Genomic DNA, 56,959 nt, shown 5'->3' on the forward strand with positions numbered 1-56,959 from the left:
ACGGAACGCCTCAACCTCATATCGACCTCTCTCGTCCCGATATTTGATCAAACATCAAATATGGAAGGGTGGTCAATCCGCCCGCGGGGTCTTCACGGCGAATTGACGTCCGCCGTGCCGGGTCCTCGCAGAGCATGCTCGCCACCCGTCCTGGAGCCGTTCCCCATACCTGTCCGTAGCCGAACGGGCACCCGCCCCGACCACAGACCGTACCCGCCCGAGCAGCAGATCGCGACGCCCACAGCGGCAGAACCGGGCCATGCAGCGTCAAATTTGCGTAAACCCTCAACTTCTTGGTGAGGCATCCCACTTCTCGGTGCGGGGCGCAGGGGTTTCCTCGCACTCACTCCGGCGAGGGAGGTGACACCGGCCCCGGCTTTGACACGATGTGACTGTGAAAGCAGTGGCATACGCGATCGGGAGCCTGTGGCGTCCGTCGACGTACCTGCGCTGGGTTTACCTGCTGCTCGGCTCGGCGCTGGTGCTGGCGTTCATCCTGGTGGACAGCGCGCTCGGCGCGGTGGTCACCGACCTCGGCCTGCCGAAAGTTGCCACCGGCATCATCTGGGTGCTGATGGGACTCGTGCCGCCGGTCGCGCTCGGTCTGCTGCCCGCGGTCCGCGAGGTGGAGGGCATCGCGGTCGAGTCGCTGCTCGCGGTGCGGTTCGACGAGCGGCCGCTCGGTCCGGCGCGGACCTGGCCGCAGCGGCGACGGACCGTCGTCTGGTTCTGCCTGCACCTGGTCGCCGGCGGGGTCATCGGGATCCTCAGCACGATCGTGTTCGGCGTCGGCGCGATCTGGCTGGCCGCGCCGTTCCGCTCGGCCGGATCGCGCGACATCGTGCCCGGCTGGTCGTACGACATCCACGGCAACTGGACCGACCTCTGGATGCCCGCGGCCGCGATCGGCGGTCTGATCGGACTGTTCCTGCTGTCGGCCGCGGTCGGCGCACTGCTGGCGTACCTCGCGCCGCGCGTCCTCGGACCGACCGCGGCGGAGCGGATCGAGTTGCTCGAGCAGCAGACCGCAACGCTTGCCGAGCGCAACCGTCTCGCCCGCGAACTGCACGACAGCGTCGGACACGCCCTCAGCCTCGTCACCATCCAGGCCGCGGCCGCGCGCCGGGTCCTTGCCAGCGACCCGGACTTCGCCGAGACCGCACTGGCCGCGATGGAGACCTCCGCCCGGGCAGCACTCGCGGATCTCGACCACGTGCTCGGTCTGCTCCGCGACGACCGCCGGCCGGGCTCGCGGACCACGCCGCAGGCCACGCTCGGCGGTCTGGACCGTCTCGTCGAGGCCACCCGGGCCGGCGGCATCACGATCGAGGTCGACCGGTCAGGCGATCTGGACCAGCTACCGGCCGCGGTCTCTCGAGAGGCGTACCGCATCGTGCAGGAAGGTCTGACCAACGCGATCCGGCATGCCGGTCGTCCGGCCGGCGAGCTCGCCGTCGAGCTGTCGATCCGGCTGGACACGTCCGGGCTGCGGCTCGCGGTCACCAATCCGATGAACGGCAGGTCCGATCAGTCCGGCGGCGGCCGCGGCCTGGCCGGGATCCGTGAAAGAGTCGCCGTACTGCGCGGGACGGTGGACGCCGGTCCGGTCACAGGAACCGACACGGAGGACGACGGGCAGGCCTGGCGCCTCGCGGTCCGGTTGCCGGTCAGCATGACGACGAAGGGATGACGTGAAGCTGTCGGTGGTCGTGGTTGACGACGAGCCGCTGATCCGGAGTGGGCTGCGCGCGATCATCAACGCCGAGCCCGACCTTACGGTGGTCGGCGAGGCCGGTGACGGCGCGGAAGTCCTGCCGGTTGTTCGTCGTACCGGCGCCGACGTCGTTTTGATGGATGTCCGGATGCCGGCGGTGGACGGCATCCAGGCGACCCGGTTGCTGCTGGAGAACCTCGACCCGGCGCCGCGCGTACTGGTCGTCACCACGTTCGAGAACGACGACTACGTGTACGACGCTTTGCGGGCCGGCGCATCCGGGTTCTTGCTGAAGCGGACTCCCCCGGACGACATCATCGCGGCGATCCGGACCGTCGCACGCAGCGAGTCGCTGCTCTTCCCGGAGGCGATCCGGGCGTTGGCGCTCGCCCATGCCGGACCGCAGACTCCGAGCGGCCTGGAGGAGTACCAGCTGACCGAGCGGGAGCAGGAGGTGCTCCGGCTGATGGCGCGCGGCCTGTCGAACGCCGAGATCGCCGAAGAGCTGATCCTCGGCCTACAGACGGTCAAGACCCACGTGGCCAACGTGCTGTCCAAGCTCAACGCCCGGGACCGCACGCAAGCGGTGATCCGCGCGTACGAGTCAGGTTTCGTGCCGCTCCACTAGCTCACGGGACCCTAGGTGCTGGCAGGGTCGTCCGCCTCGGCCAGGGTGCACGCGTTGTGCAGGGGGTCGACGGCGTTGGCCTTCATCGCGACGCGCTGCAGGAGCATCCGGAAGCTGGCGCGCTCCGACTCCTCGAGGATGCCGAGCACCTCGTCCTCGGTGCTGCGCAGGCGGCGCTCGAGGTCACATAACGCCTCGATGCCTTCGTCGGTCGGCGCGATCAACCGCGCACGGCGATCCGCGGGGTCGGGCCGGCGCTGCACCAATCCCGCCTTCTCCAGGTCGTCGAGCAGATACGTCATCACGGTCCGGTCCACGCCGAGCTGTGCGGCCAGGTCGAGCTGCCGCTTCGGACCCTCGGCGTTCGTCGTCGCGAGCACCTGATAGCCGCGCGGCCCGCCGGGAAGCCCCTCGAGCGCCGCCGCGGACGCCTTCACATACCGGCGGAAGACGACGCCCAGCGCCCAGCCGAGGTCGGCCTCCACCGGCGCGCCACTGGCGACCGACGGCTCGACCCCACGGGTGCCACGGGTCGCTACCTCAGGCGAAGTACTGGACATGTCCCCATCGTACGTGGTGTACGCCACCCGGAATACGATCTGACTTGAATATGTTCTGCTCCACAGATTATCTTCGAAGCAGCTCAACACGAGCACGCCCCCCTCAACTCGATGGAGACAGAACCTATGAGCACCCTGCTACGCGTCGACGCCAGCATCCGGCTGGACGGTTCGGTGTCCCGCGCGCTGGCGGACAGCGCCGAGGCCGCCTGGAAGGCGGAGCACCCGGACGGTGTCGTGGTCCGGCGGGACCTCGGACAGCACCCGTTGCCCGCGACCGTGTGGCCGACGCTGGCCGCCGCCCAGGTGGGCCAGGAGCCGGTCGCCGACGCCGACCGGATGCCGCTCGCGGAGGCGCAGGCCATCGCCGCCGAACTGGCGGCCGAGGCTCGCAACGCCGACGCGATCCTGCTCGCCGTGCCGCTCTACAACTACGGCATCGCGCAGAACGCGAAGACCTGGATCGACCTGCTGCTGATGGACCGGGACCTCGCCTTCGGCTCCCGCCCGCTCGCCGGCCGGCCCGCGATCTTCGCCCTCGCCCGTGGCGGCGGCTACGCCCCGGGTACGCCGAAGCACGGCTGGGACCACGCCACGCCGTACCTCGAGCGGGTCTTCGCCGACCTGCTCGGCATGAACGTCCGCACTGCGGCGGCCGAGCTCACCCTGGCCCCGGTCACCCCGGGTATGGAGGAGCTGATCGACGCCTCCAAGGTCTCGGAGTCCGAGGCCCACGCCGACGCCGAGAACCACGGCACCGTCGTCGCCCGCGAACTGATCGGCCACGCGGCCTGATCAACCGCTGATGCGGTCAGTGATGCCGAGCTCGAGCCGGCATCACGATGACCGATAGCGTGGCTGCCAGATCGACAGCGTGACCGACAGAGTCACGATCGCGGGCTCCGGGAGGACTGCGATCCGTTGCAGGAGGTCGCGGTAGTTGACGTGCCGCGCGCTCGGCGTCATCAGCACCAACTGCTCGACGGCCGTCCGGTCGAGTCGCATCGTCTCCTCTATCGCCTCGCTGCCGATCCGGACGAACTCCCCCGACAGCGACTCCTGCAGCCGTCGGTCCTTCTCCTCGTCCACACTGACCAGTCCGAGGACGTCAACCAGCTCGGCGAGATGCTGCTGGTTCGGTGTGACCACGAGCAGGCGGCCGGTAGGTGCAAGGACCCGGGCCATCTCGGCGGCGTTGCGCGGCGCGAACACGTTCAGCATCAGTTGCGCCGACCTGTCGAGCAGCGGCAGTTCCTGCCAGGCGTCGCACACGACGGAAGCGATCCGCGGATCTACCTTCGCCACGCGGCGGGCGGCGAACTTCGACACGTCCAGGGCGATTCCGCGTCGATGCGGAGCCAGGCCGAGGACGCCTGCCAGGTAGTAGCCGGTGCCGGCGCCGACCTCCACGACCAGGTCGTCGGGCCCGAGTTCGGTGGCGATGATCAGCGCATCCCGGATCGCCGCGTAGTGGCCGGTGCCGAGGAAGACCGTACGGGCGCCGACCATCTCCGCCGAGTCGCCCTCGATGCCGTTAGACGCCGCAGGCAACAGATTCAGGTAGCCCTGTTTGGCGAGGTCGTACGCGTGCCCGCGCGGGCACCGCGCCGTACGACCGACCAGCGTCAGCCCGTCGGCACAGACCGGGCAGCGCAGGGCGGCGACGAGATCGGCTCTCACCTTGCCTAGGTTATGTCGCGGCTCGTGATCCGGGCCCAGGCGGCGGTGTAGAACACGGCGACGTACCCCGCTTGGAGGAGCAAGTTGCGGCCGATGTCGTGCCAGTACGGCGGATCGCGGAGTACGTCGGCGAACGACTGCCAGCGGTACATCAGCAACCACGGGTGGATCACGTGCAACTGCGGGATCGCGGTCATGATGCCGAGCACGATGAACGTGCCGAACGTCGCCGCCATCGCCGCCAGCGGTGTCGACGTCAGCGACGAGACGAACAGGCCGATCGCGGCCAGCCCGAGCAGCGACAGCGAGATCACCAACGCGATCACGAGTGCCCGGAGCAGCCCCTCGCCGAGGGAGACGGTCGAGCCGGAGAGCAGGAGTACGTCGCCGACCGGGAACAGGATGAAACCGACGATCAGCCCGGAAACCCAGATCGTCATCGTAGCGACCAGGCAGAAGACCGTGAGGGCAACCATCTTGGCCGCGAGCAGCCGGGACCGGCCCGCCGGTGCGGTCAGCAGGTTGCGCAGCGTGCCGAGGCTGGCCTCGCCGGCGAGCGACTCCCCCGAGATGACGGTCACCGCGGTCGGCAGGAAGAACGGCAGCGACAGGCCGAGACTGGCCACGATCAGGAACAGGCCGTTGCCGGCGACCTGACCGATGAATCCCTCGGCACCCCCGCTGTTGCCGGAGAGCTTGATCGCGATCCCGATCAGCAGCGGGACGGCGGCCAGCACTCCTAGACCCACCTGCGTCCGGGCACGGCCGAACACGAGCCTGAGCTCGGAGATGAACAGCGCCAGGGTGTGCCGCCCGGCACTCGGCCTGCTGGCGGTGACCTCCGTGCCCTCTGTGACCTCGGTGACCTCCGTGACCTCCGGGGTCGCTTCACTCGGCGACATCGAAGCCCTCCCCGGTCAGCGCCACGAAGGTGTCCTCCAGGCTCGGGCGTTCCAGCCCGAAGCCGTGGATGCGTACGTCGGCCGTGACCAGCGCAGCCGCGAACTTCTCGATCGGCAATTCGCCCGGATCGCCCTCGACGGTCTCCTCGGTGGTCTTCAGCTCGGTCACGCCCAGGCTCTGCAGCGTCTCGGCCGCCGCGCCGAGGTCCGGCGTACGGACGACCAGGCGGGGGCGGAGTTCGGCGCGGAGATCCGCCACCGTGGACTGCCTGAGCAGCTTGCCGCGGTTCATGATCGCGGCGTGTGTGCAGACCTGCTCGACCTCGGCCAGCAGGTGGGTCGACGTGAAGACCGTCGTCCCGTCACTGGCCAGGTCGCGGATCAGGTGCCGGACCTCGCGGGTGCCCTGCGGGTCGAGACCGTTGGTCGGCTCGTCCAGCACGAGCAGCTCGCGCCGTTGCATGAGAGCGACCGCGATCGCGAGCCGCTGGCGCATACCCAGCGAGTACGCGCGGACCTTCTTGCCGGCCGCGTTGGAGAGGCCGACGCGCTCCAGCGCCTCGCCGGCTCGGGCCTTGCGGGTCTTCGGGTCGGCGGTGCGGTCGGCGGCGTCGAAGCGGAGCAGGTTCGCCTGGCCGGTCCAGAACGGGTAGAACGCCGGTCCTTCGACCAGCGCGCCGACCCGTGGGAGGACCCGCAGGTGTGCCTTCGGCATCGGTTCGCCGAGCAGTTCGACCTCACCGGAGGTCGGGGCGATCAGGCCGAGCAGCATCCGGATCGTCGTCGTCTTCCCCGACCCGTTCGGGCCGAGGAAGCCGTACACACTGCCGGCCGGCACCTCGAGGTCGACCGCGTCCACCGCCACCTGCCCGCCGTGGAAACGTTTGGTCAGCCCGCGGGTGACGACCGGCGCGCTCACGGTCAGCGAGGTGCCTTCGCTGCGGCGGCCTGCAGGGTGTCCGGGGTGACCAGGCCGACGAAGACCCGGCCGTCGTCGGTGATCAGGGCGCTCACCATCTTGGTGCTCAGCACCTTGCCCCTACCCCACGAGCCCTGCACGGTCGGAGCCTTCGCCAGCAGTTGGGCCAGCGGGCCGGCCGAAGGATTCGCGGCCAGGCCGGAGACATCGGCTCCGCGGATCATCGCGACGCTGTCCCAGCCGGTGCCGATAACGGTCGGCTTGTCGGCCTGCCCCGCACCGGGCTTGCGTGGGTTGATCGGCTTGACCCGGTTCGGGGGCGCGCTCTCCGGGTGCTCGCGGGTGGCCGGCACCTTCTGGTCGGTGACCTTCACGCCCTTCGGCGGGGTGAAGGTGAAGGAGCTCGCCGACGGTACGTCGAACGACACCGAGGTGAAGCCCAGCTCGACCGCCGGGTCGTTGCCGGTCCGCGGCATCACGGTCACGTCCAGCGGGACCCAGGTCTTGGAGTCGATGGCCAGGGTGACCGAACCGACGGTGGTCTTGTCGGTCTTCGGCACCAGGCGCAGTTTGTAGGCATCGCGGCCGGCGACCTTCTCGGTGCCGCTGACCTGGACCTTGGTGGTCGGGTCGATCGCGTCAAGGAACTGCTTGGCGACCGCCTGCGGGTCGTAGGCCTTCGGCAGGGCCTTTTCGGGCTTGGCCGTCTTGTGCGCCGGCAGGGTCAGCTTCGTGGCCTCACGCTTGGACGAGTCGTACGCCCACGCCGACGTGCCGTCGGTGGTCCAGAGCTGCTCGGCCTGATTGTCGATCAGTGAGACCTTGGCCTTGTCCGGGCTGGCGAACGCGACCCGCGCGGTGTGCTGCCCGCTCAGCAGGTCGGTGAGCTCCCGGCTGCCGGGCGCCATGCCCGGGATCGCGGGCAGGCCGAGGTCCGCGTCCGAGCGGACGGTGCCGCTCAGGCCGTCCACCTTCGCGGTCTGCACCTTGGCCAGCAGATCCTGCGCGGTGATGCTCGGCAGCTTCGGCGACGCATCCGCGACCACCGGCCCGAGTGTCCCCACACCTGCCACCACTGCGACCGTCGCCACCGGAACCAACCACCGTCGACTGCGCTGCGCTACACCCATGTGTACAGCCTCGCACCGCACGGGGACGGAACCAAGTGCCCTCAGGGTAGGTTCACCCGAAAGAGTGAGTCCGGCGTACGACCGTGGTCGTACGCCGGACTCAGCCAAGGCTCGCCCAAGACTCAGCCGAGACTCAGCCGAGATTCAGCCCGGACTCAGCGTGACTGCAGGGCGTCGAGCGCCACGGTCATCGCGGCCGCGACGCGGAAGTCCAGGCGCTGGTCCTGGACCGTGATCCGGTAGCGGTCCCGGACCGTCATCCTGCGCTCCACCGACAGCACCGGACGGCCGGAGCCGGCCTCGGTGAAGTCGAAATGGAAGATGAACGGCAGCGGGAGATCGCCCACGAACGGGACGAAGTCCCAGACCCGGCGGAGGATCGCGATCGTCGGGTTCCGCTCGGTGCCGTGCGCGTCGACGCCGGGCGCGCTGAGCTGCCAGCTGGACCGGAGCAGGCTCTTGCCGAACTCCTTCTTGAACCAGCCGATCGTCTGCCCGTTCGCGTCGAACACGTCGTACCCGGAACCCAGGTCGATCGTCTTGCGGGCCTTGAACGAGAACACCGGCTGGGTCTTGGTGTCGTCGGTGTAGAACGTCACCTGTTCCTTGAACGCCATCCGCTTCTGCTGCGCGAACGCGAGCAGCGCGCCATCGCTCCCGTCCGGATCGGTGGCGATCAACTCGTACTTGTTCGCCATCAGTGTCACGCGCTGCTTCATCGAGAACGCGGGCACGTACATGAGGGGGTGGCCTGTCATGGGGCCTCCCGTCCTGGACTGAGGAGCGCAGGGAGCGTAGCGACCGGAGCGACGAGGGAAGGGCGGGAGTTCCAGCCCCATGACCCGCCGCGACGGAGTCGCGGCATCAGTACTGTCATGCGGAGGAGTGTGTCAGACCGCAGGCCGACGCACCGACCTTCAGGCCGCGTGCCAGTGCCTCGGCACGCTCTGAGGGTTCTGCGAGCTGTACGACGAGGTGGCCGACGCCCTGTAGGGCCAGGTCGCGGGCGATCTCGACGCCGAACTCGACGGCCTCGGCCGGCGTCCGCGCCGGCCTCCACAGCACGCCGAAGTCGGCCTGCGGTCTGTCCGGGCCGAGGTCAACGACCAGTGCCTCTGCCTGATTCAGATGTGTCGGGTCACCGCCCACGATCACGCGGACGCGCTGTCCAGTCGCCGGTACGGCGTTCTGCCCGGCGTGGATCGCGTCGTCGACGATCGACGCGTCGCGGCGGCCCCATTCCTCGTGGTGGATCGCCCACTCCAGCGGCCGGCGTTTGGCCCATCCCGAGCGCACCAGCTCCGGTGCGGCGGCGAACTCCTCGACGTACCCGACACAGAGATAACCGACGAGCTCGATGTGCGCGGGTAGATCGAGGACGTTGGCGACGTCGGCCGGTTCGAAGAACGAGACCCAGCCGACGCCGAGTCCTTCAGCGCGGGCGGCCAGCCAGAGGTTCTGGATCGCGATCGCGGCAGAGAACCAGGTCGTCCGCGGATCCGCATGCCGCCCGAGGACGTGCCGCCCGCCCCGACCGGGGTCGCAGGTCACCGCGATGTTCACCGGGGTGTCGAGGATCGCCTCGATCTTCAGGCCGTCGAACCTCGCCCGGCGGTCGTCCGGGAGCGAGGCTGCGAACGCGTCGCGCTGAGCGGTGGCGAGATCGTGCACCTTCCGCCGGGCCGCGAGGTCGCGGATCACCAGGAAGTCCCACGGCTGGCTCAGTCCGACACTCGGCGCTCGGTGCGCTGACTCCAGGACTCTGGTGAGGAGCGCGTTGTCGATCGGGAGGTTGAGGAAACCTCGTCGTACGTCGCGGCGCTCGGCGATCACGCGGCTCACGACGTCGCGGTCCGCTGGTGCGTAGCCGGGTGCGGGGAGGCGGCCGACGGCGGCGGTCGCGTTCGCGGAGCGGCGTTTGGGGATGAGGAGTTCGGCGCCGGCGGCGAGGACGGCTGCTTCGGCGACGCTCGGCGTACCTGCCAGGTGCTCGACGTGCCCACTCGGATTGGGCACTGGCTGCTCGGCCAACTCACTGGGCGGGATCGCTCGGAGCTCGGCCTTCAGGTCGTCGGCAAGACGGCGCAGTTGGGCTTCTTTGTTGGTGACAGTGACGATCAGCTGCACCGTGCCCGGGCCGGCTTCCTCCAGGGCGCTGTCAACGAGGGCGCGGAGTTCGGCGTACGGCGTGTTTGCGCGGAGGCCGACTCCTACAACGAGGTTCATCGCCGGTACGCCTGGGCTGCGGCGACCAGGCGGGCCGGTACGTCGGGAGTGGCGGTCCAGTGGAGGTGCAGGTACGACGCGTGCACGTGCGGGAGCGTGATGCCTTCGACACCGGCCGGGAGGTGCCAGGCGGGGTGTACGTCGGCGTCGAGGTCGACCGTGGTGCGGTGGAACTCGTGACCGCGCACGCGCCGCCCTTCGTCGAAGAAGTCGGTGGTGGTTGCGGCGACCGCGGTCCGATAGCCGAGGGTGAGGCGGGTCGTCATCCGTCCGGTGCCGGGCAGTACGCCGACCATGGGGTGGCCGTCGAGGTCGCGGCAGAGGTAGAGGAGGCCGGCGCACTCGGCGATCACGGGGAGGCCGGCGGCTACTTCGGTGGCGACCTGTTCGCGGAGTTTGGCGTTGGCGGACAGCGCCTCCGCATGCAGCTCGGGGAAGCCTCCGCCGAGGTACAGGGCAGAAGTTGCCTCCGGCAACGTGTCGGCGAGTGGATCGAAGGTCGCAACGTCGGCGCCCGCGGCGGTGAGGAGTTCGGTGGTCTCTGTGTAGCGGAAGGAAAAGACCGGACCACCCGCAACAGCAATCACCGGCCGCGGCCCCAGAACCTTGGGGGAAGGGACAGACCCGGCAGGCCCGTCCGCGGTGGACGGGACGGACCCGGCGGGCCCGTCCGCAATGGTCGGCGCTGCCTGGGAGCCCGGGGGCACCGGGGGCACCGGGGGCACCGGGGTTGCCGAGATGGCTCGGGTGGCTGGGGTGAGTGCTGTGGCGGGGTTCCAGGGGTTGGTGGTGTGGTGAGGGGCGGCTCGGGCTGCCGTCATGAAAGCTTGTAGGTCGACGCCCTGGCGGACCAGTTCGGCGGCGGCATCCACTGCTTGTTCGGCTTGTTCGCGTTGTTCCGCGGCGGGGACGAGGCCCAGGTGGCGGCTGGGGACGGTCAGTCGGGAGTCGCGCCGCAGGACGCCGAGAACGGGTATGCCGGCGGGGGCGATGCCGGCACGGACCTCGGTCTCGTGCCGGTCGGAGCCGACCTTGTTCAGGATGACCCCGACGATCCGCACTTCGGTGTCGAAGGCAACGAAACCTTGGACGACGGCGCCGACGCTGCGACCCGCGGCGGACGCGTCCACCACGAGCACGACCGGTGCCTTCAGCAACTTCGCCACGTGGGCCGTCGACGAGAACCCTTCCGTGCCCAGTGCACCGTCGTACAGCCCCATCACGCCCTCGACCACGGCCATGTCCGCGGCCTCGGACCCGTGCGCGAACAGCGGCTCGACGAGTTCCTCCCCCGACAGCATCGGGTCGAGGTTGCGTCCCGGCCGCCCGGTCGCGACCGCGTGGAACCCGGGGTCGATGTAGTCGGGACCGACCTTGAACCCGGCAACGACATGCCCGGCCCGCCGCAACGCCGCCATCAGCCCGACCGCGACCGTCGTCTTGCCCGCGCCGGAGGACGGAGCCGCGACCACCAGGCGCGGGATCAGGCCTACCACTCGATGCCCTTCTGACCCTTCTGGCCGGCATCCATCGGGTGCTTCAGCTTGGTCATCTCAGCGGCGAGGTCAGCGGCCTCGAGGAGCTTGGGATCAGCGTCGCGGCCAGTGATCACGACGTACTGGTGACCGGGCCGGTTGACGAGCGTGTCGACGACCTCGTCCACGTCGACCCAGCCCCACTTCATCGGGTACGTGAACTCGTCCAGGACATACAGGTCATGGGTCTCGGCGGCCAGCCGGCGCTGGATCTCGCGCCAGCCTTCGAGCGCATCAGCGGCGTGATCCTCCTCGGTGCCGGCCTTGCGCGACCAGCTCCAGCCCTCGCCCATCTTGTGCCATTCGATCGGCCCGCCCTGACCAGTTGCCTCATGCAACTGACCGAGCGCCTTGAACGCGCCTTCCTCGCCGACCTTCCACTTGGCGCTCTTGACGAACTGGAACACTCCGATGTTCCAGCCCTGGTTCCACGCCCGCAACGCCATCCCGAACGCGGCCGTCGACTTCCCCTTCATCTCACCGGTGTGCACCATCAGCAGCGGCCGGTTGCGGCGCTGGCGCGTGGTCAGTCCGTCCTCCGGTACGGCGACCGGCTGTCCCTTCGGCATCTCAGGCCACCTTCCGCTCGGTCACCGTCCGGACAAGGTTGCCAGCAGCAACATCTCCGAGGTCGAGGTACTCCGCGCCGAGATCGGCCGCGAGCTCCGCCGCCAGGCCGAGCCGTACGCCGCGGTGCGGCTCGCAGTCCACGACCACGGTGGCGATTCCGCGCTCGGCCAGCCAGCCGGCAGACTGTCGCGCGCGGACGAAGGCGTTGTCGCCGTGGGTGGCGCGCCCGTCGGTCACGAGCACGAGGAGCGGTCGGCGGCGCGGGTCCCGGATCGCGGCGATGCGCAGTACCTCTGCCGCTTGCAGTAGTCCTTCGGCGAGCGGCGTCCGTCCACCGGTCGGAAGGGATTCAAGTCGTCGTACGGCGGTCTCCACGCTGCCCGTCGGCGGGAGCGCGACCGTCGCGGCGGCGCCGGCGAACGTGACGAGGCCGACGGTGTCACGCCGCTGGTACGCGTCGAGCAGGAGCGAGACGATCGCGGTCTTCACCTCGCCCATCCGCTTCTTCGTCCCCATCGATCCGGACGCGTCGACGCAGAACAGCACGAGGTTCCCTTCGCGTCCTTCGCGTACGGCGAGGCGCACGTCGGACGGCCGGACAGCCAGCCCCGGCCCGCTCCGCCCACGAGCGTGCTGATGCGGCGCCGCGGTCCGAAGCGTCGCGAGCAGATGAGGCCGCCCCGACTCCCGCCCGACCCGAGCCCGCTCCCCCACCACCCGCCCAATCTCCGTAATAGCCCGAGACCGCCGCCCCGCAACCCCAGCCCCCGCCCCCTGCACACTCAACAACCGAGCCTTATAAGGCGCCGAACTCCCCACAACATCGCCGACCGGAGCCGCCCCGTCAGAGTCGGCATCCGCCGACGCATCGTCCGCCGAGCCGGGCCTGCGGCCGGCCAGGTCGCGCGGCTCGCCGGCGGGCGGCTCGCCCGCCGGCCCAGCGTCATCCGCACCGCCTGCGGCACCCGCATCGTCCGCACCGCTGGGCGCGGCCGACCCACCCGACCCACCCGACCCGCCAGGACCTGGCGGGTCGTCGTCGGGGTCGGTCGGCGGCGTGCTGTTGTTGATTGCGTCTTCTAGTTGTTGGTCGTCGAGGCCTGGGGCGTCGAAGGGGTTGCGGCGTCGGCGGTGTGGGAGCGCGAGTTTGGCCGCGGCTCGCACGTCCTCCACCTCGACGACGGTGCGGCCGGACCAGGCCGCGTGGGCGACCGCGGTACGCGCGGTGACCAGGTCGGCGCGCATCCCGTCGACGTCGAAGGAGGCGCAGATCTCCGCGATCTGCCGGAGCGCCGCGTCGGTCAGGATCACTTCGGTGAGCAGGTCGCGCGCCTTCACGATCCGCTCGGCAAGCTCCCGCTGGCGCCCGTCGTACCGCGCGATGAAGCCGGCGGGATCCGCCTCGTAGCCCAGTCGTGCCCGCATCACCTCGACCCGCACAGCAGGGTCCCGGCTGGCAACCACATCCACTGTCAGACCGAACCTGTCGAGCAGCTGCGGCCGCAGCTCACCCTCCTCCGGGTTCATCGTCCCGACGAGCACAAACCGCGCCGGGTGCGTCACCGACACCCCGTCACGCTCGACCGTCGCACGCCCCATCGCGGCGGCATCAAGCAGCACGTCGACCAGATGGTCGTGCAGCAGGTTGACCTCATCGACGTACAACAACCCGCGGTGGGCGGCAGCCAGCAGACCAGGCTCGTACGCCGTGACGCCCTCCGCGAGCGCCTTCTCCAGGTGCAGCGAGCCGAGCACACGGTCCTCGGTCGCCCCCACCGGCAACTCCACCAACCGCGCCGGTCGCACAGTCCGCTCACCCGTATGCGGCCCATCGGGACAATCCGCATCCGGCCGGTCGGGGTCACACGAGAAACGACACCCAGGTACGACGTCTACCGGCGGCAGGATCTCGGTCAGCGCGCGGACCGCGGTCGACTTCGCCGTACCCTTCTCGCCGCGGATCAGGACCCCGCCGATCGCGGGTGAGATCGCGGCCAGGATCAGCGCGAGTTGGAGGTCCTCCATGCCGACCACCGCGGTGAACGGGAATCCGGTGGAAGCTGAAGCAGGCCGCATCGGCGGTGGGTCCCTTCGTAGAGCGGGTGTCCACGCCCGCCACGCCTGGTACGCCGGCCCACATCGCGGCCCGGCGGACGACTGCGGATGTCCTGGCTCCCGGGCACCTTCACCCGGTCACAGTGGCGGGACCGCCCCGGACTCCCAGCACGCTGGTCACCGGTGTTCCTCCACAACCGTCGGCCCGATCATGGCACACCCGACCCGTCCCGCCAGCGACCAGGCTCACACCCCTCAGCGGGTCCGGGCGAATCAGCTCGAGCCGAGGCGCTTCGCGAGGGCTGTGGCGGCCGTGTCGTCCTTGACTTCGCGGATGCCGACGATCGGGGTCACGGTGACGAAGCCGGCGGCGAGGAGGGCCTCGTCGGAGTCGGGGACCGGGTTCGCGAGCGGGGGTTCGAGTTCGATCATCGGCTCGCCGGTCGGAGCGGTCGCGCCGACGATCCGCGAGCGCTTGATCGGGGCCAGCGAGGCGTGCCGTACGCCGGACAGCCGGTCCAGCGGGCGGTCGGGGACGTTGATCGTCAGCACCGTCCCGGCCGGCTCGTCGACGATCCAGCCGAGGGCCTCGCCGGCGATCGTCGCCGCGGTCGACCAATGTCCGGGGTCCTCGGAGTCGATGCTCACGGCAACCGCCGACCGACCCTGCCCGGCCGCCGTCAGCGCCGCGGCCACGGTCCCGGAGTGGAAGATCGGTACGCCGATGTTGTGCCCGCGATTGATCCCGGACAGGACCAGGTCCGGGGCCCGCCCGAACGCCCCGACGTTCGCCAGCGTCACCGCGAGTGCCGGCGTCCCCTCGATCCCGGTGTACATGATGCCGTTCTCGACGTCCGCCTCGGTCCGGATCGGCCGCCCGACCATCCCGGCCCGCGCGGAGCCGACACCGCTCTCGTCGAGTAACGGCGCGACCACGAGCACGTCGTACCCGAGCTCGGCGATCGCCGGCGCGAGCGCGCGGATCCCCGGTGCGAGATAGCCGTCGTCGTTGGTGATCAGGACTCGGAGCTGCTCAGCGGGCATATCTCCACCCAATCAGCCGCGGTCCTCGATGTCACCCTCCGTCTCAAGGACTGCGCTCCGCAGCGTCTCCAGCGCCTCCGCCGACGGCTCGGCCCACAGCCCGCGCTGAGCCGCCTCCAGCAGGCGTTCCGCGATGCCGTGCCGCGCCCACGGGTTGGACTTGCGGAAGAACTCCGCCATCTCCGGGTCCTTGACGTACTCCGTGGTCAGCGTCTCGTACATCCAGTCGTCGACCACGCCCGCGGTCGCGTCGTACCCGAAGAGGTAGTCGACGGTCGCCGCCATCTCGAACGCGCCCTTGTACCCGTGGCGCCGCATCGCGGACATCCAGCGCGGGTTCACCACCCGGGCCCGGAAGACCCGCTTCGCTTCCTCCTCGAGGGTCCGCGTCTTCACCTGTGCGGGTACGGCGGAGTCGCCGACGTACGCCTTCGGGTTGGAGCCGGTGAGGTGGCGGACCATCGCGATCATGCCGCCGTGGTACTGGAAGTAGTCGTCGGAGTCCATGATGTCGTGCTCGCGGGTGTCCGCGTTCTTCGCCGCGACCTGGATCCGGGCGTACGCGCGTTCCATCGAACCGCGGGCCTCCGCGCCATCGAGGTCCTTGCCGTACGCGTAGCCGCCCCAGACGGCGTACACCTCGGCCAGTTCGGCGTCGGTGCGCCAGTTGCGCGCGTCGACGAGCGGCAGCAGGCCGGCGCCGTACGAACCGGGTTTGGATCCGAAGACCCGGGCCGTCGACTGCCGAACGTCGTTGCCCGCAGCAACGTCAGCGTCGACGTGGGCCTTGAGGAAGTTCTGCTCGGCGGACTCGTCCAGCGCGGCGACGGTACGCACGGCCTCGTCGAGCAGCGCGACCACGTGCGGGAACGCGTCCCGGAAGAAGCCGGAGATCCGGATCGTGACATCGATCCGCGGCCGGCCTAGCTCCTCCAGCCCGACCACCTCGAAACTCGTCACCCGCCGCGACGCCTCGTCCCACACCGGCCGGCAGCCGAGCAACCACAACACTTCGGCAAGGTCGTCACCCTGAGTGCGCATCGCCGACGTACCCCAGATCGTCAACCCGACCGACCGCGGATACTCGCCCGTCTCTGTCTCGTGCCGGGCGAGGAGCGAGTCCGCGAGCGCGACACCGACGTCCCAGGCGTTCCGGCTCGGGATCGCCTTCGGGTCGACGGCGTAGAAGTTCCGCCCGGTCGGGAGCACGTTCACGAGCCCGCGGGTCGGCGACCCCGACGGGCCTGCCTCGATGAAGCGACCGTCGAGTGCCCGCAGTACGTTCGCCACCTCATCACCTGTGCGTGCGAGGCGCGGCACAACCTCCTCAGCCGCGAACGTCAAGGACTGCACGACGTCTGCAGAGTCCCGGCCCAGCACCTCGGCCACTACCACCGGGACCTTCGTCGCCTCCCAGCTCATGGTCTCCATGCCGACCACTAGCTTGCGTGCCACCGCCTCGAGCAGATCGACGCCGTCGGCGCCGCTCACCGCCGGCAGGTCGGCCAGCGTCGCCAGATCGGCGAGGTCGGCGGCCGCCCCCGGGTTGGCGAGCAGCTCGGCCTCGTCCACCCCGAAGGTGTTCCCCAGCGCGGTCCGCAGCCCCGGGATCGAGTACGAACCACCCCACAGCTGCCGCGCCCGCAGTACCGCAAGCACCAGGTTCACCCGCGCCTCACCCACCGGCGCTCCGCCGAGGATGTGCAGCCCGTCCCGGATCTGCACGTCCTTGATCTCGCACAGATACCCGTCGAGATGTAGCACGAACTCGTCGAAGTCCTCGTCCTCAGGCTTCTCCGAGGTGTGCAGATCGTGATGCAGCTGCGCCGCCTGGATCAACGTCCAGATCTGCGCGCGTAACGTCGGCACCTTCTCCGGATCCAGCGCGGACACGGTCGCGTACTCGTCCAGCAGGTACTCCAGCTTCGCCATGTCGCCGTACGTCTCGGCCCGGGCCATCGGCGGCACCAGGTGGTCGACGACCGTCGCGTGCGCCCGCCGCTTCGCCTGCGTGCCCTCGCCGGGGTCGTTGACGATGAACGGGTACACCATCGGCAGGTTTCCGAGGACGGCGTCCGGCGCGCAGTCGGCCGCCATTCCGATTCCCTTGCCCGGCAGCCATTCCAGCGTCCCATGCTTCCCGAGATGTACGACGGCCTGCGCGCCGAAACCGCCCTCGTCGCGCGACGCCTCCAGCCAGCGGTACGCCGCCAGGTAATGGTGTGACGGCGCCATGTCCGGATCGTGGTAGATCGCGACCGGGTTCTCGCCGAAGCCCCGCGGCGGCTGGATCATCAGCACGACGTTCCCGAACTGCAGGGCGGCCAGCGCAATCGCGGGCTCGTCGCCCGAGGTGTCGACGTACAACTCGCCGGGCGCCTCACCCCACGCCTCGATCATTGCCGTGCGCAACGACTCTGGCACTCGGCCGAACCAGGTGGAGTAGGTGGACAGCGGGATCTTGGCGACGGCGTTCGCCAGCTGCTCGTCGGTCAGCCAGTCCACGTCATGCCCACCGGCCGCGATCAGGCGATGGATCAGTCCGTCGGCGCCGTCCGCGCCCTGCAGCTCACTGAGGTCCAGTCCGCCGAGGTCATACCCAGCCGCTTCCAGCTGACCGAGCAGAACGACCGCCGACGCCGGCGTATCCAGACCGACCGCGTTCCCGATCCGCGCATGCTTCGTCGGGTACGACGACAACACCAGCGCGATCCGCTTCTCCGCCGCCGGCACGTGCCGCAGCCGGGCATGGGCGACCGCGATCCCGGCCAGCCGCGCGCATCGCTCGAGATCCGGCGCGTAGCGCGCCAGCCCGTCGGCGTCGTACGACTTGAACGAGAACGGGATCGTGATCAGCCGCCCGTCGAACTCCGGGATCGCCACCTGCGTGGCCGCGTCCACCGGACTGACCGCGGCGTCGCTCTCGACCCACTGCTCGCGGGTCGACGTCAGCGCGAGCCCCTGGATCAACGGGATGTCGAGCGACGCCAACGCACCGGCGTCCCAGGCGTCGTCCGCACCACCGGCACTCGCATTCGCCGCCACCGCCCCGCCGGCCGCAAGCAGCGTCGTGACGAGTACGTCGCACCTCCGGAGCAGGTCGAACAGCCCGACGTTCTCGGCCGGATCGAGCCCGCGCAGCGTCCCGCAGTACACCGGGAGTGGTTGCGCACCAGCCTCGACCACCGCAGCGGCGAGCGCGTCGACGAAGGCGGTGTTGCCGGAGATCTCGTGCGCGCGGTAGTACACGATGCCGACCACGGGTCGCTCGTCCTCAACGTACGTACCTCGCAGTCCGTACGCCGGGAGCGCGCGCGGCGGCTCGAACTCGTCACCGGTCAGCAGCAGCGTGTCCCGCAGGAAGCCGGCCAGGTTGCGGAGGTTGTCCGCGCCACCCTCGCGCAGATACGCGAGCGCCTCGGTCACCGCACCGGCCGGCACGGTCGACAACGACATCAGCTCGGCGTCGGGCGCGGCCTCACCGCTGACCACGACAGCGGGCTTGCCGGACGCGAGGACCGCGTCGAGCCCTTCCTCCCAGGCTCGTTTACCGCCGAGCAGCCGGACGACGACGATCTCCGCGGCGTCCAGCAGCGGTCCGAGCTCGGCGAGCTCGAGGCGGGCAGGGTTCGCGACCTTCCAGCCGGCGTCGGCCTCGGCGGCCGCGAGCAGGTCGGTGTCGGCGGTGGAGAGCAAAAGCAACACGGAGGAGTGCCTTCCCCGGGGTATCCACGCCCCGAACGGAGGTACGACGGCGGCAGTTCCTGACTCCCCCTCACGGGGTCACAGTGGCGGGACCGCCCCGGACTCACACCGGGTTCCTGCTGATGCCGTCGATGACGATCGTGACTCTAGCTGACGGTCGCGAGATCAAGACCAACGCTTGATGCTTGACCGGGTCCCGAGGCGGTGTTAGCACGGAAGGAAAGGGCTTGACCCGCTGGCGCCCTCCTGCAGCGCACCCGTTGCTTCAGCGCAAGTCGTTCGACTTCGACTGAAGGAGATACCGTGCGCATCCCACTCCCGGCACTCGCGGCCGTCGCGGCTGCCGGACTCGCCACCTCTGTCATCGCGGTCCCGCCCGCCACGGCGACCCAGCCCGCCGATCCCGCTGTCGTCACGACCTGGAACGCGATCGCCGCCCGGACCATCCTGACCGAGAATGCCACGCCCGTTCCCGTCTCCACGCTCTACTTCGGCTTCGTCTCGATCGCCGTATACGACGCCGTGGTGACGATCGAGGGTCGTTACCAGCCGTACCTGCGGCAGCCCCGGGCTCGCGGCAGAGCGTCGGCCGAGGCCGCAGCGGCGACCGCGGCGTACCGCGTGCTGAGCTACTACTTCCCCACCTCGGCCCAGAACCTTGCGGCCGACTACGCCACGTCGCTGGGCAACATCCCCGACAGCAGGGCGAAAGAGCGCGGGCAGGCTGTTGGCGAGACCGCAGCATCATCGCTGATCGCAGCCCGGGCGCATGACGGGCGCGGCGCGAACATCACTCTCGACGTCGCACCGGCACCGGGCGTGTGGCGCCCGACCCCGGACGCGTTCGCGCCGATGCTCGCTCCCTGGCTGGGATTCGTCCGGCCGCTCGCCCTCAGAACTCCCACCCAGTTCCGGCTCCACGGTCCCGACCCCATCACCTCGAAGGCCTATGCCCGCGACTTCGCCGAGGTGAAGGCAATGGGCGCCAAGGACGGGTCCTCCCGGACGGCAGCCCAGACCGAGACCGCCCTGTTCTGGAACGGGCCGGCGTCGGGGCAGTACAACGCGGCACTTCGCGAGCGCCTGTCCCGGAGGGGGATGGACATCGTCCGGACCGCACGAGCATTCGCGCTGCTCGACACCAGCGAGGCCGACGCGTTGATCGCCTGCTGGCGGGCGAAGTACGACTACGCGTTCTGGCGGCCGATCACCGCGATCCGGTTGGCGGACACCGACGGCAACCGCGCGACCACGGCTGACCCCGCCTGGACGCCCTTGGTCGCCACGCCGCCGTACCCCGAGTACACCAGCGGGCATGCGTGCCTCACCGGGGCTTCGACGGAGATCTTCAGCCGTCTCTTCGGTGCCCGTTCGATCGACCTGAACGTCTCGTCCCCGGTCACCTCGACGACCCGGCACTATGCCACAGCCAGAGCGTTGGACACCGAGACGAAGAGCGCCCGCATCTGGCTCGGACTGCATTTCCGGCGCGCGATGAACGACGGCAACCAGCTCGGGCACCGGGTCGCGACCTGGACCGCGAGCCACGAGTTCCTGCCGCGGTCGTGATTCAGCGGTGCATCGCGTAGTGGGCTGCTAGGAGATCGGTGCCCCAGTCGTTGTGGAAGTCTCGCCAGACTGAGTGGATGTGGTTGGCGTTGTCCTGGGTGTTGTCGTACTCGGCCAGGAAGCTCGGGCCGGCGATCGAGTAGTAGTGCCGGTGGCCGATACCTGGCTCGGTCTCGCCGGCCCATGCGAACGTCAGCCGCTCGATGCCGTGCGCGGTGATGTCCTGCCAGGTCTGCAGGCCGATCGGCCCGGCGGCGCGTCCGACGTACTGGCCGATGAGGAGGCTGAGGAGCTGACGCTGGTCCTCGTTCATGTCGCCGTACGACAGGCCGCGGTGCAGCAGCGACGGGTCGGCGACCGGGTCGTGGCGGGTCAGGATGTCGTCCGGCGCTTCGTCGGCGACCAGGGCTATGGACAGCTGGCCCGGCTCGAGCGCGTGGAGGAGCTGGAAGCCCAGGTCCTGCTCGGCGGCCAGGAAGCGTCGCCCGGCCTTCGGACCGCTGAGGACCTCGGCCGGGTTCGAGCCGATGAACTGCGGAGTGAACGCGATCGCTCCGTCGACGAGGGTGACGTGCAGCGCGAGATGGTGCCCGTTCAGCCGCCAGGCCCACGGTTCGGTCCCGTTCGGGTCGCCGAGCACCCGGAGGAAGTACCGGTCAGCGACGGTCGAGCCCTGCCACTCCCCCGACGGCGGGAGGTCCGGCAGCCCGCGTACGACGACCTCCGCGTCGAGCACTGCCCAGACATCGGCCGCACCCCGGTCGCTGCATCCGGTCGCGACCAGTCGCTCGACCAGCTTCTGCTGGGTCGGCGTGAGCTCGGTCAACGCGAGTCCGGGCACTGGGCCCGGCAGGTACGTCCATTGCTGGTGGTCCGGTGTGTCGAACGGAGCACGGACCTTCTCGAGCTGGGCCGGCGTGAGGCTCGCCAGCAGTTCGAGGACCGTGTCCCGCGTCTGCGCTACAACCATGCCGATCGCTCCCGTTCCGTCGGTTCGTAAGGCGTCCACTGCTCGAACGGCCGGTCCAGCTTGTACCGGAAGTCCGGCTGCCGCAGCAGGACGCGTGTCTCGGCGTTGCCCGGGTTGCGCAGCGTCTCTACGAACCGTACCGACCAATGGAACCAGCGCATGCAGAACAACCGCATCGTGAGCCCGTGCGACACCAGCAGCACGTTCCGTGGTGCGTCCGGTGACTCGAAGTCGCGGTGCATGGTCTCCAGGAACGTCGACACCCGGTCGTACACGTCCGCACCGGACTCGCCTTCGGTGAACCGGTAGAAGAAGTGCCCGAACGAGTCCCGGAGTTCCTCCTGGTGCTCGATGTCCGCGGTGTCCTGCAGGTTGGCCCAGTCCTGCTCGCGCAGCCGCGGCTCCTCGCGCGGAGGCTCCATCAGGTCGTCCAGCCCGAGCGAGTCGAGCGTCTCCAGGGCCCGCCGGTACGGCGAGACGTACACGCGAACCGGCTCGTTCTCGAACAGCTCCCGAAGGTCCTTACCCGCCTTGGCAGCCTGCTCATGCCCATGCGGCGTCAGTGGTACGGCGTGGTCCGGGATCCGCTCATAGATCGTCTTATCCAGATTCGCCTCGGACTCCCCGTGCCGCATCAGCACGATCCGCAGCGGCCGATGACTCAACCCCATCGCTTTCCCTTCCGCATGGCGGTGATGGCGGCGACGGCTGCCGCGGTCATCCCGACGCGGCGGGCCAGGGAGGCCGTCCTCCGGACATCGGCGACTGTAGGCGCGGGCCCGTCACCCAGCGTGCCACGGTCTTCCTGGTAGCTGCCGTAGTCGTTGGTCCCACCGAGCGTGAGGCCGAGCGCGCCGGCGAAGGATGCCTCGACCGGACCGGCGTTCGGACTCGGATGTTTGGCCGCGTCTCGCTTCCAGACCGCTCTCGCCTCGCAGGGTCGCCCGGCCACGAGCCCGGTGAGCACCGCGCACACCCGCGCCGGCACCAGGTTCAGTACGTCGTCCAGGCGCGCCGAGGCCCACCCAAAGTTCTGGTACTTCGGTGACCTGTAGCCGACCATCGCGTCCAGGGTGTTCACCGCTCGGTAACCGAGTAGCCCCGGGATGCCGAGGACTCCGCCCCACAGGAGTGGTGCGACGCAGGCGTCCGAGGTGTTCTCCGCGATCGACTCCACCGTCGCGCGGGCCAGCTCGTCCGCCTCCAGGTCGGTGGCGTCGCGGGCGCACAGGTGGCTCAGGCGGTCGCGGGCAGCCGGGATGTCCTTGTCCTCGAGGAGCGCGGCCATCGCCTCGGCTTCGCGCTCGAGGCTGCGGGCGCCCAGCACGGTCCAGGTCGCGGCGGCGGTGGCTGCAGTGTGGAGGATCGGATGCTCCCGGGTCAGTCGCTCGACCGCGAGACCCAGGACTGTCGTGGCACCGACGAGGACGGCGGTGTGGGCGACTCCGACCTGCTTCGAGTCGGCGTACAGGCGCCGCTCCAGCCGAGCAGCTGTCTGACCAAAGCCGGCGACGGGGTGGAAGCGGCGGGGGTCACCGAACAAGCGATCGGCAGCAAAACCAAGAAGAATCCCGAGAGCTCTCGACACAGCCGGGTAGGGGGTCGCGGAGCGCACCTCAGCAGTCTGCCAGGTCCTGGCTTGTGATTGGGTGACGGTATGGGAATCGCGGAGCTGCTCCAGGGCGTCGACGGGAGCGGGGAGTTCGGGGTGTGGCTCGGCCGGCTGGACGGCGTACCGGTGTTCGAACACGAGGCGGAGCGGGCTCACTACTCGGCCAGCACGATGAAGCTGCCGGTGGCGATGGCGATGATGCGCAAGGTCGAAGCCGGTGAGCTGGCGCTCGACCAGCCGGTCACCGTGCACAACGACTTCGCGTCGGCAGGCAGCGGCCGGTTCGCGGTCGACCCGGACGAGGACGAGGCGCCCGCTACCTGGGAGAAGCTGGGCACCGAGGTGCCGCTCGGGTGGCTCGCGACCGAGATGATCACCCGCTCGAGCAACCTGGCGACCGACCTCGTGCTCGAACAGGTCGGAATCCCCGCAGCTCACGCCGTACTGAGCGAAGCGACACTGCCCAGCTCGCCCTCACCCGCGTCGAAGATCCAGCGCGGCATCGACGACGGTCCGGCCCAGCGCGCCGGCATCAGCAACCTGATGAGCCCGGCCGGACTCGCCGGCGTACTCGTTGCGGTCGGCAACCAGAAAGGTGCCTCCGGCGACTACCTGCGCGACCTGCTCGCGGGCAACCAGTGGAACGGCGAGATCCCCGCCCTGCTGCCGGCCGGGACCCGGGTCGAGCACAAGAACGGCTGGGACACTCGGATCCGGCACGACGGTGGGATCGTGCGGCCGGACGACGCGGATCCGTTCGTGCTGGTCGTGTGTACGACGTCCGACCTGCAGGACGCCGAGGCCCAGAAGCTCATCGCCTCGATCGCACTTGAAGCGTGGAACCACCGTCACGACCTGGGGGCCGTACGGTGAAGATGACGACCCATCGGGTGTCGGCGCCGCTGCACACCCCGTTCATCACCGCTTTGCGTACGGCGACGCATGTGGAGTCGTTGCTGGTCGAGGTCAGTGACGGCGAGCTGAGCGGCTGGGGCGAGGCGCCGCAGGTGTGGAAGGTGACCGGCGACTCGCTCGCCGGGTCGCAGGCGTGTATCGAGGGTCCGATCACGACCGCACTCGACGGGCTCGGCCCGGACGATCTGACCGAGGCACTGCGCCGGGTGCAGGGTGCGGCGGTCGGCAACTTCGCCGCCAAGGACGCGGTTGATGTCGCGCTGCACGACCTCGCGGCGCGGCGGCGCGGTCAGACGCTGCACGGCTTCCTCGGGTCGACGGTCGACGTCGTACGGACCGATGTGACTTTGTCGGTCGGTGACGCGGCGGCGTTGGCGAACGCGGGACGCGATCGGGTCGCGGACGGGTTCGACGTACTCAAGATCAAGGTCGGCACCGACGCGGTCGGCGATATCGAGCGGGTCCAGCGAGTCCGCGAGGCGATCGGGCCGGAGCCGCGGTTGCGGCTGGACGCCAACCAGGGTTGGACCCGGCGCGAGGCGGTCACGGTGATCCGGGCGCTCGAGGACGCCGGGTGCGCGATCGAGTTGGTCGAGCAGCCGGTCGCCGCGGCGGATCTCGACGGCATGGCGTGGGTGACGGACCGGGTCAGTACGCCGATCCTCGCCGACGAGTCGGTGTTCGGCGTACGCGATCTGGTGGCTGTGATCAAGCAGGGCGCGGCCGACCTGGTCAACGTGAAGCTCGCGAAGTGCGGCGGGCTGGCGCCGGCGCGGACGCTGCTCGAGCTCGCCCGCGAACACGGGCTGGGCGCGATCGTCGGCTGCATGATGGAGAGCCACGTCGGCGTCGGCGCCGCGGCCGCACTGGTGTCGGCGTACCCGACGACCACCGTCAACGACCTGGACGCCGCGTGGTGGCTGCGCGAGCCGCCGGTGACCGGCGGGATCCGGTACGACGGCTCGCTGATCCACCTGCCTTCAGCTCCTGGCCTCGGCGTGACAGGCTTGACCGCATGAAGTTAGCCGCTACCAAGGTCCCGATCAGTACGGTCTGGACCGCGCCGGACGCGCCGCGTGACATCGACGCGCCCGCGACCGCCGCACAACCCGACGTGGCCGGCTGGGCCAAGTCGATGGACACCGAGACCCGGCTGGGACTGCACGGCCGGACGTTGACCCAGCTGCTGTTCGCCGAACCCGTGCTGGTGCGCACGGAACGCGACGGCTGGTCCGAGATCCTCGCACCGTGGCAGCCGTCCTCCCAGGACGAGCTGGGGTACCCGGGCTGGGTCCCGTCGAGTCACCTCGGTGAACTGCCGCAGAGCGCGACCGACCCGGTGGCGATCGAGGTACCGACCGCATCGCTGCTGGCCGAGCCTGATGGTCGCCCGCTGGCGGAGCTGTCGTTCGCGACCGTGCTGTCGTCGGTCGAGCACGCCGACGGATACACCCGGGTGGCAACACCCGACGGTGGGTTCGGCTGGATCACGGACGACGCACTGCGGTCCGTGGTGGAGCCGTCGGGGCCTGAGGACCGCCTGCGGCTGGGTGAGCTGTTCCTCGGCCTCGAGTACCTGTGGGGTGGTACGTCGGCGCACGGGCTCGACTGCTCCGGACTGATCCACGCGGTCAGCCGGGTCCTCGGCCTGCGGACGCCCCGCGACGCCCACGACCAGGCAGACACCCTGCCCAACATCCCCGTCGACGAGGCCCAGCCCGGCGACCTGTACTTCTTCGGCCGCCCCGGCAAGCAGATCCACCACGTCGGCTTCGTCTCCCCCGCCGGCATGCTCCACGCCTCCGAAACCGGCAAACGCCTCGAAGACGCCCCCCTCACCGACGACCGCCGCGCAACCCTGGTCACCGCCGCCCGCTTCTAACGCCCCGACCACTCGCCAACCGCTGCACGACGCACCGCGGACCGGCGCCGCCCAACCACCCAAGGCAAAGCGGCGCCATCCCACCCACCCCACCGCAGCGCGGTGCCGCCTGCCCCACCGGGGAGCGGCGCCGCGCCACCACCCCCGCCCCGAGCGGAGCGAGGGGCGGGGTGGTTTTGTTGTTAGGACTCTTTGGGGTGGAGTTCCGGGGCTGGGTCCTCGGCCGGGGCTTCCGCCTGGATTGTGCGGGATTTGCGGAGGCTGAGGATTGTGGTGATGCCGAGGGTGATGATGATGAAGCCGAGCGAGAACCAGATCGGGATCTCGGGCGCCCAGTCGATGTGGTGGCCGCCGTTGATGAACGGCAGCTCGTTCACGTGCATCGCGTGCAGGACCAGCTTCACGCCGATGAACGCGAGCACCACCGACAGACCCAGCGACAGGTACACGAGCCGCTTCAGCAGGTCGCCGAGCAGGAAGTACAGCTGCCGCAGACCCATCAACGCGAAGACGTTCGCGGTGAAGACCAGGAACGGCTCCTGGGTGAGACCGTAGATCGCCGGGATCGAGTCGAGCGCGAACAGCAGGTCGGTGGTGCCGAGGGCAATGATCACGATCGCCATCGGGGTGACGAGGCGCTTGCCGTTCTTCTTCAGCGTGAGCTTGACGCCGTTGTACTCGTCGGTGGCGTTCAGCCGCTTCTTCGCGAACCGGATGACCGCGTTCTCCTTGAAGTCTTCATCGTCGTTCTCACCCTGCTTGGCCAGGTGGATCGCGGTGTAGACCAGGAACGCGCCGAAGATGTAGAAGACCCAGGAGAACTGGTTGATCGCGGCAGCGCCGACCGCGATGAAGATGCCGCGGAACACCAGCGCCAGGATGATGCCGACCAGCAACGCGGTCTGCTGGTACTTCCTCGGCACCGCGAACCTGCTCATGATGATCAGGAAGATGAACAGGTTGTCGACGCTCAGGCTGTACTCAGTGAGCCAGCCGGCGAAGAACTCACCGGCGTACTGCCCGCCGGAGAAGAACCAGACGCCGAGGCCGAAGACCACCGCGAGGCCGATGTAGAACGCGATCGCGGTCGCCGACTCGCGCGTGCTCGGCTCGTGCGGGCGACGGCCGATGACGAAGACGTCGAACGTCAGCAGCGCGAGCAGCACGCCGACGGTGATGTACCAAACGTAGTCAGCAACGTGCACAGAATCCTCCGGAGCTCAGATGAAATATCGACTCCGAAGGTCTCTTCCGCTGCACTCAGCCAGTGAGTCCAGCCGGGGGCACCGGGCGCGGGGCACAAGCCCTTGACCGTGATGACGATGCCGCCGCGAAGGAATACTCCCCTTCTCCACCATCATTGTGACGGGTGAACGTCCCAGTCTCCAAATCCCCGGGACCGTGTCGGCCCGTCGAAATGATCACAGCCGGTTCGGGGAATAGCTGCAGCGAGTGATCAGTCGCCGACTGCCGGACGCTTGCTCTTCGGCAGCTTCGCGACGATCGTCTCGTACGACGTGTCGACCAGCTCGAGGATCTCGTCGTCGGGCACCGCTCCCCCGAGCCGCACAGTGTTCCACCCGGAGCGGCCGATGTAGGCCATCTTGCTGACGTCGTCCGGATAGGTGTCCACCAACTCGTCGGCCTCCTCCCGGTTGGCACCGCACTTCAGGCCGACCCCGCTGCCACCGCCCAGGAACGCGAAGATCTTGTCGCCGACCTTCGCGACCACGTCGCCGTCCCACGGCTCGTCCTGCCACGCGCCGGGCTTCCCCAGGCAGTACTCGAGGAGCTCGCCGCCGCTCATCCGCGCCACTGCAAACCTCCCTCAGCTGTGAGAGACGACCTCGACGTTGTTGCCATCGGGGTCGCGCATGAACACCGCGTAGTACCCGGGGTGGTACTCCGGCCACTCCTTCGGCTCGTGCAGCACCTCCGCACCGAGCTTCTTCGCCGCCCGATGCACGGTGTCGACGAGCGACCGGTTCGCCGCCGTGAACGCCAGATGGATCTCCCGCTGGGCTCCACCCGTGGTCTGCTTCCCGAGCCAGAACTTCGGTACGCCGTCCGCGCCCGACATCCCGAGCACGTCCCCGAAGTCCATGCTCACCGTGATCCCGAGCGGCCCCAGCACGCTCTCGTAGAACTCCCGGGCGGCGCCGAGGTCGTCACACTGCACCGACACATGATCGAGCATCCTTCTCCTCCCCTGAGGTCCCGTCTGATGTCCCCGTTGCCCCAGCACCGCACAGTACCGCCGTCGTACGCTGCTCGGCATGGCTCCTGTTGCGGTCGCTGCGGTCCAGGCGGGATCGACGCTCTTCGACACACCCGCGACGCTCGCGAAGGCAGAGCAGTACATCCGGGAGGCGGCTACGGCCGGTGCTCGGTTGATCGTGTTGCCGGAGGCCTTCCTCGGCGGGTACCCGAAGGGGTTCGACTTCGGGATCACCGTGGGGTCACGGTCGCCCGAGGGGCGGGAGCTGTTCCGCCGGTATCGCGAGGCCGCCGTACGACTCGACGGACCTGAGACCGCCCGGCTTGCCGAGCTGGCGGCGGAGCTCGATGTCCACGTGGTCGCCGGCGTGATCGAGCGCGACGGCGGGACGCTCTACTGCACGGCCGTGTTCATCGACCCCCGCCGCGGATTGGTGGCGCATCACCGCAAGCTGATGCCGACCGCGGCGGAGCGGTACCTGTGGGGGCAGGGCGACGGATCGACGATGCCTGCCGTCGAGACAGACCTCGGCGTCCTCGGCGCGGCGATCTGCTGGGAGAACTACATGCCGCTCTTCCGGCAGTCCATGTACGCGAAGGGTGTGCAGATCTGGTGCGCGCCCACGGTCGACGATCGCGATCAGTGGCAGGCGACGATGCGGCACATCGCTCTTGAAGGCCGGTGCTTCGTCGTCAGCGCGAACCAATACCTCACCGACGGCGACACCGTTCTGATCAACGGCGGCAGCACGATCATCTCACCGCTGGGTGAGATCCTCGCCGGCCCGCTCCGCGCCGAGGAAGGCGTCCTGCTCGCGGAGCTGGACCTGGCCGAGCTGGACCGCGGGTACTTCGACTTCGACTCGGTCGGCCACTACGCGCGACCGGACATCTTCACCCTGACCGTGGACGAGACGCCGCGCCACACCGTCGTACGCCGGAGCTGAGAGAGCCGGCGTACGACGGTCCGGGGCTACTTGGCGCCGGCGTTAGTCATCTGGCGGAGCTCCTTCTTCAGCTCGGAGATCTCGTCGCGGTAGCGGGCGGCGACCTCGAACTGGAGCTCGGCGGCGGCGTTGTGCATCTGGTCGGTGAGCTGCTGGATCAGGTCCGCCAGGTCGGACGACGGCAGGCCGCCGGCCAGCTCCTTCGCCTTCTCGCCGGCCTTCGCCTTGCCGCCACCGGGGACCGGGGCCTTGCCGCGGGACTGCGTGCGGCCGGAGCCCAGCAGTTCGGCGGTGTCGGCGTCCTCGCGGGCGAGCATGTCGGTGATGTCGGCGATCTTCTTCCGCAGCGGCTGCGGGTCGACCCCGTGCGCCTCGTTGTACGCGATCTGCTTCGCACGCCGCCGGTTGGTCTCGTCGATCGCCTGCTCCATCGACGGGGTGATCTTGTCGGCATACATGAACACCTGGCCGGAGACGTTTCGCGCCGCACGGCCGATGGTCTGGATCAGCGAGCGGCCCGAGCGCAGGAACCCTTCCTTGTCCGCGTCGAGGATCGCGACCAGCGACACCTCGGGCAGGTCGAGGCCCTCACGCAGCAGGTTGATGCCGACGAGGACGTCGTACTCACCCATCCGGAGCTCGCGGAGCAGCTCGACCCGGCGGAGCGTGTCGACCTCGCTGTGCAGATACCTCGTCCGAATGCCCATCTCGAGCAGGTAGTCGGTGAGGTCCTCGGACATCTTCTTCGTCAGCGTGGTGACAAGGACCCGCTCGTTCCGCTCGACGCGGAGCCGGATCTCGTGGATCAGGTCGTCGATCTGGCCCTTGGTCGGCTTCACGATGACCTCGGGGTCGACCAGACCGGTCGGCCGGATGATCTGCTCGACGAACCCGTCGGATTTGTCCTGCTCGTACTGCCCCGGGGTCGCGGACAGGTAGACGGTCTGGCCGATCCGCTCGAGGAACTCTTCCCAGCGCAGCGGCCGGTTGTCCATCGCGGATGGCAGCCGGAACCCGTGCTCGACCAGGGTCCGCTTGCGGGACATGTCGCCCTCGTACATCCCGCCGATCTGCGGGACGGTCACGTGCGACTCGTCGATCACCAGCAGGAAGTCCTCGGGGAAGTAGTCGAGCAGGCAGTGCGGCGCCGTCCCGGCCTCCCGGCCGTCGGTGTGCCGCGAGTAGTTCTCGATCCCTGAGCAGGTCCCGATCTGACGCATCATCTCGATGTCGTACGTCGTACGCATCCGGAGCCGCTGGGCTTCGAGCAGCTGCCCGTTGCGCTCGAGCTCGGCCAGCCGCTCCTCCAGCTCGGCCTCGATCGAGGTGATCGCGCGCTCCATCCGCTCCGGCGCGGTCACGTAGTGCGTGGCGGCGCCGATGTAGACCTCGTCCTCCTCGCTGATCACCTCGCCGGTCAGCGGGTGCAGCGTCATCACGCGCTCGATCTCGTCGCCGAAGAACTCCACCCGGACGGCGAGCTCCTGGTAGACGGGGAAGACCTCGAGCGTGTCGCCGCGGACCCGGAACGTGCCGCGGGTGCCGGCCAGGTCGTTGCGCGCGTACTGCACGCCGACGAGCTTGCGGAGCAGGCCGTCGCGGTCCATCTCGGCGCCGACCTTCACGTGGATCATGCGGTTGAGGTATTCGTCCGCCGAGCCCAGGCCGTAGATGCAGGACACGGTCGCGACCACGATCACGTCGCGGCGGGTCAGCAGCGACCAGGTCGCGGAGTGGCGGAGGCGCTCGACCTCCTCGTTGATCGAGGAGTCCTTCTCGATGTAGGTGTCCGTCTGCGGTACGTACGCCTCGGGCTGGTAGTAGTCGTAGTACGACACGAAGTACTCGACGGCGTTGGCGGGGAAGAACTGGCGCAACTCGTTCGCGAACTGGGCGGCGAGCGTCTTGTTCGGCTGCAGGATCAGCATCGGACGCTGGATCTTCTCGGCCAGCCACGCGATCGTCGCGGTCTTACCCGTACCGGTAGCGCCCAGTAGTACGACGTCCTGCTCGCCGGCGTTGATCCGCCGCTCCAGGTCCGCGATCGCAGTCGGTTGGTCACCCGCCGGATCGAAATCCGACACCACCTTCAGCGGGGCGACCATACGCTGGAGATCCGAGACCTGTCTCATGCCCTCCACCGTACGGCCCCACTCCGACAGTTTCTAAAAACCCCAGGTCAGAAGCTTTTTACGACGCTGTTGTTCATGTAGATGAGTTCGTTTACGCGGCGGGTGTAGACGCGGGCCTCGAGGGCTGCGTCGGTGGCGGTGATGCGCTTGAACTTGTCCTGGTAGGCGGTGACGAAGCCCCTCATCGCGATCTTGGCGCCGGTCTTGGTCACGTAGGTGCCGTTGTACTGGACCGCGTAGCAGGCGGTGATGTTCGGGTTCGGGGTCCGGCAGGCCACCGTCTTGCCGATCTTCACGCCCTGGTAGCTGGCCGACTCGATGTCGACGAGGTGCTCGGCGAAGCCCTTGGCGTCGTACAGCTCGGTCTGCCGGACCCAGTAGTACCCGTCGATCAGGCCACGAGCGTTGAACTGCTGCAGGATCCAGTTCTGCCCGGAGTAGCTCTTGTCAGGCGACTTCAGCCAGCCCTTGGACGGGGTGAACCAGATCCCCCAGCCGACCTCGACTCCGGCGTCGTTCGGTCCCTTGGAGTCGTTCGGCGTCGGAGTCGGCGACGGCGTGTACAGCGTGCCGACCGGGTCCGGCGTCTGCTGACTCACCGGCTTGTCCTTGCCGCTGCCGTTCACCAGCAGCACCACACCGGTCGCCACCAGCAGAACCGCGACGATCGCACCGGCCATGATGATCCAGGCCGTCCGGTTCGACTTCGGCGGCTGATGCGGCCGCTGCGGCCCCGGTCCCCAACCACCGCCAGGACGCCCACCACCAGCACCGCCGGTCCCCGCCGGCCCCCAGCCGCCCGGCGCCGTACCCGGCCCAGCGGTTCCCCAACCACCAGGAGCGGGAGCAGGTGCGGGCGGCGGGCCCGGGGGCGGACCGTACTGCTGACTCATAGTGTTTCCTCGCGGTAGTTCCGGTGGTTCGTCACAGGCTGTCGATCACGGACTTCTTCATGATCGCGGCGTCCGCCTGGGCCTTCTGGGCGAAGTCGACCCGGGTCCGGAAGTCCAGTGCGGTGACCACGTTGTCCTTGCGCCGGTACACCTCGACCGAGCCCTGGACCTTCACGTCCGCGCCGTTCTCTTTGGCCGTGGAGGTGTAGTCGATCGCGACGCACTCCACCAAGACGTCCTTCGGGCACGGCAGGTTCCGCACGTTGCCGAGCTGCGCGACCTCTTCCTCGGTCTCACCCTCGACGATCCCCAGCAGGTACGCCTGAGCGGTGACGTTCTGCTTCTGCCGCACCCACAGGAACGCCCGCGCGTGCACGCTGTCGTTCGGCGGGTACGTCGCGACCTGCTTGCCCTGCGTCTCCTTGGTGTACAGGCTCCAGCCCTGCACCGGGACGATCGAGACACCGAACCCGACCGGGATCGCGTTCGGCGGCGGCTGGTACGACGACTTCGGCGCCGTCGGCGTACTCACCGGCGTACTGGGCGTCGGATCGGCCTTGTCGTCGCCGCCCCCGGACAGCAGCACCAGCGCGACGGCCACCAGCGCGACCACGATCAGGCCGGCGCCGACCGGGATCAGCAGCGGCGGGATACCGCGCTTCTTCTCCGGCGGTGGGCGCCGCAGAGACGGCGGCCCGACGTTCTCACCCCAGGCCGACGACGTCTCCGTGGCCGGACCCGGTCCGGGACCAGGTGCACCACCGCCGCCCCAGGGCGACGGTGGTGGTGGCACCTCGAGGTTCCACGGCGACGGCGGGAGCTGCTCCTCCGGCTCGGTGTCGTCAGCCTCCGGCCCGGGCTGGTTGACCCAGGGGTTGCTGCTGGAACCCTTGTCGCGTTTTCCGCTCACTGACTCTTGACCACCGACAGCAACATCGCGTCCGAGTCCGTCTGGATCGTCGCTACCTTGTCCTTGCGCCCGTACACCCGGACGATCGTGATCACGCCGTCGTTCCGCTCGATCACGCCGACGAAGCCGACCACCGGGATGCTGCCGTTCTGGCTGCTGGAGATCGCGCTGAAGTTCTGCGTGGTGACGACCTTGACCGGAGTCTTGTCGTCAGGGCCAGGCTTGGTCACCTTCGGCTGGCCGGTCTTGACCGAGGACAGGTCCTTGGTCTCGGCGTTCAGCAACTTCGGCAGCACGGTGTCGGTGTTCTCGTCGGCCGCCGCCTTCCACGCGTCGACCATGAAGTACGCCTCACCCTGCTTCAGCAGGTACACCCCGTCGAACCCATCCAGGCTCTTGCGGATGTAGCCCGGCTGCGGCTTCACGTAGACGCCCTGGGAGACCTCGATGCCCTCGTCGGCGTTCGTCGGCTGGGTGCTCTGGCCGGTCGTCGGCTGGGAGGTCGGCGTCGGGCTCGGGTCGGCCTTCTTGTCGTCACCCTTGAAGACGAGCGCCAGTACGACGCCGATGATCGCAACCACCGCGAACGCGCCGCCGGCGATCAGCAGGGTCTTGCTACCACCGCCTTTGCGCCGCGGCTGCTGGTTGTACTGAGCCCATGGCTGCTGGCCGTACTGCGGCTGCTGGCCCGGATACCCCTGCTGGTACTGCTGCTGACCGGGGTAACCCTGTTGCTGCGGGTACTGCTGCTGTCCCGGGTAGCCCTGCTGCGGCGGCTGCCCCTGCACCGGCGGCTGGCCTTGCTGAGGAGGCTGGCCCTGCTGAGGAGGCTGACCCTGCGGCGGGTACGGCGGCTGCGGCGGGCGCCCGTAACCGGGCTGGCCCTGCGGCGGCTGCCCGTATCCAGGCTGGCCCTGCGGCGGCTGGCCGTACCCGGGCGGCGGGCCGTACCCAGGCTGACCGCCCGGCTGCTGACCAGGCTGGCCCGGCTGACCAGGCTGGCCCGGCCGGCCTCCGTACGGCTGCTGTCCGCCCTGGCCACCGCCGTACGGCGGCTGCTGGTTGCTCATGCCTGCGTCTCCCCAGTCGTCGCGGCGGTCGGTGCGGATACCCCGCGAGCGGACTTCGGCACGGAGCGCACCGAGTTGCCACAGGCGGAGCAGAAGTCGGACTGCGGGAGCAGCGGCATCTCACAGCGCGAGCAGAACGCCATGTCGCCCGACGCGTGGTTGGAGCCACCCCGCGCGGCCGACTCGAGCGCAGCCTCGAGCAGGCCCTTGTGGAGCACGGTCCGCACCCGGATGATCAGCGCGCCGAGCAGCAGCAGGCCCCAGACCACACCGAGGATCGAGCCGATCGTCGAGCCGTGTCCGCCGACGAAACCGAGCAGGTAGACACCGCCCTGGAAGAGCGCGTTCACCACCATCGCCTGGAGCAGACCGGCCACCCAGCGCGGCGTGAACCCGTCGTACCCCTCGCCGAGGCCGGAGAACTCAGCACCGGCCAGACCGGTCGCCGAGCCGTACACCAGCGGCTTGATGAAGCCGTGCAGCAGCACGATCGAGATCCACGTGCCGGCACTGCTGCCCGGACCGGCGAATCCGCCGCTGATCCAGCCCCAGTGCAGCACCAGCGTCTCGAAGCACGCATAGCCGACACCAGCCACCACACCGAAGGTGAAGCCGTCCATCAGGTCGTCGTACCGCGGCCGCGAGGCCAGGTAGAGCGGGCCGATCTGCCGGATGAGCTCCGACACCACCGGCACGAGCAGGAGCAGGATCAGCAGGTCCCGCCCGGACGGACCGGCGCTGTTGCCGCCGATGGTGTCCAGCGAGAGGGCCAGCTTGTCCTTCCACAGCCAGGTGAAGACAGCCGCGAGTACGCCGGTCAGCACGAAGGCCGCGGCGACCACCGGGATCGGCTCGTCCTCCCAGAGGTTCACGTCGTACAAGTAGATGATGTAGACGATCGGGATGGCGAAGGCCGCGATCATGATCGCCACCGGCAGCGCGCCGAGCGCGGCCGTCACCACGGTCAGCAGCAGGGCGATGCCGAGCGCGACCTTGTAGGTGTACGGCTGCTGGCCGGACCCCTGCGGCATGATCGTCGAGACCAGTCTGAACGACGCCACCGGCTCATCGGGCCTGGCGGCGTACGCCTTCTTGCGCTCGGCATCCCCGGTCCGCATGTCGTTGCCACAGTGGTGACAGAAATGCGAGACCTCGGGGACGTCAGAGCTGCAGCGCGGACAGACCACGCCATCCTCCCTACTTCGGACGTCCGGACCGGCGCGGGGCGCGCCGTCGGTGGCCGGCCTGCAGGAGTCACCCCGGGCCGGACCGGGACAGATTCTCGTACAGCCGGTCCCGGGTTCATCATTTACCGCGCGGGGGTCACCTTTTCGTGTCCGGACCGTGGCCTGTGAGTTGTTCCCACACCTGGTCGAGCCGGCGGTCCAGCTCGGCCAGACTGCCGGAGTTGTCCACCACCACATCCGCGGCCGCGAGCCGGTCCTCCCGCGACGCCTGGCTGGCGATGCGCTGATTCGCTTCCGCGTCAGTCATCCCGCGCTGCGACGTCAGCCGCTCCACCTGCACCTCGACCGGTACGTCGACCACGAGTACGACGTCGAACTTGCCGGCCTGCCCGGTCTCCACCAGCAGCGGGATGTCGTGCACCACGATCGCGTCCTCCGACGCCTGGTGCTCGATCTCGGCGGCGCGCGCCCGTACCCGCGGATGGATGATCGCCTCCAGCTTCCGCCGCGCGGTCTCGTCGCCGAACACGATCTTGCCGAGCGCCGGCCGGTCCAGCTCACCGTCAGCAGTCAGTACGCCGGAACCGAACGCGGCGACCACCTCGTCCAGCCCGTCGGTCCCCCGCGCAACCACCTCCCGAGCCAGTACGTCGGAGTCGATCACCACCGCGCCCCGCTCAGCCAGCCGCGACGACACCGCACTCTTCCCGGCCCCGATCCCGCCAGTCAGTCCCACTCTCAGCACCCCAGCACCCTATCGGCGGCCCTACCATGGCGTATGGGGTGGTGGCGACGGGGACGGGATGCGCAGGAGTTGAGGCACGTCCGCCGGATGGCCGAGGAGGATGTTGTCCAGTTCGGGGAGGAGCTGGCTCGGCTCGGTGAGCTGCTGGAGGGCGGTGCGCTCGACGCGGAGACCCGGCACGACTACCAGACCGCCCTGGACGCCTACGAGACCGCCGAGCGGCTGGTGGACCGGCTCAGCTCGTTCGAGGCGATCAGTGCGATCGTCGACACCCTGACCGCAGGCAGGTACGCGCTGGCGTGCGTCCGCGCCCGGGTGGCGGGTGATCCGCTACCTGAACGCCGTACGCCGTGCTTCTTCAACCCGCAGCACGGCCCGGCCGCGCGCGAAGTGGTCTGGACACCACGCAGCGGCCCGACCCGGAAGGTGCCGGCCTGCGCACAGGACGCGGCCCGGATCCAGGCGGGCGAGGACCCGCCGGTCCGTCTGGTCCGGTACGGCGAGCAGGACGTCCCAGCCTGGGAAGCGGGCGCCCCGAACGAGCCGTACCGCATCGGCTTCTTCTCCGCGAGCGGTGCCCGCGCCCACGTCATGGAACTGAAGATGCGCCTCAAAGGCGAAGGCCGCGGCCAATGGGGCACCGACCTAGGCAAACCCCCTATCCGCCGCCCCTACGACTAACCCCACCCGCTCGTCGAGTCGTGGAGAGTGGTTCAGAAAATCTGCCGGGATCCACGACTCGGCGTTCGGGGTCGGAACCGTTCGCCACGACTCGGCGAGGTGGCGGATGACGCAGGCCGACGGGGTGCGCGTCGCACAGCCAAACCTCCGGGCGACCGCGGAAGGCAGCCACCACTGTAAGTCTCTTCTTTTCTCTGTTTCTTCTTTGGGAACGCGAAAACCCCCGCACCTGACGGTGCGGGGGTTCTCGTGACTACAGCCGGAGGAGTTTCCGGGGCAGGGGATCAGCCCTGGCCGGTGAGCTTCTCGCGGAGGGCCTGCAGGGCCTCGTCGGAAGCGAGCGCGCCCTCGACGGGAGCGTCGTCCTTCGGGGCAGCGGCCGAGGAGTACGTCGATGCCTCGCCGGCCTCGACGTCCGCCGTCTTGGCGTCCTCGATCTGCTTCTTGTGGGCCTCCCAGCGCGTGTGGGCCTCGGCGTACTGCCGCTCCCACTCCTCGCGCTGCGCGTCGAAGCCCTCGAGCCACTCGCCCGTCTCCGGGTCGAAGCCCTCCGGGTAGATGTAGTTGCCCTGGTCGTCGTACGTCGCCGTCATGCCGTAGAGCGTCGGGTCGAAGTCGTCCGAGACCGGGTCCAGCCCCTCGTTCGCCTGCTTCAGCGACAGCGAGATCCGGCGACGCTCGAGATCGATGTCGATGATCTTGACCATCGTGTCGTCGTTGACCTGGACGACCTGCTCCGGGATCTCGACGTGACGCTCGGCCAGCTCAGAGATGTGCACCAGACCCTCGATGCCCTCCTCCACGCGGACGAACGCACCGAACGGAACCAGCTTGGTGACCTTGCCGGGCACGATCTGGCCCATCTGGTGGGTCCGGGCGAACTGCTGCCACGGGTCTTCCTGGGTCGCCTTCAGCGACAGCGAGACGCGCTCGCGGTCCATGTCGACGTCCAGCACCTCGACGGTGACCTCCTGGCCGACCTCGACGACCTCGGTCGGGTGGTCGATGTGCTTCCAGGACAGCTCCGAGACGTGCACCAGACCGTCGACGCCGCCGAGGTCCACGAACGCACCGAAGTTGACGATCGAGGAGACGACACCCTTGCGGATCTGGCCCTTCTGCAGCTGGGTGAGGAAGTTCATCCGCACCTCGGACTGCGTCTGCTCCAGCCACGCCCGGCGGGACAGGACCACGTTGTTGCGGTTCTTGTCCAGCTCGATGATCTTCGCCTCGATCTCCTGGCCGACGTACGGCTGGAGGTCGCGGACGCGACGCATCTCGACGAGCGAGGCCGGCAGGAAGCCGCGGAGGCCGATGTCGAGGATGAGTCCACCCTTGACGACCTCGATGACGGTGCCGGTGACGACGCCGTCCTCTTCCTTGATCTTCTCGATCGTGCCCCAGGCCTTCTCGTACTGGGCGCGCTTCTTCGAGAGGATCAGACGGCCTTCCTTGTCCTCCTTCTGGAGAACCAGGGCCTCGACGTGATCGCCGACGTTGACGACCTCGTTCGGGTCGACGTCGTGCTTGATCGACAGCTCGCGGGACGGGATCACGCCTTCGGTCTTGTAACCGATGTCGAGCAGGACCTCGTCCCGGTCGACCTTGACGATGGTGCCCTCGACGATGTCGCCGTCGTTGAAGTACTTGATGGTCTGATCGATCGCCGCGAGGAAGTCTTCCTCCGACCCGATGTCATTGACCGCTACCTGCGGGGTGTTGCGCACTGCGGGGTCGAGGGGAGCCTCGATGCTGGCCGTCATGTGGTGGGTTGCTCCGTGGACTGGTGGTGTCGTGCGGTTGCGTCATGAACCTTTGGATCGCATCAAACCGCGGGATTGCCTGAAGACGACAGATTCACCACCGACTGCTGCGAGTCACGAGCCTGCTCGGTCCGAGGTCGCGCGGGCCCATAGCGCATCTGACAGAATACCGGTCTTCACGAAGGCAGCACAACCTGGGGCACCCGGTGCCTACCGAGCGCCCGCCGAGGTCTCACGACGTGCCATTGACTTCAGAGTACGACGTCCAGGTCCGGACGGCCTGCGGAGAGGTCACCCGTGTCCGCCATTCGGAAGACCAGCCGGTGCGCCGCGGCGGCGACCTCGTGCTCGGCCGCCCGCGTGGCGAGGTCCAGCAGCGCCCACAGATCCGCCGCCCGGCCCAGATCGACGAGCCGCTCCCCCAGCCCGGTCGCCTGTAGCAGCCCACTCCCCCGCAGTACGTCGAGGACGGCTCCCGCCAGCACCTGGTCCGTGCTGAAGCGGAAGAGGTTGCCCAGGTCGGCGTACGGCGAACCGGCGTGGGCGAACTCCCAGTCGATGAGGCCGGTGATGCGGGCCGTCTCCGGGTCGATCAGCAGGTTCTTCGGGTTGAAGTCGCTGTGCACGAGGCAGAACCGCTCGACGCCCTCGGCCAGCAGGTCCTCGGCGTACCCGAAGACGCTCTCCAGGCCCTCCCGCTGCGTCGGAGTCATCCCGAGGTCCAGGCTGTCGACGTACTGCTCCAGGTCCCCGCGCAGCGGCTCGACTCCGAGGTCCGCGTCGCGGAACAGCCCGAACGATCGGAACGGCATCCCGCTCAACCGCGCGAGCAGCTCGCCCAACTGCTTCCCGACGTACCGTCGCTCGTCCTCCCCTGCCGTCGAGAGGTAGACCTCCAGGTTCACGCCCGGCAGCCGCTCGGTCAGCAGGTACGGCGGGTCGTCCGGCGTGCCCTCCCGCTTCACGTCGAGCACTCGCGGCACCGGGAGCAGCCCACGCACCAGCTGAAGCAGCGCAGCGTCCACAGCTGCCCGCCCGGGGTCCTTCAGATACAGCTTGAGTACGGCGTCCTCTCCGCCCGCACTGACCGCGTACGTCTGGCCCTGATAACCGCCTGGCAACGGAACAGCACTAGCGGCGAAGTCGCTCATGGTTTCGACACTAGAGTGTGCGAGGTGAACAGGCCGGTACGGGTGGAGCTGACCGAGGTGGAGACCTCGCGAGCCAGTCGTACCTACTGGGACTCGGCAGCTGACGAGTATCTGGAGGAGCACGGCGACTTCCTCGGCTCCGACCGGTTCATCTGGTCGCCGGAGGGTGTCGACGAGGAGGCAGCTCAGCTGCTGGGGCCAGTCCGGGGGAAGCGCATCCTCGAGGTCGGCTGCGGCGCGGCCCAGTGCTCGCGGTGGCTCGTCGGCCAGGGCGCCGATGTCGTTGCCTTTGACATCTCTGTCGAGCAGCTCCGCATCGCGAAGGACCTCGATGCCCGGACCGGTACGTCGGTCCGCACCGTCGCCGCGGACGCCGTAGCGCTGCCGTACGCCGACAGCACGTTCGACATCGCCTGCTCAGCCTTTGGCGCACTGCCCTTCGTCGCCGACGTGGGTACGACGTTCCGCGAGCTGGCGCGCGTCCTGAAGCCAGCTGGCCTGCTGGTGTTCTCGGTGACCCACCCGTTCCGCTGGACCATGCCCGACGACCCGTCGCCGGCCGGACTGCGCATCACTCACTCGTACTTCGACCGGACGCCGTACGTCGAGGTCGACGAGTCCGGTACGCCGGTGTACGCCGAGCACCATCGGACCGCCGGCGACTGGATCCGCGAACTGACCGGTGCGGGTTTCGTGATCGACGACCTGCTCGAGCCGGAGTGGCCGGCCGGACATGAGCTGGTTTGGGGCGGTTGGGGTCCGGAGCGCGGCCGCTACGTCCCCGGAACTGCCATCTGGACCGCGCACAAGGCGCCGAACGCATGACCCGCTTCCCAGCAGTGGACGGGCTGCGGGCAATCGCAGCGCTCGCTGTGGTGACCGCACAGGTCGGTCTGCACACGCATGCACCGCTCGCCGGTGTCGTGTCCCGGCTGGACGTCGGCTGGGCGATCTTCTGCGCGATCTCCGGCTTCCTGCTCTACCGGCCGCACGTCGTAGCGTGGTTCTCGGCCACCGAGCCGCCGCTCACACTGCCCTATCTGCGTGACCGTGCGCTGCGGATCCTCCCGGCCTTGCTCATCACCGTCGTACTGTCGATCGCCTTCGTCCCTCACCCGGCGACCACCTACCTCCGCTGGGCCGTCCTAACGCCACTCCCCTTCTACCTGCTCCTCCCCGGCCTGGGTCGACTGCTCACCGGCTACGAGCGACCGACTCGGCGCAGTGTCCGCTGGCGCCTCCTTGTCCTGGTTGCCCTGACCGTGCTCGGCCCGGTGTGGATGGCTGCGGTCACGGCGACCGATCACCCGCAGGCGAGCCTGTGGCTGCCCGGGTACCTCGGCTGGTTCGCGGTCGGCATGGGTCTGGCGCTCTGGCAGGTCTCCCGCGCCACAGGGCGACTCGGGCCGTCGGCACTCGACACACTGACCAGAGTCCCCGGAACGCTCTGGGGAATCGCCGCAGCGCTCCTCCTGGTGTCCGCGACTCCGCTCGCCGGACCCTACGACCACTCCGCTCCCACACCGGCACAGGCGCTGCTCAAGAGCCTGCTCTATACCGCTGTCGTCGCCTGCGTGCTGTTCCCGATCCTGACGCCCTCCGCGAAGACAGTCCGCGTGCTGGGTGGCCGCCCGGCGCAGATCGGTGCGCGACTCTCCTACGGCGTGGTGGTGTACGGGTTCGTCGTACTGGGCGTGATGCGCGGACCGTTCGCAGTACAGCTGCTGGTGACGCTGGTCGGCGCGGTCGTGCTGGCCGCCGCGAGTTACCGCCTGATCGAGCGGCCAGTCCTGCGTTTCGGGAAGAAGACTGCAACGGCCAGGACAGCCAGAAGCGTGACCAGTCCGAGTAGCAGTCCAGCGCGGTAGCTCCGTGCCGGCATGAAGCTGGCCGTGACGACCTGCTCGGGTCCGGCCGGCAGGACCCACCCTTGCTGCCAGCCGCCGATCCGGATCGGCGTCAGCTTCTGGCCGGTGCTGTCGTACGCCTCCCAGCCCTCGTTGTAGTTCTGCGCGACCGCCAGCACGGACTGGTCGTCCGCATCGGGCACCTCGACGGTCAGTTCCGCCGGGTTCGGCCGCCACACGTCCACGCCCTGCACCGGCGTCACAGACACGTCTCCGAATCCAGCCTTGATCAGCGTGGTCTCGATCGGCACGAACCCACCGCCTGCGAGCACCTCCACGTGGTGGCTCCCGGACCGCAGCGCTACCGACGTCGCCCCGCACAGCTTGAACGACACCGTCCGCCGCTGCAGCACGTCCCGCGTGCTCGCGGTCACCTGTGTCCGAGCCGGTACGCCGTCGATACGCACCGCCGGACCGCTCCCGCAGTACGTCGGGACGCGGCGGTCCGGATCGACTGCCTTGCGCAGCTCGTCCGCGCCAAGCACGACGACCTCTGTCACCCCGACCGGGCTCCGACGTGCGTCCTGCAACGGCTTCGTCGCAGTAAAGTCGATCTTGATCGTCCGCACGTGCCGCGTCGCGAACCGGACATAGCCGTCGGCGTCCACTGTGAACCGGATCGGAACGCCGCCGTCGAAGTGCAGCATGACCTCGGCCGGCCGCGAGCCGTCCAGGTAGGTGTCGGACTGGAACCGCAGCCCCCGCACATCCTTTGCCACCGGCAACTTCAGTGTGAGGCTCGGCTTCGGGTCGTCCGGGTCCGCCAGCCAACTCGTCCCGGGATCACGGTCGACAGCCGCACCCGGCCTGCCCTCCGGCGCCGTGACCGCCCGCGAGGACGCCGTCGCGGTGATCGCATCCTGCACCGGCAACAGCCGTTCGAGCACATCACCGTCCTTGGGCAACGCCGTACCCCGCAGCTCGTACGACGCAGCCTGCGGCAGTTGCACGGTCCGGCTCAGGCCGTTCTCGGCCGCAGGCGTCGCCTGCTCCTGGTTGCACAACGCCCGCGCCCCGACGTGTAGACAGCCGGAGCGCCCGATCTGCTGAGTCCGCAGCACCACCGCACTCGGCTGCTCATCGACCGGTTTGCTGACATCGGTCTCGATCAACGGCAGCCCGTCAACCTTGCCCGCGGCGTCTGACCGCAGTACCGCGCCACCACTCCCACCAAGCGCTGTCACGACAGTCGGTACGTCGTCAGCCGTGCCGTCGACCGCCACGAGCCGGGACCGCGGGATCAGCCGCCCCGGAGTTGTCGCGCCGACGTCGTAGATCTCCACGCTCGGGTAGGCGATGCGGGTCCGCCCGCCCGGACCGAAGTACGCGACACGTCCGATGCCGGCGTCGGCAAGGCTCTCGTGGATCGCGAGCGTGTCCTCGAGGTCATTGCGCACCACGACGTACCGGACGCCGTCGCGAGTGAGCTCCTGGCGCAACGTCTGGTCGCCCACGCCTGAGTCGACGCGGCGCTCCATGTCATCGGTCAGCGCGGCCATCGGTCGCTTGACCAATGCGGCGAGCGGCTCTGTCGTGCTCGAGAGGACTAGGACGCTGCCAGGGGCGGACTGGTCGTCCAGCCACGCTGCGGCTGCATTCCAGTGCCCTGGGATCGCGGCAGATGCCCCGTCCGGTCGTAGCAGGACCACGGGCGCGGCTGCAGCCACCGCCAGACATGCGACCACCGCCGGTACGACGCGGCGATTGACACCCCGGGACACGGACAGATTGGCCAGGCGGCGTAGGTAGTGCGCTGCAGTGAGTGCGAGCGGCAGTCCGAGGACCACGCCTATTACCGGCAACCAGCGCGGCCCCGGCGGCGCGTCGCCGTACTTGAGTAGCAGCGCAAGCGGCGCCAGCCACCAGATCGACACGGCCACCACAAAGCCCAGCCAGCCCAGCGCGAGCTTCAGCTTGTGGTGGCTGACCAGCCAGATCGCCGGTACGACGAGTGTGGCGGCGCCCGCCACCGGGTCTGCTCCACCGATCAGGGCGAACGCCAGCGCCGACCAGCTGGCCCGCCACCAACCGGAGCGGGCGCGGGGCGACACGAGCGGCACCATGATCCACGGAGCCATGGCCATCGGCCACACCTCGATGGGGAACTCACCGAAAACCCGTGGCACGAGCGCGTACAGCAGTGCAACGGCGAATCGGGTCCACGGGACGCCGTACTCCAGGACGTTGCAGAGCTTCCAGATACCGAGGAAGGCGACGCAGAGGACGAGCGACCACCACAGGCGCTGAGTGATCCAGTCCGGCACGGACAATGCGTTGAGCAGCCAATGGAACGGCCCGATCGGCAGGAGGTAGCCGAAGGCGTCGCTCTGCACCTGACCGAAGGCAGTGTGCGGGTCCCACAGGTGCAGAGCCCGGGACAGGAACCGGCCGGGCGCCGCGGTCAGCTCGATCCTGGTGTCGGCGAGAATCTTGCCCGGAGCCTGCTGGAAGCACAGGGCTACCAGAGCCAGGCAGCCCAGCACGAGCCGCGCTCGCCAGACCACCTGCTCCGGACTGCCTGCTTTCAGCCTCCCCACCGGCGGGACATTAACGGATCCGGCGGCTTCCCGACGGCATCGTTGCCGTACCGTGAGGTCGGCAATATCACCCCGTCGATATCCCACCGCTATCCCACCGCTATCCCACCGATCCGAGGCCGCACAGAATGACGTCGGGCACCACCCAACCGCAGGCGCCGCGCAGTGCCTTCCTGCGCAGCGCCACGGTGGTCGCCGTCGCGATGGCGATCATGAACGTGGCCGCCTACGGGTTCACACTGATCGCGTCCCGCCGGCTGATACCGGAGCAGTTCGGAGCGATCACCGCCCTCCTGGGTCTGCTGCTGATCGGTAACGTCGCCTCACTCGGTCTGCAGGCTGCCGGCGCTCGCCAGCTCGCCACGCACACCGGGAACGGCGCAGCCGCGCTGGCCGACGCGATGCTGCGTGCAGGCCGTCGGTCGGCTCTCGGGCTCACAGCGCTCTGCCTCGTGCTGACGCCGCTGTTCATGTGGCTGCTCCACATCGACTCGGTCGTCGCCATCCTGCTGCTCGCTCCGACGCTGGGCGGCCTCACGCTGATGGGTTCGCAGCTCGGCGTACTGCAGGGCAGCCAGCGCTGGAGCGAGCTGGCCGCCGTCTACTTCTCCACGGGGGTCGGCCGGCTGGTCCTGGGCGGCGGTGCACTGCTCATCCACCCGTCGCTCGACTGGGCCATGGCCGGCCTCGCGCTCGGTGCCGCCGTACCGGCTGTGCTCGGTCAGTTCTTCCTGCGCGGATCGAGCGGCTCGACCACTCAGCAGGTCAAGGACGTACTGCGAGAGTCCGTGCACGGCACGCACACGCTGCTCGCGTTCTTCGCGCTGGCCAACGCCGACGTGCTGTTCGCCCGCGCCCTGCTCGACGAGAAGGACAGCGGGTACTACGCGGCCGGTCTGATCATCGCGAAAGCCTGCCTATTCCTGCCGCAGTTCGTCATCGTGCTCGTGTTCCCGTCCCTGGCCAACTCCCCCGGCGACACCGTCCGGCTGCGACGCTCGATCATGGCCGTCGCGGGCCTGGGCGTCTGTGCGGTCGTCGGCACGTTGATCCTGCCCGGCATCGTCGTCGAGGTCATCGGCGGCAAGGCGAAGTACGCGCCGCTCGGCCCGTACACCTGGCTGTTCGCAGTCGCCGGCTCCGCGTACGCCGTACTGCAGCTCGTCGTGTACGCCGCGATCGCCCAGCAGGAGAAACGCGCCGCGCTCGCGATCTGGATCGGCCTCGTCGTCCTCGCGGTGGCCGCCGGAATCGTGCTCGGCACCGGCATCGCCACCGGCCTGAACGGCGTGAAGGTGCTGGCCGCGATGACCAGCACCTGCGCGCTCCTGCTCTCGGCCGTCCTGGCGACCGGACTGCACCGGCAGGCCGCCGACTAGCTCACACGGGCGGGCCTACCAAAGACTGGCCTACCAAAGACTGCTCCGCGCGAACCGGCGGGCGAAGGTGTTCGCCAGCACCAGCAGCACCAGGCCGATCACAGATCTGAAGAGCCCGATCGCGGTCGCGTAGCTGAACTGCGGCACGGACGACGCCAGGCCGATCTTGTAGACGTAAGTGTCGATCACCTCGGCCACGTCGAGGTTCAGGCTGTTCTGCATCAGCAGCACCTTCTCGAACCCGACCGACAAGATCCTGCCGATGTCCAGGATCAGCAGGATCACCGCCACCGGCACGATCGCCGGCAGATCGATGTGCCACATCCGCCGCAGCCGCGAGGCTCCGTCCACGATCGCCGCCTCGTGTAGCTCCGGCGGCACACTGGTCAACGCGGCCAGGTAGATGATCGCCGCGAACCCCATCGTCTGCCACGCACCGGACCAGACGTAGAGGTGCCGGAACATCCCGGAGTCCCCCATCAGGTTCTGCGGCCCGATGCCGAACAGACCGAGGAGCTTGTTGGTCACGCCGGTGTTCGGGCTGGTCAACACGACGAGCAGACCCACGACGACGACCGTGGAGATGAAGTGCGGCGCGTAGGTGATCAGCTGCGAGGCCCGGCTGAACCACTTCTTGCGGATCGTGTTCAGGCAGAGCGCGAGGATGATCGGCAACGGGAACGTCGCCACCAGCTCGTAGACGTGCAGGTACACGGTGTTCTTGATCAGCCGCCAGAACTGGTACGACTCGACGAACCGGTTGAAGTACTTCATGCCGGCCCACGGACTGCCCCAGATCCCGGACACCACGTTGTAGTCCTTGAACGCGATGATCACGCCGTACATCGGCCAGTAGGCGAAGATCGCCAGCCAGAGCAGCGGTAGCGCGAGCATCGCGTACAGCTGCCAGTTGCGGCGCATCCGCAGCCCGAGGCCGACCGCGTTCTTCGCCGTCCGGGTCCGCTTGTGGGCCGCGGACCGGACGGTCGACCGAGCTTCTGTCGAGGTCGTCATGCCGTCATCCCTTCAGGGAGCCGACCATGGCTCCCTTGACGAAGTGCTTCTGCACGAACGGATAGACCAGCAACGGCGGAATCATGCCGATCACGATCAGCGAGTACTTCAGCTGCTGCTGCAGCTCCTGCATCTGCAGCAGCTTGCTGGTGTCCTGCATCTGCGACGGGTCGACCTTCGACTGGATCAGGATCTGCCGCAGCACGACCTGCAATGGGAACAGGTGCTCGTTGGTCAGGTAGATCAGCGCGTTGAAGAACGAGTTCCACTGCCCGACCGCGTAGAACAGCAGGTTCACCGCGATGATCGGCTTGCTCAGCGGCAGCACGACCCGCCAGAAGAAGCCGAAGTCGCTGCAGCCGTCCACCTTCCCGGCCTCGACCAGCTCCTCCGGGATCGTCACCATGAAGTAGGTCCGGGTGATGATCACGTTCCAGACCGCCATCGCGGTCGGCAGGATGATCGCCCACCGCGTGTTCAGCAGTCCCAGCTGGTCGACCACGAGGTACGTCGGGATCAGGCCGCCGTTGAACATCATCGTGAACACGAACGCGCCCATGATGATGCCCTTGCCCGGCAGCCCCTTGCGCGACAGCGGGTACGCCGCGAGCAGCGTGAGAACCGTTGCCACCAGCGCGCCGACGAGCGCGTAGTACACGGAGTTGCCGAAGCTGCTGACGATCGCCTTGTAGTCGAAGATCGCGCGGTAGGCATCCAGCGTGAAGCCGACCGGCCAGAGCCAGACCTCGCCGGCCGACACCTTCCTGGTGTTGCTGACCGATGCGCTGAGGACATAGACCAGCGGGTAGAGGATCGCCAGGCAGAAAAGGCCAAGCGCGGTGTAGATGCAGGCCATCGCGATCTTGTCGCCGCGAGTGTCCTGGATCGACGCGCCCACCGCCAGCCGCTGCTCGTCCGGCGGCAAAGTCCCGGCGCTCATCCGTTGTACGTCTCATAGGCGGCCTGCTGCAGCTCGAGATACGGCTTCACGCCGATCTTGCTGACCCGGTCCTTGTAGTCGTTCCAGGCTCCGTCGTTGTTCGGGTCGAGCTGCCCGGTGAGGAACTTCGCGAACGACTGATTCACCTCACCCTTGAGGTTGGTCTTCAGCTCCGCCTCCTGCGCGGCCTGGTCCTGATCCAGCGTGACCGGAGGGAACTGCATCTCCTGCGGCTGTTTCAGCGGGAAGAAGCGCTCCTTGGTCTGCTCGTAGAGCGGCTTCTCGAAGGTCAGATCGCCCGGCAGCACCCGTTCGCCCAGCCGGAAGTCCTGCGAGCGGTACATCGGGTTGTCCTGACCCCAGTTGAGGTTCTTCTGCGAGTTCCAGGTCGCGTCGAACCCGTACACCGCCTGCTTGCCGTTGATCCCGAGGTCACCCTTCTTCGCCCACGCGAACTTCGGGCCGCCGTACCCGCGCAGGATCGCCTCCAGCTCGTACTGCGCGTCGGCCCACTGCACCAGCAGATCCGGCTTGGCGCACTTCTTGGTGATCACCAGGTGCGCCACCTCGACGCCGACGGTCAGGTAGTCCCACGCGGCGTACTGGACGCCGTTCGGTCCCTTCAGCGGCGGGCAGGCCTCGTACTGGCGCCAGCGGGCGTTCGGGTCCTTCTGGTCGATGTCGAGGAAGTTGCCCCAGTAGTTCGACCGGGCGCCGCCGATCAGCGGTTTGCCCGGCGCGTTGCCGTAGCGCTTCAGCTGGTCCCCGTCGGCGGTGAAGACGTCCCGGCTGATCAGGCCTTCCTTGTAGAGGCCGTTCACGTACTTCAGGCCCTCGCGCCATTCGTCCTTGTCGAACGCGACATCGACCTTGCCGTCCTTGACCACCAGCCACGGCTCGCCCGGATCGTAGAGGAACGCGTTCATGAAGAACGGGTCGAGCGGAGCCTCGTTGTAGCCCGCGAACGGGATCGTCTTGCCGTTGCCGGCCAGGTCCGCCTTCTTGAAAGCACGCAGTACTTCGCGGAACTCGTCGGTCGTCTTCGGCATCGCCAGGCCGACCTGCTTGATCCAGTCGACGTTCAGCCACCCTCGTCCGTCGATGGCCCGGCAGTGGAAGCAGTCGTTGATCCCCGGGAACGAGTAGATCTTCTTGTCCGGCGCCTGGATCAGCTTGCGCGTCTCCGGGTAGTCCTTCATCGCCTGCTGCAGGTTCAGCGCGTAGGCGTCGATGTACTGGCCGACGTCGGTGAAAAGCCCTTGGGCGCCGTACAGGAACAACTGCGAGCGGGTGAAGCCGATACCCAGGAACGCGTCCGGGATGTCTCCGGCCGCGATCATCGCGTTGACCTTGGTCATCACGTCGTCGTCGGTGCCGCCGATCTGACTCCACTCGATGTGCACACCGGTCTTCTGCTCGAGCCACTTCGTGAAGGCATTGGTCTTCCAGTCGCCGATCGTCACGTCCTGCTTGACGACGATCTTGAACGTCACCTTCTCGGTAGTGAGCGGTTTCAGCGTGCGGGCGACCGGCCCGACGTACCCCGGCGGGTACTGAACGGTGGCCAGCTTCGGGCCGAGGGTCACGCTCGGGGCGGCCTCGCCGGCGCCAGCGGCCGCGGCGCCCGCGTTGCTCTTGCCACTACACCCACTGAGCAGGCCGCCGCCGGCAGTCGCCGCGGTGAGGCCGAGTGCCCCCGCGATCAATGATCGACGGCTGACTCCAGGGCGCGCGTCATCGTTCGGCATGGTTCCTCCTGGCGGCTGGTCGGAACAAAAGACGAAATATCCGAGAGCGATATCCGATAGGATCTCGGATCTTTGCCCCGGAGAATGACACAGAAAGCGGTTGCGCGGAAGACCTCGCCGGACACTGACCGGGATCGGTCCATCACTGTCGGTATCTTGCGCGGTAAGCGCTTACCGCTTGCGTTCGGCGATCAAACTTTCTTGCAGAAAGAAACCGTAGCGGCCCTGTTCTATAGGGTTCCGCTCATGGCGACCCCGAAGTTCATCCTCGACCTCCGCACGAAGATCGGGCACGACCTGCTCTGGCTCACCGGCATCACCGGTGTCGTCCTCAACGACGCGGACGAGGTCCTGCTGGTCCGGCGCGCGGACAACGGCCGCTGGAGCCTGGTCGCCGGCATCCTCGAGCCCGGCGAACAGCCGGCCGTCGGCCTGATCCGCGAGATCCAGGAGGAGACCGCCGTCGAGGCCGAGATCGTGCGGCTGGTCAGCATGGAGTCGCTCCCGCCGGCCAGCTACCCGAACGGCGACCGGGTCCAGTTCCTCGACCTGTGCTTCCGCTGCCGTCCCCTGAGCGGTGAGCCGCGCGTCAACGACGACGAGTCACTCGACGTCCGCTGGTGGCCCCTGAACGACCTGCCCGAATTGACGGACCGGGAGCGGGCGTCCATCGAGAACGCCCTCTCCCCCGACCCGACGCCGGTGTACGTGACTCCCTAGTGATCCTCTAGCGACCGTCCAGCTGGGCAGCTAGTGCGCCGCTAGCTGGTGGCTAGTGGGCAGCTTCGTGCCAAGTGCGGCCGACGCCTACCGAGACGTCCAGTGGAACGGCCATGTCGACGGCATGGCCCATGTCGTGCCGGACCAGTTCCTCGAGGGCCTCGCGTTCGCCGGGGGCGATCTCGAAGACCAGTTCGTCGTGGACCTGGAGGAGCATCCGGGACTTGAGGCCGGAGTCACGCAGCGATGCGTCGACCTTGAGCATCGCCATCTTGATGACGTCGGCGGCCGAGCCCTGGATCGGGGCGTTCAGCGCCATCCGCTCGGCCATCTCGCGGCGCTGGCGGTTGTCGCTGGTCAGGTCCGGCAGGTAGCGCCGGCGGCCCAGGATCGTTTCGGTGTACCCGGTCTTGCCGGCGTCGATGACGATCGACCGCAGGTAGTCGCGCACGCCGCCGAAGCCCTCGAAGTACTCGTCCATCAGGCCCTTGGCCTCGTCCACGCCGATCTTCAGCTGCTGACTCAGCCCGTACGCCGACAGGCCGTACGCGAGGCCGTAGTTCATCGCCTTGATCTTGGCGCGCTGCTCCTGAGTCACCGCGGACGGCTCGACCGAGAACACCCGGGACGCGGTCACCGAGTGGAAGTCCATCCCGGAGTTGAACGCGTCGATCAGGCCCTGGTCCTTCGAGACATGCGCCATGATCCGCATCTCGATCTGGCTGTAGTCCGCCGACATCAGCGACTCGTTGCCCTCGCCGACGATGAAGGCCTGCCGGATCCGGCGGCCCTCCTCGGTCCGGATCGGGATGTTCTGCAGGTTCGGGTCGGTGGAGCTGAGTCGCCCGGTCGCCGCGATGGTCTGGTTGAACGTCGTGTGGATCCGGCCGTCGCGCGGGCTGATCGTCTTCAGCAGGCCCTCGACCGTCTGCCGCAGCCGGGTCGCGTCGCGGTGCGCCAGCAGGTACGCCAGGAACGGGTGCTCGGTCTTCTCGAACAGCGCCTGCAGCGAGTCGGCGTCGGTGGTGTACCCGGTCTTGGTCCGCTTGGTCTTCGGCATCTGCAACTCGTCGAACAGCACCACCTGCAGCTGTTTCGGCGACCCGAGGTTGATTTCCTTGCCGATCACCTCGTACGCCGAGGTGGCGGCGTCCCGCACTCCGGTGGCGAACCGGTCCTCGAGCTGCTCCAGATACGGCCGGTCGACCGCGATGCCGTCGCGCTCCATGGCGGCGATGACCTGGATCAACGGCAGCTCGACATCCGCGAGCAGCCGTGTGCCGGCCTGCTTCTCGAGCTCGGCGTCCAGCGTGTCGGCGAGGTCGGCGATCGCGCGCGCACGCAGCATCGTGTGGTCCGCGGCCGGGCCGCCCTCGACGTCGTCGAAGCTGAGCTGGCCGTTCTCGGCCTCCTCGTTGCGCAACTCGCGCTTGAGGTACCGCACGGTCAGGTCGGCCAGATCGTACGCACGCTGGTCCGGACGGACCAGATACGCGCTCAGCTGGGTGTCCGAGCTCAGCCCGCCGAGCGTCCAGCCACGCTCCAGGAAGCCGAGGAGCGGACCGTTCACGTCGTGCAGCGCCTTCGGCTGCTTCTCGTCGGCCAGCCAGGCCTGCCACGCGGACTCGTCGTCCGGCGTCATCGTCATCGGGTCGAACCAGGCTGCGGCGCCGGAGGTGTTCGCCAGGGCCAGTCCGGTGATCTGGCCGGTGCCGCCACCCCAGCTGCCCTGCACCGCGACGCCGACGCGCTCACCCGTCATCACGTGTTCCTTGAGCCAGGCAGCCACCTCGCCCGGCTTCAGCTGGGCCCCGTCCAGCTCGAACCCGTGGTCGACGGTCGCGTCGACCTCCTCATGCTCGGCGACGAGCCGCTCGCGCAACACCCGGAACTCCAGGCTGTCGAAGAGCGTGTGCACCTTGTCGCGGTCCCACGGCGTCCGGACCAGGTCGTCGACCGTCACGTCCAAGGTCAGGTCGCGGACCAGCTCGTTGATCTGCCGGTTCCGGATCACGTCGGCGAGGTGCTCGCGCAGCGACTCGCCGGCCTTGCCCTTGATCTCGTTGACCCGGTCGACCACGTCGTTCAGCGAGCCGAACTGGTTCAGCCACTTGGCCGCGGTCTTCGGCCCGACACCGGGCACGCCCGGCAGGTTGTCGCTCTGCTCCCCGACCAGCGCGGCGAGATCCGGATACAGCCGCGGGGTGACGCCGTACTTCTCCTCGACCGCGGCCGGGTCCATCCGGGCGATCTCGGACACGCCACGCTTCGGGTACAGCACCGTGACGTCCTCGCTGACCAGCTGGAACGCGTCGCGGTCACCGCTGCTGATCAGCACCTCGAAGCCCTGCTCCGACGCCTGCGTGGCGAGCGTGGCGATGATGTCGTCGGCCTCCCAGCCGTCGATCTCGGTGGTCGGGATCCGGAGTGCCTCCAGCACCTCCTTGACCAGCGAGACCTGCCCCTTGAACTCGTCCGGGGACTTCGAGCGACCCGCCTTGTACTCCGCGTACTGCTCCGAGCGGAAGGTCTTGCGGGACACGTCGAACGCCACGCAGACATGCGTCGGCTGCTCGTCGCGGAGCATGTTGATCAGCATCGAGGTGAACCCGTACACCGCGTTGGTGTGCTGCCCGGTGGTCGTGGAGAAGTTCTCCACCGGCAGCGCATAGAACGCCCGGTACGCCAGCGAGTGCCCGTCCAGCAGCAGGATCCGCGGTCGGCCTGTGCCGGGGGCCGCGGCGTCCTTGGTCATGGTCGAGGTGTTGGTATCTGGAGCCACACACCGACTCTAGTGGGTCCCGTGGACAGTTCTGACACACTGCTTCCGTGACAGATGAAACCAACCTCGGCCCGGGCATGGGCATGGAGGGCACGCTCCTCCAGCTGATGGGAATCGTTGTCAGCGAAGCGTCACCCGAGCGGGTCGTCGCGACGATGCCCGTCAAGGGCAACACCCAGCCGTACGGCCTGCTCCACGGCGGCGCGTCCTGCGTCCTGGCCGAGAGCCTCGGCTCGATCGGTTCCGCGCTGCACGCCGCGACGTACGGGAAGGTCGCGGTCGGCGTCGACATCAACGCGACCCATCACCGCGCGGTCCGCGAGGGAGTCGTCACCGGTGTCGCGACCCCGATCTACCTCGGCCGAACGACGACGTCGTACGAGGTGATCGTCACCGACGAGCGGGACAAGCGGGTCTGCACCGCGCGGATCACTTGCCAGCTGATTCAGGCTCCGCCGGGGAGCTGACCGCCGTGCCGTCGACCGTGCCGCCCACCGTGCCGCCTACCGAGCCGCCGAGCTGAGCGCGGCGGGCGAAGGCGGAGCGGCGGGACGAGAGCAGGGCGAGCAGGTTGGGCGCGTGCTCGGCGGCGAGCCGGCGCCGGACCGTGTGCGTGTTCGCGAACCGCAGTACGCCGGCCTGTCCGAGACCGAGGCGGGCCAGGAACCGGTTCGCCTCGCGCGCGATCGCGGGCGCGACGACGGCCAGGTGCGCGCAGCCCTCGTGCTCGGCCCACGCGACCGCTTCCGCGATCAGGGCCTTGCCGAGACCGTGCCGGCGGGCGGAGTCGCTGACGTGCAGGTATTCGACGGTGACCGTGGTGTCGTCGTGCAGCGGGCTGACCGCCGTCCGGCGCAGGTACGCCATGCCGTGGATGTCGCCGTCCAGTTCGCCCACCACCAGGCGGGCCGACGGATCGTCCAGGTGTTTGCTCACGGCAACCTCGGCGGCGGCCGTCGACGGCGGCGCGGGCAACCGGGACGGCAGCCCGGCGGTGGTCAGCTCACGCCACAAAGCGACCAGGGCGGCGGCGTCACCGACACGCGCGTCCCTCACCTCGATGGCAGCCACAGCGACCTCCTGGGTCCGGTCCACCCCCGAGGTGAACGGACGGGCCGATACGCTCGTCCTCGCGCAACAGTAGGCCCTCCGGGGTCACATGCAAAGCTGACCAGAGCTGTCCGGAGGGACCAGTTTGTTCATCGGAATCGGGACTGTCGTGAACGTCGCGACGGTGCTCGTCGGATCGGTACTCGGCGTACTCGTCGGACATCGGCTCAGTCACCGCACCAGGGATCTGGTCACCGACGCGATCGGCCTGGTCACGCTCCTGATCGCGATCTCCTCGGCACTCACGGTCGGCGACAAGGCGCTCAGCGACGCGGTCGGTGACAGCGCCCCGGTGCTGATCGTGCTGGGCGCGATGCTGATCGGCGGGATCATCGGCTCGCTGCTGCACATCGAGGAACGGCTGGAAGGGTTCGGCGCCTGGATGCAGCGCCGGTTCGACCGCGGCGAAGGACAGAGCACGTTCGTCGAAGGGTTCGTGTCGGCGTCGATGGTGTTCTGCGTCGGGCCGCTGACGTTCCTCGGTTCGCTGTCCGACGGCCTCGGCCGCGGCGCGGATCAGCTGTATCTGAAGGCGGTTCTCGACGGTTTCACCTCGATCGCCTTCGCCGCGTCCTTCGGCTGGGGCGTCGCGGCGTCGGCTCTCGTCGTACTCGTCGTCCAAGGGTCGATGACGGCTGTGGGTGCCCTGCTGGGCGACGTACTGCCCGACGCGCATGTGACGGCACTCGGCGCGACCGGCGGTGTGATGCTGATCGGCGTAGCGCTCAGACTCCTGAAACTGAAGCAGGTAGCGGTCGCGGACCTGCTACCTGCCCTGATCGTGGCGCCGCTGCTGGTTCAGTTGCTCGTTGTCATCCGCAACTGAACCGGCAGCGACGACCGCTCAGTCCTCGCCGAGATAGGCCTTACGGACCGAGTCGTTCACCAATAGATCGCTGCCGGAACCCGACAGCACGATCTTCCCGACCTCGAGCACGTAGCCGAAGTCGGCCCGCTTCAGCGCGGCCTGCGCGTTCTGCTCGACCAGCAGGATCGTCGTCCCCTGCCGCTGCAGCTCTGTCACCGTGGACATGATCCGCTTCATCATGATCGGCGACAGCCCCATCGACGGCTCGTCCAGCATCAGCAGCTTCGGCCGGCTCATCATCGCCCGGCCCATCGCCAGCATCTGCTGCTCACCACCGGAGAACGTGCCGGCCGGCTGCTTGCGCCGCTCCCCCAGGATCGGGAACAGCTCGTACGCCGACTCCAGGTCGGTCCGTACCCCGCCCGGGTCCCGGCGCGAGAACGCGCCGAGCATCAGGTTCTCCTCGACCGACAGCCGCGGGAAGATCCGCCGGCCTTCGGGCGAGTGGGCCAGACCCCTGGTGACGATGTCGTGCGCCGCCACGTGGTCGATCCGCTCGCCCTGGAACCAGATCTCGCCGGCGGTCGGCCGGAGCAGACCCGAGATCGTCTTCAGCGTGGTGGTCTTGCCGGCGCCGTTGGTGCCGATCAGCGACACCACCTGCCCCTGCTCCACGCTGAAGCTGATCTTCTTCACCGCAAGGATCTTGCCGTAGGCAACTTCCAGGTCCTTGACCTCGAGCATCGCACTCACGATCGACCCTCCTCGTCCGCGACGGTGGTGTCCTGGACGTGGGCGTCCTCGACCTCGACGTCGTCCTCGTCGTCCTCGCCGGTGCCGATGTAGGCCTCGATCACCCGCGGGTCGGACTGCACCTGGTCCGGGGTGCCCTCGATCAGGGCCTGTCCCTGGACCAGACACAGCACCCGGTCGCACAGGTTGAAGATGAACCGCATGTCGTGCTCGATCACCACGACCGACAGCCCGGAGTCCCGGATCTTGAAGATCAGGTCCATCGCCTGCCGGGTCTCCTGCGGGTTCATACCGGCCGTCGGCTCGTCCAGCAGGATGAGCTTCGGGTCGGTGGCCAGCGCCCGCGCGATCTCGAGCCGGCGCTGGTCGCCGTACGGCATGTTCCGGGCCAGGTGCTCGGTCGACCGGCCGAGGCCGACGAACTCGAGCAGCTCCTGCGCCCGGGCCCGCGTCGCCTCCTCCTCGCGCCGGAACTTCGGCCCGCGCACCACCGAGGTGAGCGCACCGGCGCTGGTCCGGCAGTATCGCCCGACCATCACGTTCTCCAGCGCGGTCATGTTCGCGAACAGCCGGATGTTCTGGAACGTCCGCGCCATCCCGGCCCGGACGACCGCCCGCGGCTTGGGTGGCAACGGCGACAGTGGCGCGAGCGTCTGTACCGGTACGGCGTCGACGGTCTGGCCCTTCTTGGGCCGGACCGCCTTCGGCGCCTTCCGCGGTACGCCGGCGAACCGGACCTCACCGCTGGTCGGCTTGTAGAGGCCGGTGAGGCAGTTGAAGAATGTCGTCTTGCCGGCGCCGTTCGGGCCGATCAGACCGACGATCTCACCCTCGCGAACGGTCAGGTTCACGTCGTTCACCGCCAGCAGACCACCGAACCGCATGGTCACACCGGAGGCTTCCAGGACCGGCTCGCCGATCGACCGCGAGGCCTCGGGCCGGGACTCGGTCACTGTCATTTCGCCTCCCCGACGGCCAGACGTTCCTCTTCTATCTCGACGGCCAGCTCTTCGTTCTCCTCGTGGAACTCGAGCTGCCTTCGTCTGCTCGCGACCAGACCCTCCGGCCGGAACCGCATCATCAGCACCAGCAGCAACCCGAACATCAGCAGCCGGTACTCCGAGAAGAACCGCAGCTTCTCCGGCAGCAGTTTCAGGATCGTTGCTCCCAGCAACACACCGGCGATGGTGCCCATACCGCCGAGCACGATCGCGGCGAGCAGGAACGCCGACTCGATGAACTGGTACTGGTCCGGGCTGACCGCGGCGTCCTGATGAGCCTTGATCGTGCCGGCCAGACCGGCCAGGAACGCGCCGACCGCGAACGCGAGCAGCTTCAGCCCGAACACGTTCACGCCCATCGCCTCGGCGGCCTTCTCGTCCTCCCGGATCGCCACCCAGCCACGGCCGATCCGGCTGTTGTTCAGCCGGGCGAAGACCAGGATGACGAAGCCGATCAGGATCAGCAGGAGGAAGTAGTAGTTCGAGAAGCGGCCCAGCTCGATGCCGGCGATCGCATGCTCGTCACCGAAGTTGAACCCGCCGATCTGCAGGTCCGGGATGCCCGGGATGCCGTTCGGCCCGTTGGTCAGGTTCGGCCCGTTGTTGCCGTCCAGGTTGCCCATCGAGAACCGGAAGATCTCACCGAAGCCGAGCGTCACGATGGCCAGGTAGTCACCCGAGACCCGCAGCGTCGGCGTACCGATGATGAGGCCCAGCGTCGCGGAGACGGCTGCGCCGACCAGCATCACGACCAGGAACGGCGGCTTCCACCCGACGGTGGCGAACGCCGAGTTCGACAGCACCGCGGCCGTGTAGGAGCCGGCCCCGAGGAACGCGATGTACCCGAGGTCGAGCAGGCCGGCCAGACCGACCACGATGTTCAGACCCATCGCGGTCGCGCCGAAGATCAGCACCTGGTTCGCGATCGACATGTTCGCGTCCGACCCG

51 protein-coding genes and 2 riboswitches (2 of these 53 running past the window's edge) are annotated in these 56,959 nt (G+C 68.6%); of the genes, 15 read left to right on the plus strand and 36 right to left on the minus strand.

Annotation, left to right across the window (positions count from 1 at the left end):
• Positions 1-20, minus strand: the 5' end (the start) of a protein-coding gene (locus AB0J62_RS28475) for an ABC transporter substrate-binding protein (RefSeq protein WP_363877456.1). The gene continues 1,000 nt to the left of window position 1, outside the view; 20 of the gene's 1,020 nt are visible here — the first part of the coding sequence; it begins with the start codon at positions 18-20; the stop codon falls past the left edge of the window.
• Positions 21-394: 374 nt separating this feature from the next.
• Here AB0J62_RS28475 and AB0J62_RS28480 point away from each other — a divergent pair, with 374 nt between their 5' ends.
• Together AB0J62_RS28480 and AB0J62_RS28485 are read left to right on the plus strand one after the other, a co-directional pair.
• Entirely contained in the window at positions 395-1,690 is a 1,296-nt protein-coding gene (locus AB0J62_RS28480; protein ID WP_363877458.1) for a histidine kinase, read from the plus strand.
• A gap of 1 nt (position 1,691) precedes the next feature.
• Positions 1,692-2,342, plus strand: a complete 651-nt coding sequence (locus AB0J62_RS28485) for a response regulator transcription factor (RefSeq protein ID WP_134098743.1) — start codon at positions 1,692-1,694, stop codon at positions 2,340-2,342.
• An 11-nt stretch (positions 2,343-2,353) separates the two neighbouring features.
• Here AB0J62_RS28485 and AB0J62_RS28490 read toward each other — a convergent pair whose 3' ends face one another.
• The gene (locus AB0J62_RS28490) at positions 2,354-2,902 is read right to left on the minus strand and encodes a MarR family transcriptional regulator (protein WP_363877461.1); all 549 of its coding nucleotides are present in this window, start codon (positions 2,900-2,902) and stop codon (positions 2,354-2,356) included.
• Positions 2,903-3,028: 126 nt separating this feature from the next.
• Here AB0J62_RS28490 and AB0J62_RS28495 point away from each other — a divergent pair, with 126 nt between their 5' ends.
• Positions 3,029-3,697, plus strand: coding sequence for an NAD(P)H-dependent oxidoreductase (locus AB0J62_RS28495; protein ID WP_363877463.1), 669 nt, complete (start codon positions 3,029-3,031; stop codon positions 3,695-3,697).
• A 42-nt stretch (positions 3,698-3,739) separates the two neighbouring features.
• On the opposite strand, the gene AB0J62_RS28500 is transcribed toward AB0J62_RS28495, so the two are convergent.
• The 11 genes from AB0J62_RS28500 to cobN form a co-directional block, all read right to left on the minus strand.
• Positions 3,740-4,582, minus strand: a complete 843-nt coding sequence (locus AB0J62_RS28500) for a putative RNA methyltransferase (protein WP_363877465.1) — start codon at positions 4,580-4,582, stop codon at positions 3,740-3,742.
• 5 nt (positions 4,583-4,587) lie between these two features.
• On the minus strand, positions 4,588-5,484 hold the full coding sequence (locus AB0J62_RS28505; RefSeq protein ID WP_363877467.1) for an ABC transporter permease subunit: 897 nt from the start codon (positions 5,482-5,484) through the stop codon (positions 4,588-4,590).
• On the minus strand, positions 5,471-6,403 hold the full coding sequence (locus tag AB0J62_RS28510; protein ID WP_363877469.1) for an ABC transporter ATP-binding protein: 933 nt from the start codon (positions 6,401-6,403) through the stop codon (positions 5,471-5,473). The genes AB0J62_RS28505 and AB0J62_RS28510 overlap by 14 nt, the downstream gene beginning before the upstream one ends.
• A gap of 2 nt (positions 6,404-6,405) precedes the next feature.
• Positions 6,406-7,533 carry a hypothetical protein gene (locus tag AB0J62_RS28515; RefSeq protein ID WP_363877471.1) on the minus strand — a complete coding sequence of 376 codons (1,128 nt, stop codon included), beginning with the start codon at positions 7,531-7,533 and terminating at the stop codon, positions 6,406-6,408.
• Positions 7,534-7,688: 155 nt separating this feature from the next.
• Positions 7,689-8,291: a hypothetical protein gene (locus AB0J62_RS28520; protein ID WP_363877473.1), complete on the minus strand. Its 603-nt coding sequence runs from the start codon at positions 8,289-8,291 to the stop codon at positions 7,689-7,691.
• 115 nt (positions 8,292-8,406) lie between these two features.
• Complete coding sequence (gene bluB / locus AB0J62_RS28525) at positions 8,407-9,759, minus strand: 5,6-dimethylbenzimidazole synthase (RefSeq protein WP_363877475.1); 1,353 nt, start codon at positions 9,757-9,759, stop codon at positions 8,407-8,409.
• On the minus strand, positions 9,756-11,255 hold the full coding sequence (locus AB0J62_RS28530; protein WP_363877478.1) for a cobyrinate a,c-diamide synthase: 1,500 nt from the start codon (positions 11,253-11,255) through the stop codon (positions 9,756-9,758). Before AB0J62_RS28530 ends, bluB begins: the two co-directional genes overlap by 4 nt.
• Positions 11,249-11,863 carry a cob(I)yrinic acid a,c-diamide adenosyltransferase gene (cobO, locus tag AB0J62_RS28535; protein WP_363877480.1) on the minus strand — a complete coding sequence of 205 codons (615 nt, stop codon included), beginning with the start codon at positions 11,861-11,863 and terminating at the stop codon, positions 11,249-11,251. The genes AB0J62_RS28530 and cobO overlap by 7 nt, the downstream gene beginning before the upstream one ends.
• Position 11,864: 1 nt before the next feature.
• A complete protein-coding gene (locus tag AB0J62_RS28540) occupies positions 11,865-13,940 on the minus strand; it encodes a magnesium chelatase subunit D family protein (protein WP_363877482.1) in 2,076 nt (691 codons plus the stop codon).
• Positions 13,941-14,022: 82 nt separating this feature from the next.
• Positions 14,023-14,138: riboswitch (cobalamin riboswitch) on the minus strand.
• A gap of 54 nt (positions 14,139-14,192) precedes the next feature.
• Entirely contained in the window at positions 14,193-14,963 is a 771-nt protein-coding gene (gene surE / locus AB0J62_RS28545) for a 5'/3'-nucleotidase SurE (protein WP_363877484.1), read from the minus strand.
• Between the two features lie 12 nt (positions 14,964-14,975).
• Positions 14,976-18,668, minus strand: a complete 3,693-nt coding sequence (gene cobN, locus AB0J62_RS28550; RefSeq protein ID WP_363877486.1) for a cobaltochelatase subunit CobN — start codon at positions 18,666-18,668, stop codon at positions 14,976-14,978.
• Between the two features lie 32 nt (positions 18,669-18,700).
• Positions 18,701-18,814, minus strand: a riboswitch (cobalamin riboswitch).
• 157 nt (positions 18,815-18,971) lie between these two features.
• Here cobN and AB0J62_RS28555 point away from each other — a divergent pair.
• Complete coding sequence (locus tag AB0J62_RS28555) at positions 18,972-20,237, plus strand: vanadium-dependent haloperoxidase (protein ID WP_363877488.1); 1,266 nt, start codon at positions 18,972-18,974, stop codon at positions 20,235-20,237.
• 1 nt (position 20,238) lies between these two features.
• On the opposite strand, the gene AB0J62_RS28560 is transcribed toward AB0J62_RS28555, so the two are convergent.
• The 3 genes from AB0J62_RS28560 to AB0J62_RS28570 are packed head-to-tail and all read right to left on the minus strand — an operon-like array spanning position 20,239 to position 22,822.
• Positions 20,239-21,207, minus strand: a complete 969-nt coding sequence (locus AB0J62_RS28560) for a DUF3500 domain-containing protein (protein ID WP_363877490.1) — start codon at positions 21,205-21,207, stop codon at positions 20,239-20,241.
• Complete coding sequence (locus AB0J62_RS28565) at positions 21,198-21,878, minus strand: phosphoglycerate mutase family protein (RefSeq protein WP_363877492.1); 681 nt, start codon at positions 21,876-21,878, stop codon at positions 21,198-21,200. The genes AB0J62_RS28560 and AB0J62_RS28565 overlap by 10 nt, the downstream gene beginning before the upstream one ends.
• The gene (locus AB0J62_RS28570; RefSeq protein ID WP_363877494.1) at positions 21,869-22,822 is read right to left on the minus strand and encodes a cobalamin biosynthesis protein; all 954 of its coding nucleotides are present in this window, start codon (positions 22,820-22,822) and stop codon (positions 21,869-21,871) included. Before AB0J62_RS28570 ends, AB0J62_RS28565 begins: the two co-directional genes overlap by 10 nt.
• 42 nt (positions 22,823-22,864) lie before the next feature.
• Between AB0J62_RS28570 and AB0J62_RS28575 the strand changes: the two genes are divergently transcribed.
• The 3 genes from AB0J62_RS28575 to AB0J62_RS28585 are packed head-to-tail and all read left to right on the plus strand — an operon-like array spanning position 22,865 to position 25,616.
• Positions 22,865-23,692, plus strand: a complete 828-nt coding sequence (locus tag AB0J62_RS28575) for a serine hydrolase (RefSeq protein ID WP_363877496.1) — start codon at positions 22,865-22,867, stop codon at positions 23,690-23,692.
• 2 nt (positions 23,693-23,694) lie between these two features.
• The gene (locus tag AB0J62_RS28580) at positions 23,695-24,753 is read left to right on the plus strand and encodes a dipeptide epimerase (RefSeq protein ID WP_363877498.1); all 1,059 of its coding nucleotides are present in this window, start codon (positions 23,695-23,697) and stop codon (positions 24,751-24,753) included.
• The gene (locus AB0J62_RS28585; protein ID WP_363877500.1) at positions 24,750-25,616 is read left to right on the plus strand and encodes an NlpC/P60 family protein; all 867 of its coding nucleotides are present in this window, start codon (positions 24,750-24,752) and stop codon (positions 25,614-25,616) included. Before AB0J62_RS28580 ends, AB0J62_RS28585 begins: the two co-directional genes overlap by 4 nt.
• A gap of 182 nt (positions 25,617-25,798) precedes the next feature.
• On the opposite strand, the gene AB0J62_RS28590 is transcribed toward AB0J62_RS28585, so the two are convergent.
• From AB0J62_RS28590 to AB0J62_RS28600, 3 genes are all read right to left on the minus strand, one after another.
• Positions 25,799-26,821: a TerC family protein gene (locus tag AB0J62_RS28590; RefSeq protein WP_363877503.1), complete on the minus strand. Its 1,023-nt coding sequence runs from the start codon at positions 26,819-26,821 to the stop codon at positions 25,799-25,801.
• Positions 26,822-27,072: 251 nt separating this feature from the next.
• Positions 27,073-27,423: an MmcQ/YjbR family DNA-binding protein gene (locus AB0J62_RS28595; RefSeq protein ID WP_363877747.1), complete on the minus strand. Its 351-nt coding sequence runs from the start codon at positions 27,421-27,423 to the stop codon at positions 27,073-27,075.
• A gap of 21 nt (positions 27,424-27,444) precedes the next feature.
• Positions 27,445-27,813, minus strand: coding sequence for a VOC family protein (locus AB0J62_RS28600; protein ID WP_363877505.1), 369 nt, complete (start codon positions 27,811-27,813; stop codon positions 27,445-27,447).
• 79 nt (positions 27,814-27,892) lie between these two features.
• Between AB0J62_RS28600 and AB0J62_RS28605 the strand changes: the two genes are divergently transcribed.
• Positions 27,893-28,780, plus strand: coding sequence for a nitrilase-related carbon-nitrogen hydrolase (locus AB0J62_RS28605; protein ID WP_363877507.1), 888 nt, complete (start codon positions 27,893-27,895; stop codon positions 28,778-28,780).
• Positions 28,781-28,806: 26 nt separating this feature from the next.
• Here AB0J62_RS28605 and uvrB read toward each other — a convergent pair whose 3' ends face one another.
• The 6 genes from uvrB to coaE all read right to left on the minus strand — a co-directional run bounded on the left by uvrB (position 28,807) and on the right by coaE (position 35,717).
• Positions 28,807-30,912, minus strand: coding sequence for an excinuclease ABC subunit UvrB (uvrB, locus tag AB0J62_RS28610; RefSeq protein ID WP_363877509.1), 2,106 nt, complete (start codon positions 30,910-30,912; stop codon positions 28,807-28,809).
• A 47-nt stretch (positions 30,913-30,959) separates the two neighbouring features.
• Positions 30,960-31,805, minus strand: coding sequence for a hypothetical protein (locus AB0J62_RS28615; protein ID WP_363877511.1), 846 nt, complete (start codon positions 31,803-31,805; stop codon positions 30,960-30,962).
• Between the two features lie 31 nt (positions 31,806-31,836).
• Complete coding sequence (locus tag AB0J62_RS28620; RefSeq protein WP_363877513.1) at positions 31,837-32,715, minus strand: hypothetical protein; 879 nt, start codon at positions 32,713-32,715, stop codon at positions 31,837-31,839.
• The gene (locus tag AB0J62_RS28625; RefSeq protein WP_363877515.1) at positions 32,712-33,785 is read right to left on the minus strand and encodes a hypothetical protein; all 1,074 of its coding nucleotides are present in this window, start codon (positions 33,783-33,785) and stop codon (positions 32,712-32,714) included. The genes AB0J62_RS28620 and AB0J62_RS28625 overlap by 4 nt, the downstream gene beginning before the upstream one ends.
• Positions 33,782-34,903 (minus strand): PrsW family glutamic-type intramembrane protease, encoded by a 1,122-nt coding sequence (locus AB0J62_RS28630; RefSeq protein ID WP_238159588.1) that lies wholly within the window; start codon positions 34,901-34,903, stop codon positions 33,782-33,784. The genes AB0J62_RS28625 and AB0J62_RS28630 overlap by 4 nt, the downstream gene beginning before the upstream one ends.
• 205 nt (positions 34,904-35,108) lie before the next feature.
• Positions 35,109-35,717, minus strand: a complete 609-nt coding sequence (gene coaE / locus AB0J62_RS28635; RefSeq protein WP_363877518.1) for a dephospho-CoA kinase — start codon at positions 35,715-35,717, stop codon at positions 35,109-35,111.
• A gap of 87 nt (positions 35,718-35,804) precedes the next feature.
• Here coaE and AB0J62_RS28640 point away from each other — a divergent pair, with 87 nt between their 5' ends.
• Positions 35,805-36,398 carry a hypothetical protein gene (locus AB0J62_RS28640; protein WP_363877520.1) on the plus strand — a complete coding sequence of 198 codons (594 nt, stop codon included), beginning with the start codon at positions 35,805-35,807 and terminating at the stop codon, positions 36,396-36,398.
• A gap of 284 nt (positions 36,399-36,682) precedes the next feature.
• Here the strand turns inward: AB0J62_RS28640 and rpsA are convergent, their stop codons facing one another.
• Positions 36,683-38,161, minus strand: a complete 1,479-nt coding sequence (rpsA, locus tag AB0J62_RS28645) for a 30S ribosomal protein S1 (protein ID WP_350863258.1) — start codon at positions 38,159-38,161, stop codon at positions 36,683-36,685.
• 251 nt (positions 38,162-38,412) lie between these two features.
• Positions 38,413-39,312, minus strand: coding sequence for a phosphotransferase (locus tag AB0J62_RS28650; RefSeq protein ID WP_363877521.1), 900 nt, complete (start codon positions 39,310-39,312; stop codon positions 38,413-38,415).
• A 24-nt stretch (positions 39,313-39,336) separates the two neighbouring features.
• Here AB0J62_RS28650 and AB0J62_RS28655 point away from each other — a divergent pair, with 24 nt between their 5' ends.
• Both AB0J62_RS28655 and AB0J62_RS28660 read left to right on the plus strand, forming a co-directional pair.
• On the plus strand, positions 39,337-40,137 hold the full coding sequence (locus AB0J62_RS28655) for a methyltransferase domain-containing protein (RefSeq protein ID WP_363877524.1): 801 nt from the start codon (positions 39,337-39,339) through the stop codon (positions 40,135-40,137).
• The gene (locus tag AB0J62_RS28660; protein ID WP_363877526.1) at positions 40,134-41,180 is read left to right on the plus strand and encodes an acyltransferase; all 1,047 of its coding nucleotides are present in this window, start codon (positions 40,134-40,136) and stop codon (positions 41,178-41,180) included. The genes AB0J62_RS28655 and AB0J62_RS28660 overlap by 4 nt, the downstream gene beginning before the upstream one ends.
• On the opposite strand, the gene AB0J62_RS28665 is transcribed toward AB0J62_RS28660, so the two are convergent.
• On the minus strand, positions 41,078-43,756 hold the full coding sequence (locus AB0J62_RS28665; RefSeq protein WP_363877528.1) for an alpha-(1->3)-arabinofuranosyltransferase family protein: 2,679 nt from the start codon (positions 43,754-43,756) through the stop codon (positions 41,078-41,080). The two genes, AB0J62_RS28660 and AB0J62_RS28665, sit on opposite strands and share 103 nt — an antisense overlap.
• Positions 43,757-43,884: 128 nt before the next feature.
• Between AB0J62_RS28665 and AB0J62_RS28670 the strand changes: the two genes are divergently transcribed.
• Positions 43,885-45,135, plus strand: a complete 1,251-nt coding sequence (locus AB0J62_RS28670; protein WP_363877530.1) for a polysaccharide biosynthesis protein — start codon at positions 43,885-43,887, stop codon at positions 45,133-45,135.
• A 30-nt stretch (positions 45,136-45,165) separates the two neighbouring features.
• Here the strand turns inward: AB0J62_RS28670 and AB0J62_RS28675 are convergent, their stop codons facing one another.
• The 3 genes from AB0J62_RS28675 to AB0J62_RS28685 are packed head-to-tail and all read right to left on the minus strand — an operon-like array spanning position 45,166 to position 48,837.
• Positions 45,166-46,149, minus strand: a complete 984-nt coding sequence (locus tag AB0J62_RS28675; RefSeq protein ID WP_363877532.1) for an ABC transporter permease subunit — start codon at positions 46,147-46,149, stop codon at positions 45,166-45,168.
• 4 nt (positions 46,150-46,153) lie between these two features.
• Entirely contained in the window at positions 46,154-47,089 is a 936-nt protein-coding gene (locus tag AB0J62_RS28680; RefSeq protein WP_134098672.1) for a carbohydrate ABC transporter permease, read from the minus strand.
• A complete protein-coding gene (locus tag AB0J62_RS28685) occupies positions 47,086-48,837 on the minus strand; it encodes an extracellular solute-binding protein (protein WP_363877534.1) in 1,752 nt (583 codons plus the stop codon). The genes AB0J62_RS28680 and AB0J62_RS28685 overlap by 4 nt, the downstream gene beginning before the upstream one ends.
• A 246-nt stretch (positions 48,838-49,083) precedes the next feature.
• Here AB0J62_RS28685 and AB0J62_RS28690 point away from each other — a divergent pair, with 246 nt between their 5' ends.
• Entirely contained in the window at positions 49,084-49,557 is a 474-nt protein-coding gene (locus AB0J62_RS28690) for an NUDIX domain-containing protein (RefSeq protein WP_363877536.1), read from the plus strand.
• A 52-nt stretch (positions 49,558-49,609) separates the two neighbouring features.
• Here the strand turns inward: AB0J62_RS28690 and polA are convergent, their stop codons facing one another.
• Positions 49,610-52,312: a DNA polymerase I gene (gene polA / locus AB0J62_RS28695; RefSeq protein WP_363877749.1), complete on the minus strand. Its 2,703-nt coding sequence runs from the start codon at positions 52,310-52,312 to the stop codon at positions 49,610-49,612.
• Positions 52,313-52,386: 74 nt separating this feature from the next.
• Here polA and AB0J62_RS28700 point away from each other — a divergent pair, with 74 nt between their 5' ends.
• Entirely contained in the window at positions 52,387-52,806 is a 420-nt protein-coding gene (locus AB0J62_RS28700) for a hotdog fold thioesterase (RefSeq protein WP_233714730.1), read from the plus strand.
• On the opposite strand, the gene AB0J62_RS28705 is transcribed toward AB0J62_RS28700, so the two are convergent.
• Positions 52,769-53,410 (minus strand): GNAT family N-acetyltransferase, encoded by a 642-nt coding sequence (locus tag AB0J62_RS28705; protein WP_363877539.1) that lies wholly within the window; start codon positions 53,408-53,410, stop codon positions 52,769-52,771. The genes AB0J62_RS28700 and AB0J62_RS28705 overlap by 38 nt on opposite strands.
• Positions 53,411-53,558: 148 nt before the next feature.
• On the opposite strand from AB0J62_RS28705, the gene AB0J62_RS28710 reads away from it, so the two are divergent.
• Positions 53,559-54,275, plus strand: a complete 717-nt coding sequence (locus AB0J62_RS28710) for a DUF554 domain-containing protein (RefSeq protein WP_363877541.1) — start codon at positions 53,559-53,561, stop codon at positions 54,273-54,275.
• Positions 54,276-54,293: 18 nt separating this feature from the next.
• Here AB0J62_RS28710 and AB0J62_RS28715 read toward each other — a convergent pair whose 3' ends face one another.
• The 3 genes in view from AB0J62_RS28715 to AB0J62_RS28725 are tightly spaced (each overlapping or abutting the next) and all read right to left on the minus strand, a layout consistent with a single transcriptional unit that may run on beyond the window.
• Positions 54,294-55,010, minus strand: a complete 717-nt coding sequence (locus tag AB0J62_RS28715) for an ABC transporter ATP-binding protein (RefSeq protein WP_363877543.1) — start codon at positions 55,008-55,010, stop codon at positions 54,294-54,296.
• Positions 55,007-55,969: an ABC transporter ATP-binding protein gene (locus AB0J62_RS28720; RefSeq protein WP_363877545.1), complete on the minus strand. Its 963-nt coding sequence runs from the start codon at positions 55,967-55,969 to the stop codon at positions 55,007-55,009. Before AB0J62_RS28720 ends, AB0J62_RS28715 begins: the two co-directional genes overlap by 4 nt.
• On the minus strand, positions 55,966-56,959 hold the 3' portion of the coding sequence (locus AB0J62_RS28725; protein ID WP_363877547.1) for a branched-chain amino acid ABC transporter permease. It continues 722 nt past the right edge of the window; 994 of the gene's 1,716 nt are visible here — the last part of the coding sequence; its start codon lies beyond the right edge, outside the window; its stop codon occupies positions 55,966-55,968. Before AB0J62_RS28725 ends, AB0J62_RS28720 begins: the two co-directional genes overlap by 4 nt.

Origin of the sequence: Kribbella sp. NPDC049584, from assembly GCF_040675555.1 — a bacterium.
Classification (GTDB): Bacteria; Actinomycetota; Actinomycetes; order Propionibacteriales; family Kribbellaceae; genus Kribbella.

Excerpts from the sequence above, each read along its gene's own strand:
- AB0J62_RS28490 (WP_363877461.1), bottom strand. The coding sequence starts at position 2,902 with ATGTCCAGTACTTCGCCTGAGGTAGCGACCCGTGGCACCCGTGGGGTC.
- AB0J62_RS28495 (WP_363877463.1), top strand. The coding sequence starts at position 3,029 with ATGAGCACCCTGCTACGCGTCGACGCCAGCATCCGGCTGGACGGTTCG.
- AB0J62_RS28505 (WP_363877467.1), bottom strand. The coding sequence starts at position 5,484 with ATGTCGCCGAGTGAAGCGACCCCGGAGGTCACGGAGGTCACCGAGGTC.
- AB0J62_RS28515 (WP_363877471.1), bottom strand. The coding sequence starts at position 7,533 with ATGGGTGTAGCGCAGCGCAGTCGACGGTGGTTGGTTCCGGTGGCGACG.
- AB0J62_RS28520 (WP_363877473.1), bottom strand. The coding sequence starts at position 8,291 with ATGACAGGCCACCCCCTCATGTACGTGCCCGCGTTCTCGATGAAGCAG.
- bluB (WP_363877475.1), bottom strand. The coding sequence starts at position 9,759 with ATGAACCTCGTTGTAGGAGTCGGCCTCCGCGCAAACACGCCGTACGCC.
- cobO (WP_363877480.1), bottom strand. The coding sequence starts at position 11,863 with ATGCCGAAGGGACAGCCGGTCGCCGTACCGGAGGACGGACTGACCACG.
- AB0J62_RS28540 (WP_363877482.1), bottom strand. The coding sequence starts at position 13,940 with ATGCGGCCTGCTTCAGCTTCCACCGGATTCCCGTTCACCGCGGTGGTC.
- surE (WP_363877484.1), bottom strand. The coding sequence starts at position 14,963 with ATGCCCGCTGAGCAGCTCCGAGTCCTGATCACCAACGACGACGGCTAT.
- AB0J62_RS28560 (WP_363877490.1), bottom strand. The coding sequence starts at position 21,207 with ATGGTTGTAGCGCAGACGCGGGACACGGTCCTCGAACTGCTGGCGAGC.
- AB0J62_RS28565 (WP_363877492.1), bottom strand. The coding sequence starts at position 21,878 with ATGGGGTTGAGTCATCGGCCGCTGCGGATCGTGCTGATGCGGCACGGG.
- AB0J62_RS28575 (WP_363877496.1), top strand. The coding sequence starts at position 22,865 with ATGGGAATCGCGGAGCTGCTCCAGGGCGTCGACGGGAGCGGGGAGTTC.
- AB0J62_RS28580 (WP_363877498.1), top strand. The coding sequence starts at position 23,695 with ATGACGACCCATCGGGTGTCGGCGCCGCTGCACACCCCGTTCATCACC.
- AB0J62_RS28585 (WP_363877500.1), top strand. The coding sequence starts at position 24,750 with ATGAAGTTAGCCGCTACCAAGGTCCCGATCAGTACGGTCTGGACCGCG.
- AB0J62_RS28595 (WP_363877747.1), bottom strand. The coding sequence starts at position 27,423 with ATGAGCGGCGGCGAGCTCCTCGAGTACTGCCTGGGGAAGCCCGGCGCG.
- AB0J62_RS28600 (WP_363877505.1), bottom strand. The coding sequence starts at position 27,813 with ATGCTCGATCATGTGTCGGTGCAGTGTGACGACCTCGGCGCCGCCCGG.
- AB0J62_RS28605 (WP_363877507.1), top strand. The coding sequence starts at position 27,893 with ATGGCTCCTGTTGCGGTCGCTGCGGTCCAGGCGGGATCGACGCTCTTC.
- uvrB (WP_363877509.1), bottom strand. The coding sequence starts at position 30,912 with ATGAGACAGGTCTCGGATCTCCAGCGTATGGTCGCCCCGCTGAAGGTG.
- AB0J62_RS28615 (WP_363877511.1), bottom strand. The coding sequence starts at position 31,805 with ATGAGTCAGCAGTACGGTCCGCCCCCGGGCCCGCCGCCCGCACCTGCT.
- AB0J62_RS28625 (WP_363877515.1), bottom strand. The coding sequence starts at position 33,785 with ATGAGCAACCAGCAGCCGCCGTACGGCGGTGGCCAGGGCGGACAGCAG.
- AB0J62_RS28630 (WP_238159588.1), bottom strand. The coding sequence starts at position 34,903 with ATGCGGACCGGGGATGCCGAGCGCAAGAAGGCGTACGCCGCCAGGCCC.
- AB0J62_RS28640 (WP_363877520.1), top strand. The coding sequence starts at position 35,805 with ATGGCCGAGGAGGATGTTGTCCAGTTCGGGGAGGAGCTGGCTCGGCTC.
- rpsA (WP_350863258.1), bottom strand. The coding sequence starts at position 38,161 with ATGACGGCCAGCATCGAGGCTCCCCTCGACCCCGCAGTGCGCAACACC.
- AB0J62_RS28650 (WP_363877521.1), bottom strand. The coding sequence starts at position 39,312 with ATGAGCGACTTCGCCGCTAGTGCTGTTCCGTTGCCAGGCGGTTATCAG.
- AB0J62_RS28660 (WP_363877526.1), top strand. The coding sequence starts at position 40,134 with ATGACCCGCTTCCCAGCAGTGGACGGGCTGCGGGCAATCGCAGCGCTC.
- AB0J62_RS28670 (WP_363877530.1), top strand. The coding sequence starts at position 43,885 with ATGACGTCGGGCACCACCCAACCGCAGGCGCCGCGCAGTGCCTTCCTG.
- AB0J62_RS28675 (WP_363877532.1), bottom strand. The coding sequence starts at position 46,149 with ATGACGACCTCGACAGAAGCTCGGTCGACCGTCCGGTCCGCGGCCCAC.
- AB0J62_RS28680 (WP_134098672.1), bottom strand. The coding sequence starts at position 47,089 with ATGAGCGCCGGGACTTTGCCGCCGGACGAGCAGCGGCTGGCGGTGGGC.
- AB0J62_RS28685 (WP_363877534.1), bottom strand. The coding sequence starts at position 48,837 with ATGCCGAACGATGACGCGCGCCCTGGAGTCAGCCGTCGATCATTGATC.
- AB0J62_RS28690 (WP_363877536.1), top strand. The coding sequence starts at position 49,084 with ATGGCGACCCCGAAGTTCATCCTCGACCTCCGCACGAAGATCGGGCAC.
- polA (WP_363877749.1), bottom strand. The coding sequence starts at position 52,312 with ATGACCAAGGACGCCGCGGCCCCCGGCACAGGCCGACCGCGGATCCTG.
- AB0J62_RS28720 (WP_363877545.1), bottom strand. The coding sequence starts at position 55,969 with ATGACAGTGACCGAGTCCCGGCCCGAGGCCTCGCGGTCGATCGGCGAG.